The organism is Pseudoalteromonas sp. CST2 (genome assembly GCF_028599385.1).
Classification (GTDB): Bacteria; Pseudomonadota; Gammaproteobacteria; order Enterobacterales; family Alteromonadaceae; genus Pseudoalteromonas; species Pseudoalteromonas atlantica.
The window spans coordinates 57672-115342 of the sequence record NZ_JAQREO010000014.1 but is presented as its reverse complement, the minus strand read 5'-3'; the positions used below and the strand labels follow the sequence as shown (position 1 = coordinate 115342).

Here is a 57671-nt window from a genome sequence, read left to right as displayed (position 1 = left end):
TTTACGTTCGGCTTTTGGCATATCACCCGATTGCACGTAAATATGGCCGGAGTTAATTTCGCCAGCAATTTCGCTAAGTACGTAATCAAGGTCACTACGGTGGCTAATAGCATCAGCCATAGGTTGGTATTTAGCTAAAATAGCATCCCAATCTTGACCGTGGTGGTTTTCGTCGTAGAACCAGTCACGCAATGTGCGCCAGCCTTCTACGTACATTTGTTGCCACTCAGCTTGCGGGTTAATTTTAAGCGTCATTTTGCTTAAATCGAGCTTGTTAGCGTCTAAGTCTTGCTTTGGTTTAGGCTCTATTAAGCTGTAACCGCCACTTGTGTGTACAAGTAGGTGTTCGCTGTTGCTCGATATAGTGTAATTGCTAACACTTTTAGCGACTGTTTCTAGCTCACTGTCGTGCTCGGTACCTATAAGTTGTAATGCGCCATTAGCAAGCGTCAGTACGCCGTCTTTTACTGCGGTTAAGCCACGGTAATCGCCCGCTGGTGCGTTAAGTGCGGTAACACGCTGCATAAAGTCGCTGCTTTGCAGTGCGTTTTTAACTTTTTTGTCATCTTCTTTTTCGTCGTCATCGTCTTTTACAATTGTGGTTTCGTCACTTTGTAAGGCAATAAGCGGTTTAACACTGTCGTTTACTGCAGCCGCATAAATACGGGTGGCGCGGTTAAACATGTAGTCAAACTCGTAACTGCTAAACGCAAGGTTAAAGTCGCGCTCAGAGCTAAAGTAAAGGTATTGGCCATCTGGCGAAAAAGTTGGGTTTTGCTCGTTACTCATTTCATCTGTTAGGCGCGTTACCTTTTCTTTTTTAAGGTTGTAGTGCCACAGTGAGGCATAACGGTTTTCGTTATTTTTAACATACACAATGTCTTGGCTATTAGGCGACCACGTATACTGAGTAATACCGTCTTCGTCGTAAATGCCGGTATCAATTTTGTGTTGCTTGCCCGATTTTGCATCTAACCACCAAAGTGTGTTGTTTTTATCTGCAAACAATAGCTTAGCGCTATCGGGTGACCAAATAGGCGTAAAGCGCCAAATGGTACCATTGCTAGTAAGTTGCTTAATGGCATTGTTTTTACTGCGATCTTTTAAGTAAATTTCGTACTCGCCGCTTTCATCGCTCATGTAAGCAATGTAACGCCCATTTGGCGACCAGCTTGCGTCTATTTCACGGCTCTTATCTGTGTACGATAAGTTACGCGTAGGGCCTTGTTTAACAGGTACACTAAATAGCTCGCCACGGGCTGTAAATACAGCACGTTTGCCATCGTGAGAAATCGACATAGAATCAATAAAGTCGCTCACATTTTTGCTATACGGCATAGCGTATTGGCGCACACCGGCAATGTTAATGCTCAGCTTAATGCTTTTTTGTGTTTTTGCGTCAAAGCGATATAAGTAACCGCCGTTTTCGTACACAACCGCATTAGGGCCTGCTGAGGGCCAAAGTACGTCAAAGTTTTTATAATTAGTGAGCTTTTTAGGCTCACTGCCTTTGCGATATTGGTAAAGGTTTAGTGTGTAATCACGATCAGATACAAAATAAATATTGTCGCCAACCCAGGTAGGTTGTTGGTCGGTTGCACGGTTAGTAGTAAGTTGCTCTGAAGTGTTATTTTCTAAATCGTAAATCCATACATCTTGCGCACGGCCGCCACGGGTGCGTTTCCAAGTACGAAACTCACGGTCAATGGGCGTATAAACATACTTGCTACCATCAGGTGAGAGCATACCGCCGCCAGTTTCTGGAATAGCTAAAGGCTGCTCAAGGCCACCGTCGGCAGGGACCATATAAGGGCGACCCATACGTTTACCCCATGGTGTCCGGTTAGCTCTAAACACCACATTTTTACCATCGGCTGTCCAATCTAAAACGCGGTAATCAAAACCACCACGCGGCGGCATTGGGCCAACATCGTTGTAGTATGTAAGCTGCTTAAGGCCTGAACCATCGCTGTTAATTACATAAACTTGGCGGCTGCCGTTATACTCAGCCGAAAACGCAATGCGCTTACCATCAGGAGAAAACTTAGGAAATGTTTCAAAACCAATGTGGTCGGTTAAACGTTTGCTTTCGCCGGTTTGTGTATTAGCAATATAAATATCGCCGCTGTAAACAAAGGTCACGTTTTGGTTATGAATATCAGGAAAGCGTAGTAAGCGAGTGTCTTTAGTTTCATAGGCCGATACACTCGGTGCAATAACCGCAGCCAAGGCAAGCGCCAATGTTGTTAATTTTTTCATGGGATTACATCCTATATTAATAGCTGTTACATCATAACAATAAGGTTATAAATAGCGATGCACTTGCGATAAAAGGTCTGTTACAAAATGTGAATAAAAAAGGTTGGCATTAAAACGCCAACCTTCAAGGGAGTACTCTTTTTAAAGAGTGAAATTAGTGGTCGTGGTCGTCTTCTTCTTCCTCTTGCGCAATACCAAGCCAAGTAATTGCACTAGGAGCAAAAGTAAGCTCAACCTCACTTTCAATTTCTAAGTCTTCAAGGTGTACTTGCACAACGTGCTGAGCAATAGGGTCGGCTACATAAGCAAACTGACCATTTTGCGCCACTGTCATGCTAAAGCTCATGCCCTCTGGCATGGTTGATACATCTTGCTCGGTAATATCAACTTGGCCTTCAAGCTCCCAATGCATTTCGCCATCATGGTCGTGTGCGCTAAATACATTTAAAAAACCTAAGCTGTCTAATATTAAAAAGTGCTCGCCATGGGCAGAAAAAGAGTACGACACAGCACTTGCGCCATCGGCTAGTTGCCATTCTAGTTCTTCCATTTGTGCTGTTTCAGGGTCAATAGTTACAATTACGGCTTCGCCGCCACCATGGCCAGATGCTACGCCAATAAAGGTCTCGCTATCTTCGTGGCCATAAATACTACCAATGCGTAAATCGCCAACGGCTGCAATGTTCGCTATTTTTTCAGCTTCGTATTCATCATCGTGCTGGTGGGCTAATAACACACCATCACTACAGCCAAATGCCACGTAGTCGTGGTTTTGTGCCGCGCCGTGTAAATCAGGGCACGTAACTTCTAAGGTTTGTTCTAGCTCATATTCACCATCATGAAAATGATAAACACCTACTTGGTCTGGCAGTACTTTAGCAACCGATGTGCTTTCACTGTCATCACGACGAAGTGTTGATAATAAATGCTCACCGCGAGGCTCTGCTACGCCGTGCATATTAATATCGTAACTAATACCCGGAAGTGTTGCTGTTGCGCTGGTTATGTCGTTATCTGTTAATACTTCAACAGAGGCAACCGTGCCTGAGTCTGCATCACCATCATAAAAAACAGCTAATTGGCCGTCATGTTTTACAAGGTGAGTAGGTCGGCTGCCACTTGTTAGCTCATAACTGCTAGCCGCTGGGCTTTGCTCGTAGTCGTGTAAATGCTCGCCATGGTCTTCACGCCATAAACCACCATCAATAAAGCCTAAGTAATCTTGTGCGCGGCTTGCAATAACGGCATAACGAAAATCAGGTGATGACGATAGCGTGTTTGAATCATTCGTCAGGGTAAATGTTTCAAGTAAAGTGTTGTCATCTAGATCATAAAAGCTGGCTTCGTTGCTATCGCCTGCAAGCACAGCTAATCTGCCTAATGAATCAATAGTATAGCCATCATCATGGTCGTGATCATCATCGTCATGATCGTGCTCGTCTTCTACAACAATAGGATCTTTTTCTACAATATTGGTTTGGGCATCGCCACAGGCTGTAATAAATGTAGTGCTAATGGCCAGAGCAATAAGCTTTAATTTGTATAGTTTTTTCATGTCTATTTCCTTTAATTATAATTTTTTAATGCTTAAAAATAACCGCGAATGCCTAGCGCAAAGCTACGCCCTGGACGTGGTGCTATATTTTTTACAAACGAGCTGTGCACGCGTGCTTCTGTATCTGTTAAGTTGCTGCCTCGCAGGTAAACAGACATATCTTGGTTTAATACTGAAAGGTCGTAAGAGATGCTTGCATCAACCAACGTGTAGCCGTCTGTGGCTGTTTCTTGTGGGGCTGTGCGGTCTTGCTTTTGATAGCGAGTAACGTGAATATGCGCACTTAATTTATCTGTTTGATAGCTTAGCTCGCTGCCAAAACGAAGCGGTGGAGTACGGGGTAAATCGCCGCCGTCTTTAAGGCGTGCACGAACGTAATCAGAGAACAAATCTACTTTAAATTCATCGGTTAATTGCCACGCAATTTGCGCTTCAAAACCATGTAAAATTACATCGTCTGTTTTAAATAAATAAACAGGTAGCTCCGATGAATGGTCGTGTTCGTCAGCGCCTTCTTCTTCATCGCCATGGTCGTGGCCACTTTCAGCGAATAAACCGGTGTCTATTTGGTAATAGTAATTATCTACTTGGTTATAAAAGGCATTTAAAATAAAGCCAACATCACCTTGGGTTTTACGCAGGGTTAAATCGATATTATTGGCTGTTTCTAGGTCAATTGTTTGACTAGATAAACCTAAATGGCCGTCTTCATCTAAATCAAACAGTGCGCCTACTTCGTAAGTGCCAGTACCAATGTGCGGCCCAAACGATAACAACTCAGAAGCAGAAGGCGCGCGTTCAGAACGCGATACAGAAAGTCCTAAATTATAGTTAGGTGTAAAATCCCATACTACGCCTGCCGATAAGCTGATAGGTGTAAATTCATGCTCTACGTCAAATACACGAGTGGTTTCTGCGCTTTCTTCGTGGTCGTGATCATGCTCGTCGGCTTCTTGCGCCTCATCGTGTGCATGAGCGTCAATGTTTGGCAGTAACACGTCGCCTGCTTCAATGGTTACACGCTCAATACGCCCACCTAACTGCACTAAAAAATCACCAAAGTGCCTTTCTTCCATTAACGCTACAGCAAAGCTTTCGGTTTCTGATGGAGGCGTAAAGGCCTCTTCACCTTGTGCTTCAACATCACTTTGTTTGTAATGAAAGCTAATGCCGCCATTCCACTCGTTAAATTGGTTATGTAGTAGGTCTATGCGTAATTCGTTTGTTTCGTTTTTAAATGTGGTGCCTACAGCGCCACCTTCAATTTCAGCGTGTTCGTAGTCGGTGTGGCCAACTCGCAGGTTTACTTTGTTTAGCCATTTATTATCTAGGTTGTACTCACCTAATAATTGCACTTTTGTTTGCTCTAAATCAGCAAATACGCTTTCTTCTTCGTCGCTGTGTTCTTCCTCTTCTTCATCGCCGTGGGTGTGGCCCGGAATACCGTATTGACGATTAAATTGCTCTACTGCTAAGCCAATAAAGCCGTTATCCATTAAATAGCTAGCGCCAACAGTAAAACCATCAGACTCCTCATTACTGTTTTCAACTTTGTAATCGCCGCGATGCTCTTCACCGTCGCTATCTATATCTGCGGCTACAGGCACTTCGTAGTCATCGGCTTCACGCCAAAATGCATCGGCGTAAAAAGCCACCGAGTCTGTGCCTGTGGTGGCATTAAACGAGGCTACTTTTTGGTTATCTACTGAGTTATGTTCTACGTTCCACTCGCCGCGTGTTGTGCTGTCGGTTGGTATGCGGTTATCTACCACATTTACTACGCCACCAATGGCGCCACTGCCATAAAACAGTGTTGCAGGGCCGCGCATTACTTCAATTTGTTGTGCGGTAGACGCTTCTGATGCAACAGAATGGTCGGGGCCAACGCGCGACACATCACTGACATCAAGGCCATTTTGAGTAATAAGTACACGCGGGCCGCTTAAACCACGAATAATTGGTGTACTGGCTACCTTCCCGTGAAAGTTAGTATTAACGCCTGGAAGTTTTTCAAGGCTGTCGCCAAGGGTTGCAGCTTGTTGTCGTCTTAGTTGTTCGCCAGATAAAACACTAACAGGTGAGGCAGATTCCATTGCCGACATATGAATAGGGGTTGCTTCAATATCAATAACTTCAATAGGTGAGCGCTTTAAATTAAACGTAACCGATTGGTTTTCATCATTTGTTATTGTTATATCGCGATGAAGGTGAGCATAACCTGGCACCACAACATGAAGCTCTTTTAAGCCATTGTTTAGCTCGGTTATTACAAATTTACCGTTTTCATCGGTGGTTACTTTAAGGTCTGAGCCTTCAACTTCTATGGTTGCATTGGTAACTACTTTACCTTTGTTGTTTAAAACAACGCCCTCTATTGTGGATGCAAGCACACTTGCAGGTAATAAAGCTGCTATGAGCACAGCTAATTGTGATCTACGTTTCATTTGACTACCTTGTTAGATGTTATATTATATCAATTGTGCGAGAAGTGTTATAATGTATCAATAGTAATTAACTGTTGTTACTAAAATGTCTCTTTAAAAGTAACGCTTTTGAGTAGAGGCACTAATTTAGTAGAGGAAATAATGAAGTCGAGTCAAAGTGTTATGGATCGTATGGCGATTGGGTTATCGTTAATGTGTACAGTGCATTGTTTTGCAACTCCGGTTATTTTAGCGCTATTGCCAAGCTTTGCTGTACTGCAAATAGATAGTGAACAATTTCATTTATGGATTCTTGCGGCGGTATTACCCACCAGTTTATTAGCATTGAGCCTAGGCTGTAAAAAGCATAAACGTTTACGTTATATGGCCTGTGGCGTTATTGGGCTAGCCTTTATGATATGTGCGGTATTACTAGGGCATGAGGTGGCCGAAAAAGCGTTTACTTTAATTGGGTCGGCGTTTATTGCTGTAGCCCATTGGTTTAATTACCAACAATGCCTTAAACATAATGACGAAAAGTGCCCGTGTTCAGGCGATGAATCTGATCAGGTAGCTTAGCGTTGTTAGTGCTACAAACAACTAACGTGTAGCACTTTAAATTAATCCCCTAGAGTTTAAATTTTTTAATAGCCTAAAGCTAAAAGTGAGTTAAAGTAACCATCCAATATAGGTTTATTACGTTTGGCTTAGGTTAATGAATACTGCTTTAAAATCCCTGCTGTTACTTTGCGCTTTAATGTGTTTTAAATTAAGCGCAAATACCCCCTACCAAATCCCTAGAAGTAGTGTTATTGAACTCACTGAGCCTGCTACTAAACGGGTATATCCTGTTTTTATTCAGCTCCCTAAGTCATATAAAAAGCATCCTGAAAAAATATATCCAGTTATTTATTTAACCGATGCACCGTATACGTTTCCTATTGTGGCGGGTGCTACACGGTTTCCTATGAATAGCGGTAAAATGCAACAGGCTATTATAGTGGCCATTAGTTACGAAAAAGGCTCTAGAGGGTCTAATAGCCGAATTAGAGACTACACCCCAAGTAAGGCTAAAAGCTGGAAAAAGCAAACCGGTAACGCTCAAAACCATGCGCTGTTTTTAAAAAATACTGTACTACCGTTTATACAAAGTAACTACCGAGCAAGTAGCACACAAAAAACCTATATCGGTAATTCTTTAGGCGGGTTATTTGGAGCCACTATTTTATTTACGATGCCCGATTTATTTAACAATTATATAATTGGCAGCCCATCAGTTTGGTATAATAACAATGCGATTTTAGCGCTACAAGCACATAAGCCTAAAGTGCCTACAAAGGTTTATATATCGGTAGGGGCAAAGGAAACGCCACGCTTTGGTGAAGGGCAAAATATGGTGGCAGGGGCAAAGCTATTAACGCAAAAAATTAATGCACTTAGCAGTGAAAATATTGACCTAAAAAGCGTTGTTGTTGAAGGGGCGAGCCATGCAACCGCTTTTCCTACTACAGCGATACAAGGGCTTGATTGGCTGCTGGGAGGCAACAGCAATTAAGCCCTAATATTTATAAAAGCACTAAAAGCTTAAGCGCTTTCAAGTTCCTGTTTCCAGTTTACTAATACTTCAATAAATTCTGGGCCTATGCCACAGCAGCCGCCAATAACACTTGCGCCCTGGCTGAACCACGTTTTTGCAAAATCTAGGTATTCAGCAGGTGAAATATCACGATACGCCTGCGAGCCTTCGTTGGCTTTGTAATCGCGTGCGATAGGTGTAAAGCCATTAGCAAACGCGCCTAACACAACGCTTTTATTTTGTTTAGCTAATACTGCATTGGTATCGCTAAAGGCTTGCTCTATAACCTCAGGGATTGAGCAGTTAAAGAAAATACCAGTAACATTTTGTTCAAGCAAAGCCGCTACGGCGTCACTTACCAGCTCACCAGAGCGAAGTGTCGCTTGCTCGCTTACCACATCATTTAAGGTAAATGCGTAATAACATGGCTTGTTTGAGCCTTTAAGTACATTTGCCATAACGTGCGCTTCTTCAATGCTCGATATGGTTTCACCAATCCATACATCTACGTGCTCGTCTTGCGCCTTGTATAGCGTATCTAAAATAGTAAAAGCGCGTTCGCTCTCAAATAGCTCAGGGCGGTAAGAGCCAAATGCTGGTGGTAATGAGCCTGCTACTAATACATTTTGTTTAGCGCTTTGAGCTACGTCTTTTGCAATAACGGCTGCTTGCTGCGCAAGGGCTGCGCCTTGAGCTTGGTATAGTGCTTCTCCTAAATGAAAGGGCACACAGGCATAACTATTAACGGTAATTATTTCAGCGCCTGCATCTATAAAACCTTGGTGAGCCTGCGTTACAAAATGTGGGGCTTCTATTAGTGCTTGTGCACTCCACAGTGGCTGTGTAAATGGTGCGCCAATACGCTTAAGCTCGCGCCCCATGCCGCCATCTAAAATAGTTACTTTATTCATAAAGGATTTCTATACAACTAAACAATATGGCGCTATTCAACCATAATTTTTTTAGATTCATAATGAAACTTCGTCACCTTTAACATGAAAAAAGCTCAATGCTTTTTTACAGGCATAAAAAAAGCGACATCTCGCAGGAGAGTCGCTTATTTAAGTAGGCTAAATCTTACTTATAAAATACTTCTACTGTACCTTTTACTTTCATAAGTAAAGGTTGACCGCGGCGGTCTAGCGCTTTAGGCGCGGCAATTTTAATCCAACCTTCGCTAATGCAGTACTCTTCTACGTCAAAGCGTTCTTTGCCATTTAAGCTTACGCCAATTTCGTGTTCAAACACTTCTTCTACGTAATGCTTGCTACGTGGGTTTATAGAAAGCTGATCAGGTAATGCTGGTTTTGTTGAATCGGTCATGGTTTTAATCTTTATTAAAAAGTGATGCGCTATTGTAGGCAATCCACTCAATACGCTCAAGGTTTAATGCTTAGCTACTCAACTTAGCTACACAATACAAAGCCAAGTATTAACAGTGCTATCCAAATGGTTTCGGCAACAATCATAATTATTGGTTTTAAGCCCACCTCGGTGAGTTTGCCTAGGTTTGTTTTCATACCAATGGCGGCTATAGCGGCAATTAAAAAGAACCGAGAAAGCTCATTTGTGGTTTCAAGCACAATAGCGGGTAGGTTAAAGGTGCTGTTTATAATCATTAAAATTACAAAGCCAATTAAAAACCCCGGTACTTTTGGCAACTCGCCATGGTTACCTTTATTTGAGCGATTAATAACCACCATCATAATAAGTACTACAGGCAATAGCATAGCCACGCGTACTAGTTTGGTAAGTGTTGCTATATCGCCAGTTTCGGGCGATACCGAATAACCCGCACCTACTACTTGGGCTACATCGTGTATGGTGCCACCTAAAAACACCCCGGCGTTATGTGCATCAAATTCAAGGTAGTTAACCACAATAGGGTATAAAATCATTGCAATGGTCGACATGGCCGTTACGCCAATTACGGTAAGTAAGGTATCGCGCTCTTTATGCTCGCTGTTGGGCATAATAGATGAAATAGCCAGTGCTGCCGATGCACCACAAATAGCAACTGAGCCACCGGTGAGTGCGCCAAAGCGTTTTTGTAACCCAAATACCCGGGCAAGTACAACCCCTAAAATAATGGTGGTAAATATAGCGCCAGCTAACATTAGCGCTGTTTGCCAGCCCAGTGTAATTAAATCGCCCAGTGCTATACGGGTGCCAAGTAATACAATGCCTACACGTAAAACCGTGGTACCGGTAAAGTCTATGCCTTTAGCGCACGGGCTGTCGCTTTGATATAAAAACGACACCGCCATCCCTAATAATAAAGCAAACAACATAGCGGGCGCGCCATAGTGTTCACTTAAAAATAAGGCAGCAAGGCCAGTCATTGCAGCAATGCTGGCCCCTTGCCATAACGGGGAAACTTTTACCTTTAGTGCACCGGTTAAGCTTTGCATTAGGCGTTAGCTGCTGTCAGTGCAACAAGCACTTGGCGTTTACGCTCGCCAGTAAATGGGCGGCGGCCATGCATAGCCATTTCGTTATCCACTAAGGCTACATCGCCATCTTGCCACGCTAAATCAAAGGTAAATTCTTTTGATAGCTCAACAATTTTTTCAAGCCCTTGTTTAGGAATAGCACTGCCATCGCCAAAGGTAATAGCAACCGATGGGTTTTCGCGAACGCCTTTCCAGCCCATGTAAGCGGCAATAAGTTGGTTATAAAAAACCTGTACGCCGTTTTCAAGGGTAACTACCGCAGGTAAAACCGGAGTAATTGCTTTTAAAGAGCCATCTTCTAGCCATTCCCACTCGTAACCTAGCTCGGTAAGTTTGCTGTGTGCTTCTTCTTTGGTTTCAACACTTAGGGTGCTTTTCCAGCTGCGACCTTGACCCGATGTAGCATCGTCGGCTGCGGGCATGTAAGTGGTGTACTTTAAGCCTTTTTGTTCAAAGTCATCGGCTAATTGGCTATCAAATTGCTTTAATGCGCTAAATAATTTATCTGAGCGACAAAGCGGTGTCGCGCCGCCTTCCTCAGCTGCCGATTTACAAAAAAAGAACAGCTTACTTGGCGAAATAGGCGTTTGTGCCATTTCGTGATGAAGGTAAATTTCAACATCTTTTGGTGCTTCGTTAGCGGTAAATACACGCTCGGTAAAATTAATACGTACCGCGTTAGAGAGCGACTCTTGGTACGTAAAGTTGTCGTAATCAAACCCTGCTGAAAACGTATCAAAGGTTTCGGCGCTATCAACAGGAAAGCCTCTAAACAATACAGCGCCTGAGCTGCGCAGTTTTTTAGCCAACTCGCTTTTGTTAGCGCGAATAAAAGCTACCGCTTCTTCAACGGTGCTGGCGTTATTGTTATTAACTACAATGCACGGAAAAACCGAGTCATCAAACGTTAATTGAGTAGGCACTTGGGCATAGTTAAGTTCGGTAGCTGACATTTTATTATCCTAATCGTAAATAGGGTGAAAACGGTTAAAGGCAGCTTCACAAAAGTGCCCTGGGTCGTTAAAACGGCGGTTGCTATTAAGCGCAGAAATTTGCGCCATTTCTTGCTCTGTTAATTCAAAGTCGAACAGCGCGAGGTTTTCTTTCATGCGTTCAAATTTAGAGGTTTTAGGAATAATGGCGGTGCCGCGTTGCACACCCCAGCGCAACACAACCTGTGCTGGTGTTTTACCATGATTTTGCGCCGCAGCTTTTACTACGCTTTGCTCAAGCACCGACTCAGTTTGATCGGCCATTTCAAGCTCAAGGTACGAAAGCGCACCCAATGGTGAAAACGCCGTAACCGGAATATCGTACTGTTTTGCAAGCCTTACTAAGCGCTCTTGCGTTAAATAAGGGTGCGACTCAATTTGCAGCATGGCGGGTTTAATTGTGGCGTAGGTCATTAAATCGTGAATAAGCGCGCTTGAGTAGTTACACACACCAATGCGTTTTGCTTTGTTGTTATGTACTTGCTCTTCCATTGCTTGCCACGTTAAGTGTAGCGGCACTTTTGCCAGCTCCATTTGTGGGTTTTGTGCATCTGGGTCTACAAACCACTCTGGTGGGTAGCGCGTTTCGATTGGTACAAACGTTTGCGCAATCGGAAAGTGAATTAAGTATAAGTCGAGGTAGTCGAGCTTTAAATCGCTCAAGGTTTTATCAATGGCAAGTTCTACATGCTCTGGCGCATGAAAGGTGTTCCATAGTTTTGACGTAACCCATAATTCTTCGCGGGTACATAGGCCGTCTTTTATTGCTTGAGCAATGCCATCGCCTACTTGTTCTTCGTTACCGTAGTCTGATGCGCAATCAAGATGGCGGTAACCTGCTTTAATAGCTTGGTACACCGTTTGCGCGCAATCTTCTTGTGCTACTTTCCATAAACCGAACCCGACTGGCGGGATGTTATTTAATGAACTCATTGGGAATTCCTGTTAAAATTGCATAATGACTTTGGTCTTGTATAAGATATAAGTTATTATACGAATCTAACAGTGTCAACACTATGTTAACCGCAAGGCAATAAATGAAAGGTGTTAAAAAACCTACAGGCAGCAAAAAGGCAGCGTTTGCTGCCTTTAAAAAATATTTAATAAGTATGCGCTAATATAACTTACTCGCAGCTAAAGCGCGGTTAATTAATCAAGTTCTATTTGGTAGTGGTAATGATCGCTACGGCATTTGCTTAAACGGTACTCAATGCGTTTACCTTCGATTGATTCGGTAATGCGCGATACCAACAATAAAGGGTCACCGGCTTTAATAGCGAGCATTTTAGCGTCGGTTTCATCTGCTAAAGCGGCTTTAATACTGTCTTGGGTTTTATGTACGGTTTGGTTAAATTTGGTTTGGTAGTAATGATACAATGTGTGCGGAATATCACTACTTTGATGTATATCAGGAAAGAAACTTTGTGGTAGATATATAGTTTCGCTCATACAAAATTCGTTATCGAGAATGCGTCTGCGTACAAGCTTAGTAACTTTGTCTTTTTTATTAAGTTGCAGCGCATCAATAACATCTTGTGGTGCAGGGCAAAGCTCAACCGACAATAGCTCGGCTTTAGGTAGGTCGGCGCCTTTACCGTCGGCCTGTAGCGGAAAAAACCTAAACAGGGCATCTTGCGCGGTATGCTCAGATACAAACGTACCAACACCTTGGCGGCGAGTAACTATTTTATCGTCGGTTAATAAATTAAGCGCTTTACGCACAGTGCCTTGGCTTACGTTAAACTCTTCAGCAAGGCGAAACTCGCTCGGTAATACTTCGCCAGGTACCCAGCGTCTTTCAACAATGAGCTGTTTAATATAATCAGCCACTTGTAAGTAAAGTGGTTGAAAAGCCAAGCTTGGGCCACTTAATTTGTGATCAAACATAGAGTTACTCATTGTTATTTACCATTAAATTTAATCCACCTGTATTTATATCATAGGTGAAACTTTTTGCGCAGTTTTGCGCAAGCTCAATTAATTGTGAACTATTGCCGTGTAGTTTGTTTTTACATTATGCCTAAAAACAAATCGTTACACTACAATAGCGCACATGTAGGATATTTAAAGTGCTCAGTATTTCGTTAGAACTCATCTTGCTTATGGCGTTGTGCCTAAGCCTTGCCACCATAATGCAAACGCTTAGCGGGTTTGGCTTTGGGTTGCTGGTGGTTGCAAGCTTTACGTTGCTAGATGTTTTACCGCTCACTGCCACCACCTTTTTAGTGAGTTTATTGGGTTTGGTTAACTCAACCACTGTGGTGGTTAAAAATCGCAGTACAGTAAAAGTGCCTGAGCTTAAACTTATGTTGTATACCGGAATTCCGCTAATGCTGTTAGGTTTTATATTGCTTGAATATATGTCGGCGCATTTAACGCAGTTTTTAAACTTTATTTTAGGTATTAGTATTTTGCTTTGTTGTGGCTTAATGCTAATTGGCCGTGATAGAGCAAATAAGCAAAGCGGGCGTGGCTCGTTTTTAATTGCCGGCGGCGTAAGTGGCTTGCTGGGCGGGCTGTTTTCAACATCGGGGCCGCCATTGGTGTTTCAGTGCTATAAACAAGCTTGGTCTATTGAGGCCATTCGTAGCACCTTACTTGCGGTATTTACCATTGGTGGCTTAGTCCGTGTTGGTATTACCTTATTTGGCACCTTACCCGAGCTCGACATTATGTTTTTAATTGCAGCGGCCATACCGCTGGTATTATTAGTAACGCAATTTGCTCGTAAATTAACGCCTTACGTCGATGCAAAATGGATTCGTATAATAGCAATCGCATTGCTTGGCCTAAGTGGCGTTTCGCTGGTGGCTACATCGGCACCGGGTATATTTTAAAAGTAACGATGTAAATTAACTTAACTTGAGTTTATTTACGTTGACATGGGGGTTACAATTATTTAACTTGTGTCTTATACAAGACTAATAATTGGTTAAGGAACTCCCATGAATGCATTTGAATTACGTGAGCCAGACTGGAACGCAATAGAGCCAGCACGCTTGACTGCAGAGCCTAAGTTACAAGGCCATGTGCTAGTTTTACCGACTCAATTTGGCGAGGTTAGCGTTACAATAAGCCAGTTTGGTTTACGTTTAAATGCAGGCACCACGCATGACGAGACGTTTAAAATATTAACCACCACCCCTTCAAACTTACCGCTATTACTTAAAAAATTAGACCAAGGCTTTGCAGCCACCGCCGGTGAGTACCGCTTAGAATTTTACAGCGACCCGTTTTACTTTAAGCTTTATAAAAACGATAAATTAGTACAGCAATCAGCAACCGATGGCCACTTTGTGCGCCAGCACCGTTTACCGCCACTGGCTAAAACCGATAACGGTTGGATTTTAAGCCTAGAGCTTAATTATGACGAAGCCGTATACGGGCTTGGCGAAAAATGGGGCAAGCTTGATAAACGCGGCCAACTTATTCGTTCATACAATCACGATGCGCTAGGCGTCAACGCCGAAAAGTCTTATAAAAATACGCCATACGCATGGAGCCCAGAGGGCTGGAACTTATTTGTACACACACCAGCGCCTGTTACACATGGTGTAGGTTACGCGCTTTGGTCGCAACGTGCTTATGTGTGCTTAGTAGAAGACGACGCGCTAGATGTATTTTTATACCATGAGCAAACGCCTGCACAAAGTATTAATCGCTACTGCGAACTAACCGGTTTTGCACCGGTACCACCACAGTGGAGTTTTGGTGTTATTTTATCAAAAGCATATTACAAAGACGCCGACGAGCTATTAAGTGTAGCCCGCGAAGTACGCGCTAAAAATATGCCGTGCGATGTAATTACCCTTGATGGCCGTGCATGGCAAGACACCGACACTCGCTTTGCCTTTGAGTGGGATCCAACACGTTACGCCGACCCAAAACCTGTGCTTGATGAACTAAAAGCCATGGATTTTAAAATTTGTGTGTGGGAATACCCAATGATCTCGGTAAACAACCCATTATTTGCAAAAGCGGCCGAAAACGGCTGGCTAATAAAAGACAAACGCACAGGTAAAGCGTATCAATACGAGTGGGATTTAAGCCCCTTTGGCGAAGTACTAACGCCATTACCAGAGTCGGGTATTTTAGATTTTACTCACCCCGATGCTTACGAATACTGGCTGGAGTCGCACAAGCCATTGTTTGAGCTTGGCGTAGATATGATAAAAGCAGACTTTGGCGAACAGCTAGAAGACGAAAACATGGTATCGCACAGTGGCGACAGCGGTATTAGACTGCATAATGTTTATAGCATGCTGTACAACCGCTGCGTTTATGAAGCCGCAGAAAAGTACTGTAAAACAGGGCCATTTTTGTTTAGCCGCTCAGCGTGGACTGGCAGCCAACGCTTCCCAGCACAATGGGGCGGCGACCCACAAGCCGATTGGCAAGGTTTAGCGGCGAGTATTCGCGGCAGCTTAGCGTGGGGCATGTCGGGCGGGCCATTTTTTGCAACCGACATTGGCGGTTTTTACAAAGACACCCGCGATGCAGAGCTTTATGTACGTTGGGCGCAGGCATCGATATTTAGTGCGCATATGCGTTTACATGGTATTGGCCCACGCGAACCGTGGTCATACACCGAGCAAGCAAGTGACGCGGTATTTGCAGCGCTTAAATTACGCTATCAGTTAATTCCGTACTTACAAGAATGTGCAGAGCAAGCGCAGCAAACTGGGCTGCCTATTCAGCGTGCTATGGCACTGGCGTTTCCTGATGACGTACTGACACATAGTTTTGATCAGCAATTTATGTGCGGCGAAAAACTCCTTGTTGTGCCATGTGTAGTACCAAACGGTAAAGTTAAATTTTATTTACCACAGGGCGAGTGGGTACGCTTCCCTGATGCACAAACGTACCAAGGCGGAAAATATTACGAAGAAACACTTGAGCTTACACAAATGGCGGTGTTTGTTCGTAAAGGCGATACGCTCATGTTAGGCCCAGATGTTCAACACACAGAACAAGACATGAGCCAGCTAACAGCATGGCCAAAATAAAACTCGGTTAATAGCAAGCACACACAACACACGTAACACACACAATAATAAAGATATTAGCTTACTTTTTACCGAGTAAAGTAAGCTAAAAGGGGCGTAAGATGGAAGGTATGAACATTACCATGACACTGCTATCGTGCTTGGCGTTTATGGCGCTGGTAGGATATATCTCGTACCAAAAAACCAAAGGGGAAGTTAACACCCAAGACGGCTACTTTTTAGCGGGGCGTGGTTTAACAGGTACATTTATAGCGGGGTCGATGATCCTCACTAACTTATCGGCCGAGCAGCTTATTGGCCTCAATGGCTCAGCGTATGGTTACAACCTAAGTTCAATGGCGTGGGAAGTAACAGCTGGGATATCAACCATTATAATGGCGCTGATCTTTTTACCGCGGTATTTAGCCGGCGCGTTTTCTACCTTGCCTGAATTTTTACGGGATCGTTTTGACGATACCGTACGCCGCATGACGGTGATCTTATTTATGGTAGGGTATTGCTTTATAACGATCCCTTCTGTTTTGTACTCAGGATCAATCGCCGTTCTTAGGCTGTTTGATGTACCTACCTTATTAAATATGAGCTACCAAGCAAGCTTAATTGTAACCATTATTACAGTAGGCTCCGTGGGCGCTATTTACGCGGTATTTGGCGGTTTAAAGGCAGTTGCAGTATCAGATACCATTAACGGTGTTGGGTTATTAATTATTGGTATTTTAGTGCCTACACTTGGGCTTATTGCCCTTGGCGATGGCAATTTTGCCGATGGCCTAAGTACACTTGTAAACACCGATACCGAAAAGCTTAACGCCATCGGTAGCAGTGAAGATCCCGTGCCATTTGGCACCATTTTTACCGGTATGATCCTCGCTAATTTATTTTACTGGGGCACAAATCAGTACGTGATCCAGCGTACATTGGGCGCCAAAAACTTAGTAGAAGGTCAAAAGGGCGTGTTGTTTTCAGGGTACTTTAAAGTGCTAGTGCCCTTTATGATGATGATCCCAGGCGTAATTGCGTATCACCTTTACAAGCACGAAAGCTTACAAACCATTGATTTAGCTTACCCACATTTAGTTAAAGATGTACTGCCTCAGTACTTATCTGGGTTCTTTTTAGCGGTGCTACTAGGTGCGGTATTTAGCTCGTTTAATTCACTGCTAAATAGTGCAGCCACATTGTTTTGTTTAGATGTTTACAAACCAATGAAAAAAGACAAAGTAAGCGATGAAAAGCTAATTAAAGTGGCCAAAATTACCAGTATTGTAATTGCTATATTGTCGTTTATTACTGCGCCTTTACTGATGTTTGCGCCAGAAGGTTTATGGCACATTATTCGTGTATTTACAGGCTTTTATAACATTCCGGTCATCACAATTGTATTAGTGGGTTTGTTTACCCGCAAAGTGCCTGCACTGGGCGCTAAAGTGGCCATTATATTCCATATTATTGCCTACACCTTGCTTAAATTTGTATGGGATGTAGACATTAACTTTATTCATATTTACGCCATTTTGTTCTTAATTGAATTGGCGATAATGCTCGGTATTGGTTACTACAAACCACTTAAAACGCCATGGCAATTTACTCGTAAAGCTGAGGTAGACCTTAATCCTTGGAAATACGCATTACCTTGCGCCATTGTATTAGTAAGCTTGATTGTTAGCTTATATATATTATTTTCGCCACTCGGATTGGTTGGTGGAACCAGTGTGTACTTTGTACCAAGTTTAGCTGCTGTATGGTCTACAGCCTTAGTGCTTAGCTGGTGGAGCGTACGCCGATGGCATAAGCGTTACCAAAGCAGCTTAGCGCATATTGGCGTTGCTAAAGGCACATAATACCAATGTGCAATAATACTTAATCATTTTGCGGGGCTAAACGTGTCGCTACCTGCGTTAAAAAATTCTCATTTAGAATAACTAAATAGCGAATTTTTTGCCTAGCTATCAACACGTTTTTCCAGCCTCAAAATAGGTTACTTAATTAAGCGAGTTGGTATAACGCGCCGTTATATTCTGCATATAAATTTAAAATTACAAATTATTCACATAATGATTGCATTTAGAAGATTGTTTGTTTAAGTTTAAAGCTCTTGTATAAGACACAAGAGCGTATAAGAAAAGTATTTCAACACACTGACACCGCTTTATTAGCAACCCACACAATTGCTAGCGCGGTACCACACAGCACACACGCACAATATGGAGAATGACATGAGAGCTAAAAAGTCCGTCTTAAGCTTGGCAGTCACGTTAGCAATGACAACCGGTTTAGCACTAAGCACGCAAGTACACGCGCAGCAAGAGCAAGCCGAACAAGAACAACAAAAAACAGCAGAAGCTACAAACGATTCATTTGAAAAAATAGTAGTTACCTCGCAAAAGCGAACGCAAAGCTTAAGTGAAGTGCCGCTTGCGGTATCAGTGCTTAATGGTGATCAGATTGACTCTGCATTTGCTAATAACATGGAAGGCTTACAGTCACTTGTACCCTCGGTGAGCTTTAGAAAAGGCACCACAACCCGTAACTCAGCGCTAACGGTGCGCGGTATTGGTACTATTTCGTTTAGTATTGCCGCTGAGCCAAGTGTGGCCACTGTAGTTGATGGCGTAGTACTTGGCCGCTCTGGTCAAGCCTTTGCCGATTTATATGATGTAGACCGCATTGAAGTACTGCGCGGCCCACAAGGTACCTTATTTGGTAAAAATGCCTCTGCGGGTGTGGTAAACATAACGACAAAAGATCCTTCGTACGACACAACCGGCAGCGTAGAAACCTCGTTTTATCAAGATAACGAATACCGATTTAAAGGCGTTGTAAGCGGTGGTTTAACCGACGATTTAGCAGCAAGCTTAACCGTGTTTAAAGGTAAGTTTGATGGCTACATTGATAACGTTTACAACAACGAAAAAGTAAACGGTTACGACCGTGAAGGCGCACGCGCCGTATTTAAATACGAGCCAGAAGATGATTTAAGCGTAAAATTTATTGCTGAATTTTATAATGCAGACGACGACTGCTGTGCCGATTTAGAAGCCCTACCAAGTGGCCGTAATCCAGATTCGCAAGCAGTACCAGACAGCAACGGCATTGTTGATGGCGTAGCCGATATTGACTTAGATCAGCGCAAAGTGGATCACGACTATGAGTCGCGCACCATTGACGAACATAGCGCGTTTTCGGTGCAGGTTGATAAAACTATTGGCGATTACACGTATACCTCAATTACAGCGCAGCGCTCGTGGGATAACACAGAATACCGCGAAGGCGACTTTACCTCTATTGCTGGCGACAGTAACGACCCTGTATTCGATGCACCGTTTCAGTTGCACGACTTAGGCGCACAGCAATGGGATCAGTTTTCCCAAGAGTTTAGAGTTACCTCAAATCTAGCAGGCCCATTTAACTATGTTGCTGGTTTATTTTACTGGAACATGGACTCACAACGTAACTTTACTCGTGATGCGAGTTGTCAAAATAACGGTGGCCAATTAGATGCTGCAATGGCGAATTACGCGCAAAATAACCTATCGGGCGCAGAGCTTGATGCCGCACTTGCCGATTTAGATGGTTACGCACAAGGTTTAGGTGTTAGCTGTAACGCTAATGATATTGTGTCGGCAACCGCATATATGAGCACCGAGTTTAACAACTGGGCAGCCTTTGCCGACGGTACTTACGATTTATCTGAAGATTTACGCGTACTATTTGGTATTCGTTACACCGACGACGAAGTGTCGTACACGCATCGCCGTGTAAGTAACGATGTATATGGCCGAACCGGTGTAGGCGTACGCCCAGCAACACTAAATACTGACGATGCAGGCAAAGCAGAAGAAACCAACGTATCGGGTCGTTTAGGTATGCAATACGATTTAGGCGATGGCCAAATGGTATACGGTACTTATTCGCAAGGTTACAAAGGGCCTGGTTTTAATATTTATTATAACTTTAATCCAGACACCGACAGCCGTGAAATATCGCCAGAAGAGTCAGACGCGTTTGAGCTTGGTTACAAATACGCAAGCCGCGAGTTTGTGTTTAACATGGCACTTTTCAGAACAGAAATTGAAGGCTTTCAAGCTAACAATTTTGACTGTTCAGACGGCACCTGTATTACCCGCTTAACAAACGCGGGCGATGTAAGCACGCAAGGTGTTGAAGTTGACTTTATGTGGGCTGCAACCGACTCACTTACATTTACCGGTGGCGTAGCTTATATTAAAGCCGAAATTGACGAGTTTAATTGTCCGGCAGAAGTAGCAGCAGGCTCATGTACTGACCGATCTGGTTTAGATGTCCCATTTTCGCCAGATTTAAAATACTCACTAACAGCCGATTACTTTATTGAAACTGAGCATGGCTTTAACGTACACATAAATAGCTCATACATTTACACCGATGAGCAATACTCAGACTTACCCGACAACGTGGGCGAGTTTAACCCCGCGTCGTTACTGCCAGATTACGGAATTTTAAACGCAAGCGTTGGCTTATCGTTTAAAGATGATGCATTTAGAGTATCGCTTATTGCCAAAAACTTGACCGACGAAAGCTACGCAACTACTTACAGTGGTGACAACTTCCGTTACCAAATTCCGCGTGATGCAGAGCGTTACTTTGGCGTATCGTTTAAGGCACGTTTTTAATTTAATAAATACATCCCTGATATTATTTAAAAAGCGCAGCGTTTAACCGCTGCGCTTTTTTGTGTCTTAATTTTGTCATAGTTTAGTCATTGTTTTTTAATTAAAAGTACTCTTAGAGGTCACATCTGTTTTCTATAGTGCTGCGGTTACTTATTTGAGGTTTACGCTTCAAGCAAAAAATAACCACTACACTATGGGAATAATAAAGGATGAAAATTAAAAAAATTGCTGCGGCAGTTGGCTTAACGTTTATGTTGAGCACAGCAAGCCATGCCAATGTATTACCACAAAGCCAAACAGATAATGACTGGTATACAAATGCCCAAACCACACTCGCCACAAAAACTGCGCTTGCACAAAGCGAGCAAACAACAAAAGCTAAAAACGTTATTTTGTTTGTAGGCGACGGTATGGGTGTATCTACTCTTACTGCAGCACGTATCTTACAAGGACAAAGAGCGGGCGATTTAGGTGAAGAAGGTTATTTAAGCTTTGAAGAGTTCCCGTACTCAGCACAAGTAAAAACATACAACGTAGATGCACAAACACCAGATTCTGCTGGCACAATGACCGCGATGATCTCAGGGGTTAAGACTGATGTAGGCGTTATTGGTGTAGACGAAGATATAGAGCGCGGTGTGTGTTCAACTGTATCGGGTAATGAGCTTTTAACAGCAACAGAACTTGCTGAAATTAAAGGCCTAGCAACCGGTGTTATTTCAACAGCGCGTATTACCCATGCAACGCCAGCGGCAACCTATGCTAAATCGGCAGACCGTAACTGGGAAGATATCTCAGACATGCCAGAAACCGAAACTGCATGTGAAGACATTGCCTCGCAATTAGTTAATTTTGAAAAAAATCTAGAAGCACGTTTTGTAGGTACCGACGTAGACGGCCTTGATTTTGTAATGGGTGGCGGACGTCGTCACTTTCTACCAAAAGATGAAGCAGCTAATTCAGCAGATGCACTTAGCGCTGTAGAGGGCGATCGTACTGATGAGCGTAACCTAGTTACTGAGTGGCAAACACAATACCCACAAGGTACTTATGTTATGGACCAAGCAGGCTTTGATGCCATTGCTGATGATGCCACTAAAGTGTTTGGCTTATTTAACGAATCGCACATGCAATACGAAGCAGACCGCGCAAACGATATTGCCGGCGAGCCATCGCTTAGCGAAATGACCAGCAAAGCAATTGATGTATTAGGTAAAAACGAAAACGGCTTTTTCTTAACTGTTGAGTCGGGCCGTATTGACCACGCACACCACGCGGGTAATGCCTACAACGCACTTAACGACACCATTGAATTTGCTAAAGCCGTGCAAGCTGCGGTAGATAATACCAACCCAGAAGAAACCCTTATTTTAGTAACCGCCGATCACAGCCACGTATTTACTATTGCTGGCTACCCTAAACGCGGTAACCCAATTTTAGGCCAAGTAGTTGCCGTAGGTGAAACCACACCAAGCCTTGCTGCCGACGATATGCCATACACCACAGTAGGCTATGCAAATGGTTTAGGGTTTAGAAACTTAGTTGATGAAACAGATGCCGATGCAGCATATACAACTGGCCCAGTTGCTGGACGTGTAGAGCTTAGTGGCGTTGATACTACCAATGTTGGCTTTCACCAAGAAACCACTGTCCCTCTTGGCTCAGAAACTCATGCCGGTGAAGATATTTCGCTGCATGCAAAAGGCCCAGGCGCACAGCTAGCTCAAGGCGTAATTGAGCAAAACGTAGTATTTCATTTAATTAATCAAGCTCTTGAACTAACTCAGCAATAATGGCGGCTAACATGAACAAATTAACAGTACTTTCTTTAGCAGTAATGGTCGCGCTAGCAGGTTGTAGTGACGACGACAAAGACGAAAATAATATTCTCGCGGTAGATAACACCATTGCAGTAGGCTCTGAGCAATGTGTTAATGGCGGCGTAGAAACCCAAACTGGCGTAGATACAAACGGCAATGGCGTGCTAGATAGCGACGAAGTTACCTCTTCTAACTTAGTGTGTAATGCACCTGCTACGTCACTTACCAGTGAGCAACTTGCCACCTTAACGACTAACGCATGGTATGGCGATGCACAAACAAAGCTTGCGGCAACACAGCAAGCTAATAGCGAAGTGGTTACTGAGTCTGGCAAAGCGAAAAACGTTATATTATTTGTTGGCGACGGCATGGGTATTTCTACCGTAACAGCTGCACGTATTTTAGCAGGCCAGCTTGAAGGCGGTTTAGGTGAAGACTACCAGTTAAGCTTTGAAAAAATGCCGTACTCAGGTTTTGTTAAAACTTACAACGTAGATGCACAAACGCCAGATTCTGCAGGCACAATGACGGCAATGGTATCAGGTGTTAAAACCGATGTGGGCGTAATTGGTGTAGATGAAGACATTGAACGCGGCGACTGTGCCACGGTAACAGGCAACGAACTAGTTACCTCGTTAGAGCTTGCTGAAATAGCGGGTAAAGCAACCGGCCTTATTTCAACCGCACGTATTACCCATGCAACACCTGCAGCAACGTATGCTAAATCGGCTGACCGTAACTGGGAAGATAACTCAGATATGCCAGAGGGCACAGAAGCCTGTGAAGATATTGCATCGCAACTAGTAAACTTTGAAGCCAACTTAGAGTCGCGTTATGCGGGTATTGATGTTGATGGCATTGATGTTGTAATGGGCGGCGGACGTCGTCACTTTTTACCAAAAGATGAAGCAGCAAATTCAGCCGATGCAGTAAGCGCGGTAGAAGGCGACCGTACTGATGGCCGCAACCTAGTAACCGAGTGGCAAACAACTTACCCAAGCGGCACTTACGTTATGGACCAAACTGGTTTTGATGCAATTAGCGACGATGCCACTAAAGTATTTGGTTTATTTAACGAATCTCACATGCAATACGAAGCCGACCGCGCAAACGATGTAGCGGGCGAGCCTTCGCTTAGCGAAATGACCGAAAAAGCAATTAACGTACTCGATAACAACGACAATGGCTTTTTCTTATCGGTAGAAGCAGGTCGTATAGACCACGCGCATCATGCGGGTAATGCCTACAATGCCCTAAACGACACAGTGGAATTTGCAAAAGCTGTGCAAGTGGCAATGGAAAACACTAACCCAGAAGAAACGCTAATAGTAGTAACTGCCGATCACAGCCACGTATTTACTATTGCAGGCTACCCTAAACGTGGTAACCCAATATTAGGTAAAGTTGTTGCCGTAGGCGAAACCGAGCCAAGCCTAGCTGCCGACGATATGCCATACACCACAGTTGGCTACACCAACGGTGGCGGCTTTAGAGATTTAGGCGATGAAACCGATGCCGATGCAGGTTATGCATTTGCACCTGTTACAGGGCGTGTAGATTTAACCGATGTTGATACAACTTCAGCGGGCTTTCACCAAGAGGCACTTGTACCACTTGGCTCAGAAACTCACGCAGGTGAAGATGTTGGCGTATACGCAATGGGCCCAGGCGCTCACTTAGTTACAGGCACTAACGAGCAAAGCTTTTTATTCCATGTAATGGACTTTGCAGCAGACTTAGTAACTACCGCTGATGAAAAAGTAACGCCATAAGTAATTTAATACGTACGCTCAGCACATAAAGTACGTATAAAAATGGGGTATTTAAAAACAACTCGTACGCTGTGCGAGTTGTTTTTTTATGTCATAAAAATGCCACTGTAAATGGGTATGGTAATGCCTATTACAGTGACGTTTAAATAAGAGATAATTTAATGAAACTAGCATTATTTTTAATGGCAACACTTGCCAGTACCAGCACCCTAGCGCAGCAATGTAATATTGATAGCGCGCATTTAAAAGCCGACTATAAAATTACCAATACTCATAAAAACGAGCAAAACACGCAATCACTTACGCTTTGGCGAAACAACTCACAAGTTGCGCATCAGCGTGAGGTAATTACTGAGCTTTGGCAGCACTTAGCTAACAAGCAAATTCGCCCAATTCGTTATTTTAATGCCCAACAACGCGGTATTGAATATCAGCCATCTGAGGTACGCGGTGTACAAAGTTGGAGCGCTAAAAATCAGCTGGTGGATACGCATTTAATCGAAAAAATGACCCTAGTTAACACCCAAGGCAACGGCTGCGATGAGGTAAAAAATTACACACTTACTGAGGGCGACAACCAATTTAAACTCGCTTTATTTACCAAATCAAACTTGGTTAAAAGCTTTAGCGTAACCAATAAAAAAAGCGATACCCATACTTTGCTAAGCCTTGACGAGGTAAACAGCAATAAAGCAGAAATAACCGCACAGTTTGCCAAGTGGGATCGCTTTCAAACCACCGACTACGCCGACATTGGCGATAACGAAAACGACCCGTTTTTAGCAAAAATGATCAATCTAGGCTTTATAGAACACGGCGCAACGGGGTTTTATAATCAGCAAGGTAAAGCGATTCAAGGTGGGCACCACCATTAGATTTTAGATTACTTAAATGTAGTAGCTCATAGCTGGAAGGATGACAGGCGGCTATGAGCTATAAGTAGGTATTTAAAAGTAGATTAATTTAAGCCATTCCCGCCCAAGTAATACTGCAAACAGTTTCCCATTTTTATAAAACACACACCATCAGCTGCATAATATTTATAGTTGGTAATAATTTACTCTATTTGATATTAATAGAAGTCCATACGATAGGGACGTCTTTATGAGAAAAGAAAATGTTCTTAGAGGTACCTTTATATGTTTAACATGAATTCAATATCATTAATATTGCGAGTACTCGGCAGTGTATGATTATCACCGTAACTAAGGATAGAAAGAGGCGAAAATGAGTAAAGTAAATTGGATAAGTGCTCCGCTTGGAATAAAAGGTAATCTTGAAGCTTGGAAGTCTCTTATGGATAGTCATTTCCCTAGCCCTACTATTGGGAATATATACTTAATCACATATGATAATGGCGAACGTGTGGGCTATTTATATAAAGGTATTCATTCTACGTCAGGTGAAAATTGGTGGGAGAGAGTTAAAGAAGAAGTCATAGAGTCCTATTTTGATACATGGTTAAGTCGTGCTGTGGCAGGTAAAGAAGACTCTGTTCTTGAAGGGATGACACAAGCATTAGATCCAGAAATAAGATCAAGTATGGAATCTCTCCATGATGAAGGGTTTGATGATGAAATTTTAGCTGATTTTGCTCATCAAATGAGTAAACGATAAATTCTACTTATACGTATGGATTTTTAAGGGTTAAAAATTAATAAAAAATGTAGAGTTTGATTTAATGCCTATAAGTAATGCTTTGAATAGTTCGCAGGTTCGATAAAATGTGTTACAGAACCATATTGCTTCGTTCCAATTCTTACTAACTTGTAAAGTAATTAAAGTATTTAGGAATCTAAATGAATAATGATGATTTAATTAAAGCTATTCAAAGTGTTGGTATGGGGACATTCGTAAAATATTATGAAATTTTCTGTGACTCAAATATATTGTCGGAGGATTTAATAGAAGGATTTATTAAACTAGAAAAATATAGTGCAAACTCCGCAACTACTAAAACTAATTCAGCTCGAAGAATTTTAAAGCACGATTTAGGGCTAAAGGCACTATTAATTATCGTTGAAAGTAATAATACTGAAAGTTGGGTCGTTCCTAAGGCGGAGTTCTTAATAAAAAAAATAAACAGCGAGCTTTTTAAACAGATCTAAAATAGCTGCTTTTTGCTTAAATCAAGTAAATATAACTATTTATTTGCCTCTTAGCGAGGCAATACCATTATCTCTAAAAACTCAAACTTAACCACCTGACACTACTCAAGATGAGAATCATCAGGCTTTTTAGGCCTATCAGCTAGCTCTGTTAGGCCGTCTTCACAGTCGCCGCTGTCGCAGGTATTTAAATCACTTTGTGCCTGTTTGTCTTGTTGCAGTACTTGTTTTAAATCTTCCATACGCTGGCGCACGGCTACGCCGTAGCTGGCGTCGTCGCCCCACAGTTCGGCTAGTTGCAATACGGCAGCGCGGTCGTGGTCTCTAAATAGTTTTCCGGCGCGCTGGGCATCTTCTTTATTGTTACCTAATAGCTCTAATGCATCTACCGCTAGGTTAATGGCGGAGTCGACCGTTTCGCGGTTAAAGGCATCTACTTTTAAATTAAGTAATTGATACGCGTGGCGGCGGTCGATAGCGCGGGCAACAATTTTAAGCTGCGGGTAGTTTTTATGCGCAAGCTTAATAATTTCGAGGGTTTTGTCTGCATCATCTATTGCCACAATTAGCATTTGCGCGGTGTGCGCGCCTGCGGCTTCTAGCAGCTCTTGGCGGGCAGCATCACCATAAAATACGGTATTGCCAAAGCGGCGTAGAAGTTCTATTTGGCTTGGGCTGTGATCAAGTACAGTAATTTCGTAGCCTTGGGCGTGTAATAAGCGCCCCATAATTTGCCCAAAGCGACCATAGCCTGCAATTATAACGTGTTTAGCACTGCTAATTTGCTCGGGCTTGTCGAACTCGGGCGCACTGTTACTGGTGCGTTTTTGTAGCTGCTCGTAAGCCATTAATAACAGTGGCGCAACCAACATTGAAACAGCCACTACTAACGTCACGAGGCTTGTTTGCTCTGGCGTTAATATGCTTAATGTAGTGGTTACACTTAAAAGTACAAAAGCAAATTCGCCGCCTTGTGCCAGCGCTAGTGCAAACAGCAAACGCTGCTTTTTACTAATATTAAAGGTAATGGCAAGGGCAAATAAAATGCAGGCTTTTACTACAATAAGCAGCGCAACGAGTGCAATAACGGTTGTAAATTCATCCGCTAATAATTCAAAGTTGATTGATGCGCCAACAGTGATAAAAAATAGCCCTAACAGTAGGCCTTTAAAGGGTTCTATATCGGCTTCTAGCTCGTGTCTAAACTCGCTTTCGGCAAGGACTACACCGGCTAAAAATGTACCGAGTGCCGGTGATAAGCCAATACTTTGCATTACAAGGGCAATAGCCACCACTAAAAATAGCGCAAAAATAGTAAATATTTCACGCATGTGGGTTTGCGCTATGTATCTAAATAACGGCGCCGACACATATTTACCGCCGGCAATAATAGCGGCGATAACCGCTACCGATACGCCAACTTGCTGCCATACCGGCCAGCTTGCAATAATTGAGTCGCTAATGTCTTTTGAGCTACTTTGCGGCGCAAAAGCCAGTAGTGGCAGGAGCGCTAAAATAGGAATAATGGCGATGTCTTGAAACAGCAAAACCGAGAATGCATTTTGCCCGGCTTCTTGCTTTAGCCAGCCTTTTTCTTCAAGGCTTTGCAGTACAATAGCGGTTGATGACAGCGCCAGCATTAAGCCAATAGCCAAAGCGGTTTGCCAATGCATGGTAAAAACCCAATAACAAAACGCAAAAATAGCCGCGGCGGTAAGTACGACCTGTAAGCCGCCAAGCCCTAATATTGAATGGCGAAGCTTCCATAAACGGGCTGGTTGTAGCTCAAGGCCAACCAAAAACAGCATCATCACTACGCCAAACTCGGCAAAGTGCATTACATCTGTTTGATCCCCCACAATACCCAGGGCGTAAGGGCCAATTAGTATGCCCGCAATTAAATAACCAAGTACCGAGCCAAGTCCCACTCGCTTGGCAATAGGTACAGCCACTATGGCCGCCGCTAAGTAAATTAAAGCTATTTCTAACACGCGTATATCCTAATAGTATCAAGGCTTTTAGCATGGCTTAGTGGCTTTAAAAATACAATGGGTCATGTGGCTGAAAATGGATCATTTAGTCATAATTAATCGGCTACTTTTACAGGGCCGTTAATGTTATCAATGCTTACATCACCAGAGCCCGATTCGGTAATGGTAAGCCCCATAGCGTGGTTTACACGAATATTGCCCGAACCATCTTCAATGGTTACGCTTGCTTGCACGTGCTCAATTACTAAATCGCCAGAGTTATCGTCTACATCTACTGCGCCATTAATGTTATTAATAGCCATGCTGCCTGAGCCATCTTCAACAGTTAAGGTGCCGCGCACATTACTAATACGCATATCGCCCGAGCCATCATCAACTACGGCGTTGCCGCTAACATTATTAATATTTACGCTGCCAGAACCATCGGTAAGCGCTAAGTTACCAGTGATGTTTTCAAGGGTTATATCGCCTGAGCCATCTTCAATAGTAAGGTTTTTAGCGCTATTGATAGATAAGCTGCCTGAGCCGTCTTCTACGTTAATGTTATTTTGCATGGCGCTTATTGCAATGTCGCCAGAGCCATCATCAATATCGAGCATTAAATTACTAGGCACGGTAACCACTAAATCAATGTGTGGCGATTGGCCGCTGTAAAAACGCATACCGCTGGCAGTATTGTTGTTTGCAACTAGGGTAGCTTGTTTGCCGTTTTGCTCAAGGGTGAGTGTGTATTCGTCTTCAATGTTGGCGGTAAAAATTGTGGCATCTACCCTTATGCTGGTGGCATTGGGCGAGCCTTTAATTTCGAGAGAGCCTGCACCGCTTAATACGTTTAAGTATTCTAGGTTATTACTTGGCAGTGATAACTGCTGAGTTTGTTTTACTGAGGCAACGCTTGGCGATATATGAAACACACAGCCGCTTAATAATAAAATGCCGCCAATAAGTGAAAGTGGTTTTGTAATGTTAGATACAGTTGATGAACTCATGTTTAGTCCTTTGTGTTTGTTATTTATGCATGTTTTGTATAAGCATAGTAGAGCAAAAACGAGACCAATTGTAAGTCATTGATTTTATTGGGGTGAGATGTGTTTATGAAAAGTGGATTTACTAATAAGTGGTTAAATACACTAAGAAGTAATTAAAAAAGGATGCACATGGCATCCTTTTTAAGTGTTTGCTTTTAGGTTATTTATTAAAAGCTGTAAGTAATATTACCGTATAGGAAACGCCCGTCTAATCCGTACGGTGCATATGGCGTGTACGGGAATATTTGGCCAAAGTCAGAGTAACCAATGTTATCTACCGTTGCTTGTGGGTACTGATCGAACAAGTTGTTTGCACCTACTGCAAATTTCCAGTATTCGTCTGGACGGTAGGCTACTTCTAGGTCGGTGATCCATTTAGGGTCTATGTACTCATCGCGATCGGCGGTAGTTGAAATATCGGCCACTTCACCGTAGCGCGTTGCACGAAGGGTGGTTTGCCATTCGTTAAAGTTCCACACTGCTGATAGGTTCCATTTGCTATCTGGTGTGCCTTCTTCAAAGCGGCCTACTTCGCGACGTGCAAATACAACGTAGTCGTCACCTAGTGAGTTTAGCTCGCTTGGGTTGTCGTCTACGTGCGTTACTTCGGTATCGTTAAAGTTAGCCGCTACGTTTAAGCGTAAGTCACCTAAATCGCTTAAATCTAAGTTATAGGTAGCAACAATATCAACACCTTGCGTGCGCGAGTCGATAGCGTTAGTAAAGTAACGTACGCTTTCTGTGTTTAGCTCGCCGGCATTTTGCAGTATTTCTACTACGGCATCGCCCTCTAGGTTTTCAGACAATACAATACGGTCATCAATATCAATGCGGTAGGCGTCTACAGTTAGGCTAAAGCTGCCTTGCGTGTACATAAAGCCAGCCGTTACGTTTACTGACTCTTCGGCATCTAGTTGTTCAGCACCTAGCGCTTGCGCTGCCGCTGAATCGGTAGGGAATAAACCTACTTCAAACGGTTGGTTGTTCTCAAGTACGGTAGAGATTTGGCGGTACGAGCTTTGCGCAAGTGATGGAGCACGGAAACCTGTGCTAATTGCGCCACGCAATGATAGGTTTTCGTTAATGCTGTAACGCGACGCAAGCTTTGATGTAAATGTATCGCCAAAGTCGGTGTAATCTTCGTAGCGACCCGCTAAAACAAGGTTCCAGTCTTCTGTTAGGTAAGTATCAAATTCAACAAATACCGCTACGTTATGGCGGCTTTCATCGGTTACGCTTTCTGGGCCAAAACCAGCTAATACTTGTGCGCCACCGGCAGCAATTGGATTGCCATCACTATCTAAAGCGGTAATGTAAGAGGCTTCTTCGCCTTGCTCAATTTTGTAGCTTTCGTGGCGGTATTCTGCACCTACAGTAAAAAATACGTCATCTGGCAAGCCAAAATCTAGCACTGTATTTACCGTAGCGTTTACTAAAAACTGATCGTAAACCAATGCACCGTTGTCAAATTCGGTTGGGCTGTCGGCACCTAGAGATGTATTTATACTATTTACAACGCCGAAACCAAAGTCGTTACGGCCGTAGTTGGTACTTACATCCCATGTCCATTCGCCAGTTTCGCCTTGCAGGCCTAGGGCAAATGAGTAATCTTGTACGTCGGTTTCAATTTGCGGTAAAAAGCCGTCTGGGTACACTTCTAACACGTTGCGGCTGTCTTTTGCACGGCGGTAAAAACCACCTGAATTACCTTCGCGTTTTGAGTAGCTACCAAACGAGTACAGGTTATAGCCGTTATCAAAATCGTAACCCATGTTGTAAAACAGTGCGTAGTCTTCAAGCTCTGCTTTACCAAAACGGTGGTTGTAACGGTCGATAGTAAATTCGCGTGGGTCTAGGCTGCCATCTTCTAGGCGGTCGTATTGCTCGCGCGGGTCAAAGCCTGAGCGCTGCGTAGAGTCGTTATCACGATACTCAATTGATACGTTAACAAAGCCGTTATCTAAAAGCTCAAAACCAGAGTTTGCGCTAATTGTACGGCTTGCGCCGTCGTTTACTTCGCGGTCGGCGCCGGTATTAAAGGCAAGGTTGCCACCGGCATCTGCGTAGGTGCTCTCTAGCTGAGGTACGCCAGCCATTTGGGTGTCATACTCGCCGTAGGTTACGCTTACGCTGCCCCCTTCTGAGGCATCTTTAAGTACAATGTTAATTACACCGGCAATGGCGTCTGAGCCGTACTGCGCTGCTGCGCCATCACGTAGTACTTCTACGCGTTTAATGGCTGATGTTGGGATCATGTTTAAGTCAACAGCGGTAGAACCACGGCCAACAACACCCGCTAAGTTTAATAGCGCGCCAGCGTGGCGGCGTTTGCCATTAATAAGCACTAGGGTGTGATCGGGTGCTAAACCACGTAATACAGCAGGTTTAGCGTGGTCTGTACCATCACCCATGGTGGCGCTTGGGTAGTTAAAGCTAGGTACTTGGTTGGCCAGTATTTGGCTAATTTCTAGCTGACCCGTGCTTTGCATATCACCACTGGTAATAATATCTACAGGTACGGTACTTTCGGCAATACTGCGCAGGCTTCTGCGGGTACCGGTAACCGAAATCACTTCAATACTTTCTTGTGCTTGAGTGTCTTGTTCTGCAGCAAATGCAGGAGAATAAGACGCGCCAAGCGCAGAGGTAACGGCCAGGCTAAGTGCTACTTTTTTGGCTGATAATTGCTTTAACATGATGTTGATTCCCTTAAGGGCTGCTGACTATTGATTTTTCAAAGGAGCGCATAATATAGAAGGCACTACCTGTGTGCAAAGATAAAAACTGTCTAAGTTATTCTAAGTTGTTAACAACTAAAATGACAGTTTACGCCCGCTATAGACGTTTAGATCGCTCGAGTTGCAATCTTGTGTCGAATGGTTGCGAATTCAAGGGGAGTGTGAGTAAAAGTTATTAAAAAGTAAAAAGGCCACGCGAGTGCTTGGCCTTTATTTATTTTATAAATTACGCAAAAAATTATTCAGGTGCTACTTCTAACGTCGTGAATAGAGCATAACGACCGGCATCTACGCCTTCTTCGTTTACTTTAACTTTGTTAGAGGTTTCGATTAGGTATAGGCCTGGCTCTTTCCAGGTTGTGCTAAACATGCCGTTTTTGTCGGTTGTTACTTTTATTTCGCCACGTTCGTTACGGTAGCGTGTATCGCCTTTTAAAATGCTTACTTCAATGCCTTCGCCCGCTGGCTTGCCATCTTGTAGTAACTGAAAACGCGCTTGCTCGCCAACAAATAAATCGTTTGGATGCGTTGGGCCGCTAAGCTCAAGGCCTAAACCAAGTTGTGCAGGCTTAGAAGTACCGTTACGGCTTACAAATGTATCTACTGTAGAAATCACTTTAGTTGTGGTTACATCTTTTGCGTTGCTTGGTAATTTAGCTTCTGACTTTTTACCAAATACGCGCTTGCGCTTACCTTCTTCGTTTTTGTAGAAGGTCATGTACATTGGCTTTTGCGTCATGGCAATGTGGTAAGTACCTTCTTCTTTTAGGCTTACCGCCGCTGAGCTTTTACGCTTTAGGTAATAAGCACGAATGGTCTCAGACACTTCTTCACCGTTTGGTGCAAGGGCCATAAGTAGTGTGTCGTCGTACTCTGCGCCTTTTTCTTTTGGCTTAAAGGCTTTGTCGGGTGCAAATATTTCGTTAGAAATACTCGCGTCAATCATTACGTAGTGCGCTTTGTCGCCAGATAATGACGTGTGCGAAGGTAATAACCAGCGCCCATGTGCACTTGCCGATGTAGATACCAGCGCCGATAAGCTAAGTGCGCCAATTAAAGCCGTTTTTAATAAATTAATTTTCATTGTATTTCCTTAAATTCAAATGATTAAGTAGCAGCTACTTAGTGCTTACGGTTACAAAACTTGTCGAAAATTCTTTTTTACCTTCAATGGTCACTTTGCCAGCTTGCGATAAATCAAGCTCTACGCGGCTGTAATCACGGCCGCCTTCTTCGCGCACAACCTCAATGTTTAAAAGGTATTTGCCAGGCTTTACGGCATTGCCGTCTAAATCTTTACCTTGCCAGTTAATGGTGTAAGTACCTGCACGCTTAGTTGCACCACTTATGCCGTCAAAGTTAATGTCGGTTTTACCCGCTTTACGCCACCATTGGCGCAAATCTTTAAACCATTCTGCTTTTTGAACCCATAGCGCAAGCGTCGTTACGTGTTTACGCTTTGGCGTTTCTAGCCAAACAGCTACGTATGGGCGGTGGTAAGGTTGTACACCAAGATCGGGTAGGGTTAATTCAATCTCTAGCTGTGGCGTTTGTGCCTGCGCAGTTGTTTGAAATAATGCGGCAACCATTAATAGTGCTGCACTTAGTACCGTACTTACTTTTAACATTAAGACACTCCTTTAATTTGTGGCACCCAACATAAATAAATAACCAAAGGCGTTGCTATGCCTAAAACGGTTATCCATATTCCTGCCAAGCGTTTTTTTCTGTTTTGAAATAAAATAATCATCCCGGTGATTGAAAAAATAATCATCAATACCGCTGAAATATCAATAACCCAGCTCCACACAGCGCCACTGTGGCGGCCTTTGTGTAAATCGCCAATCAGGCTTAAAAAGCCACCGGTTTGGTAATCTAGGTTTAGCTCACCGGTTGTAAAATCAAGCTCTGCGTAAGCAAAACCTGCCGGTAGTGGGTAGTCGAGCATAACCAGCGCGTCTTCTTTTTCCCACTCAATGCTTTTAACTTTAGTGAGCGCGTATTGCTCGGCAAAAAACGCTTCTATGTCTGGGTAGAGAGTGGGTAATGTATCTAGTTGAGTATTCGCTTTAGCCATTAACGCTTGAGGAATAGCGGTACTTACTTGGCCGTTGCTTTTGTCGTTTTTAAGCCAATCAACATGGTTAAGTACAATGCCGCTAACGCAAAATAAAATAAGCAAAAAAAACAAAGCTGTAGAAATATAAATATGGAGCGCACGGCTTGTGCTGTACAAAGCCCGCTTATTAATAAACGCCATAAAAACAGTAATTAAATTAAATTTAGAACATGATAATCATTTGCATTAACTATTACAAATTTACTTACTTAACTTTACATTAAATTTTTGGCAAAACAGTGTGTGCATGCAAAAAAGGGTGGTTATTTAGCACTTGGTGGGTGCGAGGGCCTTAAAATTAGGTAAATCATAACGGCTATTTCAATTACGCCAACAAGGTAAATAACCCAAACAGGGGCGTTTGAGTAAAGCAAAAATACAAAACCAATAAGCATACCAATCGCGGCGTAGCATTTTGCTTTTATAGGCACTACTTTATGCGCTTGCCATTGTTGTAAGGTAACGCCGTAACGAGGGTGGTTAAGTAGCCAGTGTTCAAGCGCCGGTGATGAGCGAGTAAAGCAGGTAAGCGCAAGAATAAAAAAAATGGTGGTAGGCATAACCGGCAGCACAATACCAACAATGCCAAGAGCCACTAACAGTAACCCAAGTGCTTTAAGCCATAAGTTTTTATAACAAATAAATACTGCTTTTATATTCACTTAGGCTCTTTTAAGTAATGGCTGTTAGTTAGGATTGTAGGCCAAATAGTTATAAAATCGAACCCTATAAACGCAAAAAAGGGCAAACTAAGTCTGCCCTTTTAAAATACTAAATATGTTTTACTTATTTAGAAGTAGTAACCTACGTTGATGTTAAAGCGACGTTCTGTGTCGCCATCACCTGCAACGGAGCCACCAATAAATGGCTGGTTACGTGCTTGAATAAAGTCAAAGTAAGTAAATAATGCACCGGCCGATACGCTCATGCCTGTAACGTTCATCCACGTATCTGGGCTGTCGTCAGACTTGTCGTAAATAATGCCGTAATCGTTGTAAAATTGAACGCCTGTTACTGGGCCCCAATCAAGCGATAGGTCGTAAGCTACGTTAAAGTTGGTCATGGTTGCTTCGCTTGATACGGTATCGTAGTAATCAAACGCGCCAACTACAAAGCGGTTGCTGTTGTCATCTAGGTCGTAGTCGTACTCGCCGTGCTGAAATTGAATATTCCAGTTATTAATTTGGCTATTTACATGAAACGCCCACGCGCCGTAGTTACCTGCACGGCCGTTACCGTCGTGCAAACCACCGCTTAGTAGTGATACGCCAATATCGGTTTTAGCGTTTTCGCTGTGCTCAATTTGATACACTGTACGACCAGCAAAGGTATTGTACTCACCAAGGCGTGAACCTGGTGCGTCGTAGGTGCCTTCGGTTGTTGCACGGCTACCAACAATATCGTAAGAGTAACGTTCGTTAACTTCTGAGCTGCCATCAACGCCGCCTACTTCATCATTTTTGAAAAAGCCGAGGTCTAGTTTCCAGTTGTCTTTAAGTTTACGGTTTACTGTTACACCTAAATCAAAGTCATCTTCTAGGCCAACGTAGTAGTTGGTGCTAAAAAAGTAGCTGTGTGAGTTGTATGGGCCGTTACCAAACGGTACAGGTGCAATACCAGCTTGCGCTTCCCAGCCATCTGTAAATTCGTAACCTAAGTATGCATACTTAACAATGGTCATGTAATCGTAAAAACGAAAATCACCATTTACAGAAATATCGCTAATTTCACCCGATAAGTTAAGGCGAAATACTTCAAAGTCTAAATCGCCGCCACGGTCTTGCGTGTCTTCATCGTAGGTGTTTGTGCTGTAGTTAAAACGTACGGCACCGCCAATTTTAATGCCTTCATCTTCTTGTTCAGGCGCAGCGGCGGCAACAACAACTTCTTTGTTGTCGGCCTTTTTACTGATCTCGGCAACTTGTTGTTCGTGTTGCTTGTTGATTTGGCTTTGCTTTGATTTTTCATCAGCAAGCTGCTGTTCAAGCAACTGCATTTGTTGCTTAAGCTGCTTTAATTGGCTTTGCAGTGTGTCGAGATCGGCTGCATTAGCTGTGCTTGCTGCACCGCCAAGCATTAGTGCTAGCGTTAATTTTGAGAGTTTAGTCATTGTTGATGCTCAGGTTTTGATTAAAAAATAAAAAAATTCAAGGTGCCCAAAAGCCCCTTACGAATGATGTAAGAACTAATTTAAATTTATTTTTTATTTTTTTTATTTATTTGGTGTTTGAGTTAACGCGCCTACCTCTAACAGAGGTGATGCGTCTAACTTATCAGCATCCATCATTGCTGCAACGCGTTGCATAGATGAAAGCAATAAACTTTGCTCCCACTCTGCAAGTGCAGAAAACTTTTCAATAAAGTGTTCTTGCAGTGGCTGAGGTGCTTTTTCTAGTAACTCTTTCCCTTGCTCGGTGAGGTATAAGCTCACTCGGCGTTTATCCATTTGACTACGAACGCGTGTTACAAGGTTTCTGCTTTCTATTCTATCAAGAATATTAGTTACAGTAGCCGGGCTTAAGTTAACATTCTGAGCGATACGGCTTGCTGTTATTCCATCGGTGTGCGCTACTTCTTGCATTATAAGCAATTGTGGGCCTGTTAAACCTGATGTTTTATTTAGCTGCTTAGAATGTAAGTCAATCGCGCGGATTACTTTACGTAAAGAAACTAATAATTCGTCATATTTTTGCATTTGCTTATCTCGTCGATGGGCCAAAGGTGTGCCGTAATCGCGGAATGTTACACATCAAATAAATTGAATTCAAATAATAAATTAAGCTTGAGCCCATGTTTATTGGTTTTTATTAGTTTGAGCAGAAACTAAAATAGTATAATTTTGTTTAAAATTTATTAAATGTTATTAGCATATTGTTTGCATTGTGGTGCGCACACTACGTATGTTGTGAATAATTGGCAAGTCTTATGGTTTAGACTTTAGTATTATACCCACCTGCATTAATACCTTAATAAATTTAACATGCGTTTGCCTAAGCTTACCCGCGGTTTTACTGCCTTAAAGCATGGCCATTATTTATACGCATTAGTGTTATTTATAACAGCTGTTATTAATTGGTAATTGTTTGTAAGTTAGCTGTGTATGTATTAATCGCCAATGAACAGATTATGCACGCAATGTTTAGTGAGTATAGCGTATACTTTGCACATGCATTATTGTTTATATGCACATGTTAAAAATCTTTAATATCAGCATTGTAGGGAAAAACATGAAATTATCGCCATCAGTTAGCATTGAACAAAGCGAAACCGGCCTAGAGTTTATAAAAGTTGCGAGCTCAAAGTGTGATGCAAAAATATTTTTGCAAGGCGGGCAAATTACCGAGTTCATCCCAAAAAATAACAAGCCACTTATTTGGGTCTCTAAAAACGAGACGTTTCAAGAAGGGGTGAGCATTCGCGGTGGTATTCCTATTTGTTGGCCTTGGTTTGGTAATCATGAAAACCAAGATTGGCCAGCACATGGCTTTGCACGTACCAGTTTATGGCAAGCTGATGCTGTGCATGAAGATGATGAGCACATTACAATTAGCTTAAACTTACCCATGAAATTAGTTAACCCAACGTATTGGCCGCACCAATCGGCGTTAAAGGTTGAGTTTGTTTTGAGCGAGCAATTACAGGTGCGTTTAACAACCACTAATTTAAGTAATAGCCCTTTTAGCTATACGCAGGCTTTGCACAGCTATTTTCCTACCTCAGATATAAAACACACCCATGTAGAAGGTTTACAAGGCGCGCAATATATTGAATTTGGCGAAGGGCCGTTTGCGCAAAATGCGCCAGTGAAGTTTACCCGCGAAACCGATATGGTTTATACCCAGGCCGCTAAGCAGCAACACATTCACACCCCTGATGGGATTATTAATGTAAGCCGCGAGAACTCAAGCTCGTGTGTGCTGTGGAACCCATGGATAGAAAAATCTAAGCGTTTATCTAATTTTGCTGACGATGAATACCTGAGCATGGTGTGTTTAGAAGCCGCCAATGTGTTAGAAGATAACGTGACACTTGAGCCTAAACAAAGCCATACGTTAGTTACTACAATCAGCTGGGCTTAACAGTCAGTAAATAGGAAAGGTACTTAAAATCGTGTTTGATAATCAGCAAGTAATGGATTTACCAAAGCATAGCGAAATACAGCTCAACCCCTTGGCCGATAAAGCGTTACTACACGTGCAACTTAATTGGCTGGCGTTTTACATTCCTTTTTGCGCGGTACTGTTTGCTGTTTGTTACTTTAACGAAGCGTTTGCTAACAAAGCACAAACCTACTTGCTGATAGGCGTGCCTATTTTAATATTGCTTTCAATGCTTTATAACGCCCTGAGTATTAAGCTGCAGGGCTTTGCGCTGCGCAATCACGATATTGCGTTTAAAAAAGGGGTTATTTGGCAGCAAATAACTATTTTGCCCCTCGCGCGCGTACAGCATATGGAAATTCACCAAGGCCCCATTGAGCGAAAACTAAAGTTAGCCAGTTTAAAGTTATTTAGTGCCGGCGGGGTCAGTGCTGATTTACAAATAAGTGGCTTAACCCACGCGCAGTGCAAAAACATACGCCAATTTGTACAAAATTATCGCCAAGACGGCACACCCGCGCAGGTTGAATTAGCAAATGAGTAATACCATTAGCGAGGAGCAACGTAGCTCACTACATTGGCAAAAAGTATCGCCTTGGGCGGTGTTGTATTTTGTGGTGTATTTTAGTGTGCGCTTTGTAAAAGACGGGCTTTTAAACCTGCTGCCTATGCTTGTGGTGTTTGTAACACAAGTAGAAAACAAGCTGTTTTGGGCGCAAGTTGCAGGTGCTATTGCGATAGTGACACTGCTAATATATTCAATTTTATATTACATAAATTTTAAGTTTTGCATTAGCGACGATCACGAAATTTTGCTTAACAAAGGGGTGTTTAAAAAAGAGCGCCTAACGTTAAAATTTTCGCGCGTGCAAAACGTTAATATTGCTGAGCCCTTTTATTTTACGCCCGTTAATTTGGTTAATTGTATTTTTGATGCCGCAGGCAGCGTAACCCAAGAGGCGGTATTGCCAGGTGTTACCAAAGCCTATGCACAGCAAATGCGTAAACAAATTTTTGCCTTTAAGGCGCAGCAGCAACCCGACGAGCAAACACCCTCAAGCGAGCATTTTGAAGCAGAAAATAGCTTACATATCAGTAATAAAGAAATCGCTAAATTTGGCTTAATGTCTAATATGGCTATATTAGCAATGGCCGCTATTGCGCCTTTTATAAATGTGTTGGTTGATTTTTTAGAGCAGCAAATTATTGCTAAGGTAGAAGGGTTTTATCAGCAAGAGCTTGGTTTACTGGCAAGTGCTGCAACCTTTGCCATGATAACGCTTATTGCTTTGCTTGTTTTAACGGCTGTGATGTTGTCGGTAGGTATGTCGCTTATTCGTTTTTATAACTTTGAGCTTTACTTTAAAGGTCAAAAATTTAAACGTATTGCTGGCTTATTAGAGCGTCATCAGTTGTCTATGAGCATGGATAAGGTGCAATCTATAGTTATAAAACAAAACCTAATGGGGCGGTTACTAAAGCGTTTTACCGTTGAGTGCTTACAAGCAAGTAGCGGCGGTATAGCGGCGGGCGTGGCTGCTAAAAAAAATAAACAAACCTTAGTGTTACCCGTTTTAAATAGCGAGCAAGTAGATAGCGTTTGCCAATGGATTTACCCGTGGTTTAATAGCAAAAAATTGCAGTTTAACGGCGCAGAACCGGCCTTACTTTATAAAAACTTGAGCTTTTATGCCTTAATTCCAAGCGCTATTGTACTGTTAGGCTGTTACTTAGGTGACTTTAATGCCTGGCTTAGCTTGGGAGTATTACTTATTTTAGCGGGATTAGTAACGCTTGCTTATCAGCGTTATGGCTATTATTTGCATGAAGACAACGGCCGTTTTTACATGGTGGTACGCAAAGGTATGATAGGTGTGCATTACCGTGTGTTTGAACTGTATAAAGCGCAAAGTGCACGCAGTATTAGTACCTACTTTATGCGCCGCGCAGGGCTTAAAAGCCTGTATATACAACTTGCATCAGGATTTGCCTTTATGCCCTATATAAAGCAGCAAGATGCTGATTATATAATTGATTTTACTCTTTATCAGGCGGAGTCAACGCAGCGTAACTGGATGTAATTATACCAATCGACTTACATATTTAGCCTTTTTAGGTTGCCAAATAAAGCGTTAACGGCGTTATTGATTTTGCATGTAAAACAAGGCATTGCTTAATTTAAAAGCTTATAAATTATACACTTTCATAAGCTTTGTTACATTTTTTTACTGCAACATTAGTTGGTTTAATAATACTCTAAGTGGTATCAATCATTTAAAGGATTATTATGAAAAAATCACTCATCGCTGCTTCTTTGTTATTAGCCACACCTACCTTAGCTGCTGATTGGCAAACTATTCATACCGAGCATTTTAATGTGCATTACAGCACCGAAAACGCCGATTATGCTAAATCGACAGCGGTCGAACTTGAAATAGTACGCACCAAAGTGCTTGAGCAGCAAAACCGAGCGCTCGATAAAGTAGTTGATGTGGTGGTGTTTGATCCCCTAAATGCGCCCAATGGCTTTGCTTTACCTACTTCTAATAATCCTTTAATGGCCCTTTTTACCACGCCCCCGCAATCAGATACGGTGGTTTCTAACATTAGTGGCTGGCAGCAATTACTGATATTGCACGAATATATTCACTTAGTGCATTTAGCGCAGCCCACACGCAACACGTGGCAGCAAAAAATACGGGGTGTGTGGGATATTTACGACTTAACTTACAGTGATATGCCGCGCTGGGTAGCCGAAGGTTATGCAACCTTGCTTGAGTCAAAAATGACGGGCCGAGGGCGACTATTTGATAACTACACTGAGTCAATGCTCATTGAGTTTGCCCAGCAGGGGGCATTGCCTAGCTATAGCCAGCTAAGCGATACAGAGGGCGGTTTTATGGCTGGCTCTATGGCGTATTTAATGGGCAGCCGGTTTTTAAATTGGCTAGAGCAAACTTATTCAGCGCAAATGCTCGATGCCGTTTGGACACGTATGCAGGCAGTTAAAAAGCGCGATTTTAACGAGGCCTTTACTGGGATATTTGGCCAAAGTGCGGCTAAGTTATATGGCCGCTTTATTGCACAATATACCTATAAAGCGATGGCTAAAGAGCAGTCAGAGCCTGCGCTTAACAGCGAGCTGTGGTTAAAGCTTAACTTATACGCAAGTAACCCTGCGCTTTCAAAAGATGGCAGTAAACTTGCGATTGTTGAGCGCGATAAAGATAAAAAAACCAAGCTTATTATTTATAGCACGCAGGATAATACTAAAGCTGAAGATGAATTTACAAAAGCACAAAAAGCGCTATTAGAAAACGATGCATTGGATATACCTGATAATGCCCCGAGTGTATTTAAACGTGAGAAAAAGCACGTATTAAATCAAATAAACAGAGCGGGAATTGCTAATCCACAATGGGTAAATAACAACACACTTTACTTTAATGCTTATACACGTGAAGAGACGGGTATTTATAACAAAGTGTCTGATATTTTTAGTTATAACACCGAAACCGGAAAAGTTGAGCAGTTAACTAAACTTGCTGGCTTACGCCGCTTTAGTGTTACAAACAATGGAGAAACTCTTTACGCCGAGCAAGTACGTGGTGGCTACTCAGAATTAGTAAAAGTAGACTTAACAACGCAAACCATTACCCCTTTATTTACTAAAAGCTTAAAAACAGCTTACGACTACCCAACTTTTAGCCCTGATGAAACCCAATTAGCTTATGTATCAGCCAATTTAAATGAGAATTGGCAATTGTATATACAAGATGTTGCCAGTAATACTCACCAAACCGTGCCTATGCCAAACGGGTATCAATACCTAAGCCAACCCAGCTTTAGTAAAAACGGAGAAAAAATTTACTTTGTAGCTGGCTTAAAAGGCTCAACTGATATTTATAGCTACCATATTGCAAGTAGCACATTAACTAAACTTACTCAGGGCCAAGAAGCCGTTGCCCACCCGCTAGAAACAAACGAAGGGGCATTACTTTATTTATCTATTACTGCTGATGGGCCTAATGTAAAGCAATTACCGAGTACGCTAGAGGGGGAAATAGTCACTGATTTAGCACTTGATAATAGCGCGCCACTGCTTTTAGTTGATCAGTACACTTTGCCTAAAGCAAAAATATATAGCGAAAATGTAGGTAAACAAAGCAGCTACGATGTGCTTGAGCAGCATGCGAGCCTAGCGCTAGGCGCACAGTATTACTCGGCCGCTTCAAGTGCTTTAAATATAAATGTTAAAAGTAGTGACTTACTTAAACAGTTAGACCTTCAAGCGGGCTATAGTGTTGATTTAAATGATGATGCTTTGCACGGTGGGTATGCCCAGGCAAAATACAATGCACTGCCAGTTAAGCTTAAATTGAGTGTATTTGATTATGATTTAAATACCGCAAAACAATACCAAGCGAGCGAAAATGCAGATGTATCTGCGCGAGGTGGTTTTGCAGCCTTAAGTTACCCGATTAAATATGCGGCGTTTAGCATAACGCCAGAGCTGGCTTATAACTATACCGATTATAAGCAAGACTATAATAAATGGGCACGCATAGGCATTACACAAAGCTGGCAGTACGACCGCCAAGCATTTGCTATAGGGCAAAGTGTTAATGCCCAGTATTACGATGGCAGCAGTAAAAACAATAATTGGGATGGCTATGATTTAGCGGCCAAAGTATTTGGTAAAGCGTTTGATGTGCCGCTTTATATTAATTTTACTCAAAAGCAGCGCGATGATAGCAGCTTAGCGCTAGGCGGATTTAGCTCAAACCTAATTAGCGAACACCAAAATAGTGAGTTTGTGCTTTCATCAGAGCTGCCATTTTATAGCACAACTGCTGAGCGCTACATGGGTTATGGCGGTGGTTTTAGCTTTAAAGAAGGCATGCCGTGGCTTTATTACAAACAGCATCAGGTAGATGATGCGGTATACGCACAAAGTTATGGTTTAAAGTATCAAGGCAATTTTAGCTTTGGGTTAGGCCCAGTCGGTGTGAACGATTTAACCTTTAATATGGGATTATCCCGCGTAGAAGGCGATAGCTTTGAGGATGAAATGCGCGGCTGGTTTAGCTTTTACTACTCGCTTTAAGTAAATTGCTATAACACGCTAATGCACTTGTGTAATAAGTGCATTAGCAAAAGCCGCGTTTAAACTAATTTAAAATACCGATGGTTAATTGTGCTTGTTTAGCGACGCAAGCTTAGCTTGATATACGTTTAGCCTTTCTTTATTGCGCTCATACTGGATGGCTTTTTCTAGCAAGCTTTGTGTTTGCGCTGTGTTACCTTGTTGGTAGCGAATTTTAGCCAGCTCTAAATAGAGCTCCGATATATAAGGGGCTTTTGCAATGGCAAGTTCGAGTTGTTTTTTAGCTTGAGTGACCTTGCCCTGATGTAAGTTATTTTTAGCAATAACGAGTAGCTCGTAGGGATCTTTTTCTTTATCAACAAGCTGGCTTGTTAGGCGTTTTTCTAGTGTTTTATCTCCCAGCTCTTTTGCTAATATTCGATAGTTATTAATTAAATTTATACTTATATCGTTTCTATCAAGCGCGGTTTGGTAAATCATGTGAGCGCTTTTTAAATCGCCTGCACGGCGGTGCAGCACGCCGGCTATATTAAACAGCTCTGCATCGTTTGTGGTAAAGCGGTTGGCTTGCATAATTAAAGAGTAAGCCTTATTAAGGTTGTTTTCGGCTAGTGCCGTGGCGGCTAAGTTGCTATAAAAATTAGAGAGTAAATCGTTATACGTAGCGCTGCCTGAATAAAAGCTGCCGCGGGTGGGGAAGTAATCAATTAACGTGCCTGCGCGAATTATTACAATAATATCTTCATCTGTTTCTTTTTTTGGGGCGTAAATTTTCGTTCTAAAGTGGTTAGCAACATAAATTACATTGCCTTCTTTGGCATACACAGGTTCGCTCGTCATTTCTTGAAAGCTGGTTTCGAGATTTAAAAGCTGCGCATAGCTTTGCGTAAGTATGGCTAAACTAATGCAGTTACCTTCTGAGCGTTCAATCGCTTGTTGGGCTGTGAGGGTGGCGCCATCATACTTAAAGTTGGTGAGCTGGTTTTGCAGGTAATTAAAAATAATTTCATCAGCGCGAACATTGCTTAAACGTGAGTGTGCGTAGGTTAAAAATGCGCTTTTTTCAGGCTCCGACAGCTCAAAAATACTGTGCTCGCTAGGTGTTTTAACCTGCTCGAACAGCGAGTGATTTATTATATGGGTAAGTTGTACTTTTTTAATTGGCGCTTCGGGCGGGGTGCTACTGCAAGCAGTTAGCAATAAACTAAGTGTAAAAACTAAATATTTCATATATCACCTCACTGTGATTTTTAACATTACAGCGAGGTGATTTTTTAATCAAGCACTTACAGTGCGGTGTTTACTTAAGCGGTTTTTTTGAGACTGTTTTTTACGCTTACGGCGAGTAAACCATAAATAAAAGCCAGTACCGCCAAGCCAAACGGGGCTTAAACCAATAACACACCAAATTATTTTACTAATGAGACCTGCAAAATAACCAAAGTGTAGTTTTCTAAAGCTATCAATTACTTGCCAACCTACACCCACTTCGCGAATGTCCCAGTTAGCCATATGCTCGCCCGTTAGCTTATTGTAAGTCACGGTATTGGCATATTCACTGGCAAGCGGGTTGCTGGTATCAACCTCACCAAATAACGTTATGTTTTCGTCTGGCTCAAGCGGCATTACTAAAAACGTACCGTTAAAGGTGGGTATTTGCTTTTGGCTGTCATCAAGTACGTGCTGAAAAGAAATCTCTTCATTGTATAAATTTTTAGTTAATACAAAGTGCTCTTCTTCTGCGTGTTCAATTACTTCGTGATACCACACCGCGCCGTTAAAGTAGCCTCCGGTGATGGCTAAAATTATAATAATTGGCGAGCCAATTACGCCGGTCATTTTATGAATGTCGCTAAGTACTATTTGCAGAGTTGCACGCCAGCGTATACTAAATAACCGCTGCCAAAACTTACGATAAATAATAAGACCTGTAATACCCAGTACTAAAAAGAACACCGCAAAAAAGAACCCTAAAACAGTGCCAGTTTGCCCTGGTAAGCTTTTTAAATCGTTAAGTAAAAAGGTGTAATGTAAGTCTAAAAACCAGTCGGTAAAGTAATGGCTAGTGCCTACTGGCTCCGATAAAATATTGCCCGTGTATTGATCTAAATGAAATTTATACCAGTCCTCTGTACCGCGTTTAATTAAATAAACCCGATCAGCAGTATCATCGTTAAATATTTCCCAGCTACCAACAACATACTCAGGGTAGGTTTTTTGAGTTTTTGTTATAAGTGTATCAATAGGTAAGCGGTTGGCTTGTTGTTGTACAACAAAGTGACTGTCTGGCATTAGTAAGCCGTCAATCTCGCTTTTAAATACCAAAACGCTACCAGTTATACTGATAACAAGCAGCGGAATAAGCGCTATAAGGGCTACCCAGCTGTGAATTTTAAAAAGTGTTTTTCTCATAGTTTATTTTTTGTGTAATTGCCACAGACCTGCGTATGATAACAATTATCAGTTCTATTTCATAGTTGTGCGATGAATGCACAATAATTGTTTTAGAGCGAGCCGATCTCTAGAGTCAAATGTGTTTAAGCTGTGGTGTAAGGTTGGTAACTTTTAAATGCAAAGAGGCTCTGGTGTTCACTTAAAGTAACGCTTTTTGTACAGCTATCTTGCCAGTGCCTAATATAGGTTTACGCTAATTTGTTGAGTAAAATGTATTCATCATTACAATGCGCGCTCACTTTAAAACCCTTTTAAAAACATATGTTTATTTATTGTTTCAGGCGGGTTTTATATTAACATTTAAGTAACGAGCGAGGTTGTTTTGGCGCACTATCTACCTATTTTGTCGGCTTTTATTTTAGTTTTTAGCTTTTTACCGCTATTGAGCAAAATTAGAAAGAATCGCAGTGTGTCGGGGTTATCACTATTAATGATGACCTTTGGTTTAGCACAAAGCCTCTACTTTATTACCTACAATATTTATTTTGAACGCTACTTTATTGCTTTACCATTTTTTGTAACTGGGGCGCTAAGTGGTTTAATTTTATATTACTTTGCACGCTATAACGCCGCAAAAGCTGAACGTATACAGCTTGTGGCTATGCTTGGCTTTTCGTTATTACCTTTTTTATTGCTGTTAAATAAAAGCCTAGAAACATCATCGGTGCTCAACGCCCTTACATACGTAGGGCTGGTAATGAGCTCAGTGCGGGTTATGCCGCAAACGTATAAAACCTTACGCAGTGGTAATATTAGCAATTTAAGCGCCCGCTACTTTAGCTTGCAGTTTGTAGCAGGTACTTGTGGCTTATTTGTAGAGCTAAGCAGTGCTATGCCCAGCACCTCGCATATTTTAATGTTTGTTATGCTACTACTTACAAATGCCGTGCAATTTGCATGTATGCAATATTATAAAATGCGCCCCGCAATGGCTTAAAAAACAATCGTCTTCTATTTATATTGTGCTAAATATGTGGCAAGTTACTTTATCAAATAAAAGGATAAAGTATGAATTGGAATCAGTTTGGCTACATTTGCCGTGTCTATAGTTCTAAAACATTAAGTGCCGCACAAAAAGAAGAGCTAACCACACAATCGTATTTAGCCGTTTATGCTAATAAATACGCAGACAGTAAATTAGCCAATTGCCTTGCAGCAAAATTTGCCCTGCAAGATGCAGGTATTTTGCAAAAACAAGCCCTGCATTATCAATGTGTACCGCAGCTAGTTAGCGGGTATAAATTTGAGCACAAAGGCATTTTTAGCTATTTAACTGCTGTTTTTTTTATTTATGTTTTTTCTTCGCTTTTATATCAGTCTTTTGTTGTTCCTACATTTGTAGAGATATATAGCAATCATATGGCTTCTTCCGCGCACACCTTAGGTGATTACTTTTCTTATTGGTATGTGCCAATTATTCTATTGGTTTTACTGCAAAGCATTATTTTTATAGTAACTTTTAAAATTAAAAATGCATGCGCTTTAACCGACTCGCAGTCTTTTATTGGTTTATCAAAAGCTTTACTTCCCCGCAGTTTAATTAAGAAATACGATCGCCTAATGACAACGCTTAACTTTGCGGTAAATTTCAAAGAGGATGAAAACGCCGCAATAGTCGAAACTAAACATTTGGCTAAGTGTGATTCGTTAGGCTACGAAACTCATGAAGAGTTTAAAGTGTTACTTGAGCAGCAGCTGGAACAATTTAATTTGCAGGCTAAAGGCTTTATAAATAAGCTGGTTATTCTGTATGGATTAGTCATTGTTGTGTCAATTTACTTATTTGTGAAAGCGGCTTATCAACCAATTTTTATGCTAGGAGAAGTGTTATGAAGTCAAAAGGATTTACGCTAATTGAATTGATGGTCGTAATTTCTATTATTGGTATTTTGGCGGCCGTTGCTTTACCTCAATACAGTAAATATATGCAAAAAGCTGAACTTGTTGATCCGCTTGCTATGGCCGCAGTAATTAGAGAAGACGTAACTACGTATTACATTGAAAATAGAGAGTTTCCTAAAAATAATAAACAAGCAAACGTGCCTGAAAGTAAATATTTAATAGGAAATCGAGTGACAGGTATTTCCATAGAAAACGGTGCAATTAACATTAGCTTGGGGAATAAAGCCTCGCAGCCTTTACAAAATACAGTTTTAACTTTTAGACCCGCAGTCGTTACTAATAGCCCCACAAGTCCTATTGCATGGTTATGCGGTTTTGATGAACCTGTTGTAGGGATGCAAGCTGTGGGTGAAAATAAAACGACAGTACCTAAAGATGTATTACCTTCGGCTTGTTTATAACTAATTTAGGGGGTTAACCTATGCAACTCACCATCCATCAAATTGATGCGTTTACCAGCGAGTTATTCAAAGGCAATTACGCGGCTGTGATCCCGCTTGAGTCATGGCTTAGTGATGAGTTAATGCTTAATATTGGCGCTGAAAATAATGTTTCTGAATCTGCGTTTACTTGCCCTCAGGCAGATGGCAGTTTTGCAATACGTTGGTTTTCGCCATTAATGGAAATAGATTTTTGCGGCCACGCTACGCTCGCTGCTGCGTATGTTTTATGCGAGCAGCACAACCTCAGCCAAGTGCGCTTTAACGCCGCGGCTGTAGGGGAGCTTATTGTTAATAAAAATAGCGATGGTAGTTTTGCTATGACCTTTCCTAAACAAGCGCCAGATGAAGTGCAAACTATACCCGATGCGTTGTTGAAAGGGTTGTCTATACAACCTATTAAGGTGCTTAAAAACCGCCAAGCATATTTTGCTATATACGAAAATGCTCAACAAATTCATGATTTAACCACTGAGTCTGATTTGTTAAAAACCTTATATCCACTTGATGTGGTCGCCACAGCGAGTTCTGCTGAGTACGATATTGTGTCTCGCTATTTTTGGCCAGCAAGTGGCGGCGAAGAAGATTTTGTTACGGGCTCTATTCACACCGGCCTTGCCCCTTACTGGGCGCAGCAATTAGGTAAAAATAAATTAAACGCGTATCAGGCTTCAAGCCGAGGTGGTTTTATACAATGCGAAGTAGGCGAAAATACAGTGACCTTAACCGGTAACGCAGTGCGGTATTTAAAAGGCACAATTTATTTATAAATAAACAGGCCACGTATTACGTGGCCTGTTTGATTTAGTTAATTAAGCTTCTAACGCTTTAGCAATTAAGTGATCAATATACTTTTTATGCGCTTTAGTTGCTGTATCGGCTCCCCATCCTACGCTGGTATCAGCTATTTGCGTTAGCTGATAGAGCGCGGCTGTTTTTGCCAAATTGTCGTGTTTACTGGCTTTGCCTAGGCCTGCAATAGCAATAAGCTGATTTACATACTCAATTTGTAGATTGCGGCTAATAGACGTGCTCTCTTTGCTATCAACAAAAATACTGGCAGTTAGGTCGTCCATAAATTGCGTTAGGCTATATTCGTTACCGTACAGCGCGGTGTCTGAAATACGCAGCATAACAGCAGGGTGCAGCAATTGCGCAAGTACTGTTTTTTGCATGCCTAAAATCATTTTGTGCGCTTTAGGGTCTTCATTTTTACCATAATGGCTAAAGCCGCGACGCTGTTGCTGTAAATAGTTATACAGTGGTTGCATGCTAGTGAGTACATCTGGCGCAAATACATATTTAGCAAGTATGTTCATTGCTTGTGTTTGGCGCTCAAGCGGTACTGTGGTAAAGGGTTTATCAGCATGCTGGTCGCCCACAACTGCGCGTTCAACATATACACCACCTATTTGGCGAGAAACAATGCCCGCTTGCGAGCGGTATTGACCAAATAAACTATTAGCTGAGGTTACCAGCTGTTGGTAAGACTCACCTTTTACTGTGGCTTTCTCTTTTAGCTCAGTAAATAACTTATTAATTAGCGCCATACGGTCGGCGCCATAGGCTGCAGGGTTTGATGAAAGGTCGCCTATCATTACCCGTGGGTCTATATGGCGACCCGGTGCGCGCATGTCGTCGGCATCGTTACCAAAGGCAAGCGCATGCTCGCTAGAGCGCGCTAATATTGTATTTAGGCGTGCGCGCTCTGCGGCTTCATCTTCAAGGGCTGTGCTGTAACCATAGTTTATAGCCCAATCGTCATAAGGGCCTGGTTTGGTTTGAAAAATATCGCCTTGCTGTACACCAATGGGGGCTATGTTGGCAGGCGCATAATCCATCACTGAGCCTGTAACTATGCCTTGGGTTTTGGTTTTATCATGAACCTCTTTTTCATCCCACAAAATAGACGATTTCATATTGTGGTTTAAGCCTAGTGTATGGCCTACTTCATGAAGAATTAACTGAGTTAAACCTTGGCGAATCATTTCATTGTCATCAATCGAGGCACCTGTTGCTAAGCCTTTAGCAAGTAATAGGTTTTGTTGAATTTCATGGCCTAGTGAGCAATTTAAATCGCCACTTGTGTGCAGGTTTTCGCCGTGGCTCATTGTGCCTTGTGTGTAAAGCGTGTCGTAAATCCAGCGGTTTTTCATAAACACAAACTCAAGCATAATGTCTGAGCCAAGTATTTCACCTGTTAGCGGGTTGGTCAGAGCCGGCCCGTAGCCACCAAATGGTGGTTTAGGTGATGATGTCCAACGTAATACGTTGTAGTTAATATCACCAGCATCCCAGGTTGCGTCATCGGGTTGTACTTTAACTTCTAGTGCGTTTTTAAAACCGGCTTTTTCAAAAGCGCTATTCCAGGTAAGTACGGCATCGCGTATTGTGTTGCGCCACTCTACTGGGGTGGTATTTTCTATCCACCAGGTAATTGGCTTTACTGGCTCAGAAAGCTCAGCACTAGGGTTTTTCTTTTGTAGGTCCCAGCGTTTAATAACATCTTCATACGGTGCCCAATCGGTCGAGGTCATTAGATCAAATTGATTGGTGAAATAGCCTATGCGCGCGTCATCTTTACGTGGTTTATAGTCATTTTTTGGTAATGCAACAAAAGAGTGCTGCACCTTTACAGAGACATTGCGCGGGTCGCTTACTGCGCTTGTACCACGCACGGTGGGGCTGGCATTACTAAATACGTAATCTACAACCACATCTAAGTTATTTGGGTAAGGACGCTGCTTAACAATACGCGACTTTTTGCTGTTTAATTTACCCACTTTAAAGCGTTTTTTAGCTTTTTTATCGGCTGGATTTGGCGTTGGCGATACCTTGTGTAGCGCCTCACTTAAAAATAACTTGTTGACCTTAAAGGCTATTTTTCCTTGCTCTTCTTTTTCTATTTTAATGCTGGCTAAAACGGCTTCGCTAATATTGGCATTGCTTGCTTTGGCAATGGCACTGTTTTGATCAAATTTATAGCGAGGGGTTTTGCTAACTATATCTATGCGGTCAAAGTATTTTCTAAACTCAATAAGCTTGGTTTCTCTATAGGCACCGCGATAATGCCCAGCATCAGTGACACCGTCCACTGTATGAGCAAAGTATACAAAAGGGGTGTTAAGCTGCGATTCGGTGATCACCATTAAGTGCTCACCGGTTTTTGGGTCTTGGTATAAATTAAAAATACCTGAAAATTCGGTTTGTCCTTCGACCATTTCGCTTAGGGTTTGTGGTTTTTTGTCTTCTTTTTTATCGCTAGCCAGTGCGTGGCCGCTAAGCGCTACACTAAGTGTTAGCGCAAGGGTTGTTAATTTCATTGTAATAATCTTTTTCGCTGTTATTTATTTAATGTGACTGTACGTAAATTAAAATTTGTTCGCACATCTTCTCGATGAAATAATAGCCTAAACCTGTAATTTGTTGATTTTAAATAGTAAAAGTTTGTAACAAAATATAATAAATGCGATGAATAGCAGATGTTTGTTAACGGGTACACAGCTATATTTAGTTCCCAATTTGATTTGTAACAGTTGCTTACAAATGTCAGGTTAATGTTTTATTGCGCTCTGTTATTATAGTGTTAGTAGAAATATGAGGTAATTAGGATATGCAATCAAATTCACTAAGATGGGTGTTCCCATTTGTAGCATTAGCCATTGGTGTAGTGGGCTTTATGGGAATAAACGCTATTGCACAAGAAGATCAAAGTAACACAGCAGTAGATACACGCCCCACCGTGCAAGTTGAGCCTGTAGAAGCTAATAATCATCAAGTAATAATAAACAGCTATGGCGAAATAAAACCATTAGAAAATACGCAGTTGGCGGCGCAGGTGTCGGGCGAAGTAATTAGCTGGCACCCTAACTTTGTAGCGGGTGGCGTGGTTTCTCGTGGCGATACACTTATTAGCATTGAAAAAGACAACTACGAAGCAGCCGTATTGGTAGCCGAAGCCGATTTAGCGCGTGCCAAAGCGGCCTTAATTGAAGAGCAAGCGCAGGCAAAAGTAGCCGAAGACGAAGCAAAGCGTTTTCCGAGTAAGGCACGTACCGACTTGTTTTTACGTAAACCGCAGGTGCTAAGCGCCCAAGCAGCGGTTAAATCGGCGCAAGCCGCATTAAAAAGAGCACAACGCGATTTAGAAAACTGCGATATAAAAGCACCTTACGATGCGCTTGTTATAAGCCGCAATGTGGGGGTAGGCCAGTTTGTGGCTATGGGCGCACAAGTGGCCGATTTAAATAATATAGAAACAGCAGAGGTTATTATTCCTATTGCTGGTTTTGATAGCGTATTTTTACCGGAGCGAATTAAGGGCATTAAGGCCACTATTATTCAAAAAGGTTTAAACAGTTTTACACGTGAAGGCGTGATTGACCGCGACCTAGGTATTGTAGATAACGCGACGCGCATGAGCAGCTTAGTGGTACGTATTGAAGACCCATACGGCTTAAAAACACAGCAACCGGCTATTAAATTTGGCAGCTACGTGCAGGTTAATTTTGCAGGCGCCATGCTTAATAATATTTACCGTTTGCCGCAATCATTAGTTAATAACCAAACGGTGTGGATAGTTAACGAAAACCAAGAGCTTGAACCGCGCAAAGTAACCGTAGTGAGAGAAGAAGGCGAGTACTTTTATATTAGCAGCGGACTTAACGCCGATGATAAGTTGGTTACCACGTTACCTGAGTACCCACAAAAAGGCATGCAGGTTAAAGTGGCTGGCATGGGCGAGCCAAGTAACGCTAATACAAACACCGAAAGTAGCGCTGATGCGCAACAGTTGTAAGGTGTAAATTAATGAGCGAATCAATTGAAAAAAAACAAACAGGGTTAATAGCTTATTTTGCTAAAAACTCTGTTGCAGCCAACCTAATGATGGTTTTTATCATCATCATGGGGATTATTAGCTACTTAACCATTCAGCGCCAAATGTTTCCTAATGTAGAAATTAACTACATTAATGTTGAGGCAAATTACCCCGGTGCCTCACCACAAGAAATTGAAGAAAGCATTCTTATAAAAATTGAAGAATCACTAAAGGATGTGACCGAAATTAAAAAGGGCGTGTACCGCGCCTTTAGAAATGGCGGTAGAGCAAGCCTTGAAATTAACACCGATGCAGAGCTTACCGATGTACTTGATAAGGTAAAGCTGCGTGTTGATGGTATTGCAACCTTTCCTGCGGGTATGGAACCGGTCACCATAAGTCAGATTGAGTTTAGGCAAGATGTTATAGGGATGACCTTAGTTGCCGATTTGCCGCTGACAGAACTCAAACCAATTGCCAATCAAATTGAAGATGAGCTATTACAGCTATCAAACGTGTCGTTGGTAGAAAACGATGTGCCGCTTGATGAAATTGCCATTGAAATCGACCCAGACACTTTGCGCCAATACAACTTAACCCTAAGCGATGTAATGACCGCTGTGCGTAATTACTCTGCTAATTTTTCGGCGGGGCAACTAACAACAGATGCGGGGATTATTTCTGTTCGGGTTGAAAACCAGTATTACTCTGGCGATGAGTTTAGACAAATTCCGGTAAAAATAGGCGAATACGGCGCTAAAGTATTGTTGCAAGACATCGCTGTTATTAAAGACCAATTTACCGAAGGCGAGCGCTACTTTAAATTTAATGGCGAAAACGCGGTGTATATGTCTGTAAAGGCAACGCAAGATCAAAACATGATCCCCGTTGCCGATTCGGTTAAAGCATTTATTGAGCAAAAAAATACCCAGCTGCCACCGGGCGTTAGGTTAGAGCCTTTAATGGACATGACGTACTACCTAAATGCGCGCCTTGATATGATGAAAGCTAACTTGTTTCAAGGGGCAATATTAGTCGCTATTATGCTTTCGTTATTCTTGCGCTTTAAATTAGCGCTTTGGGTAATGATTGGCTTACCAGTGTGCTTTTTAGGCGCCATGATGCTAATGCCTTTATTTGGTATAAGCATTAATATTATTTCGTTGTTTGCTTTTATTATGGTGCTCGGGATTGTGGTAGATGACGCCATAGTAATAGGAGAGGCCGCCTATACTGAGGTTGAAAAAAGCGGAGGTGGAGTTGAAAACGTCGTCCGTGGTGCTAACCGTGTAGCAACCCCTGCTACATTTGGCGTACTAACAACCATTGCGGTGTTTGCCCCGTTTACACTTTCAAGCGGGCCAGAAAGCGCCTTCTTTTACGGTATTGCCGTAGTAGTTATGCTGTGTTTAGTATTTAGCTTAGTTGAATCAAAACTTATTTTACCGGCGCACATTGCCCACACGCACTTTTCACCTATTAAAAAAGGGGGCTGGCGCGATAGGTTTAATACCCGCTTTTTTGGCTTTGTAAATGGCCCTTATAAGCGTTTTATATCGCGTTGTGTAGATTGGCGTTGGACAGTATTGTTTGGCTTTATTGCTATGTTTTTTATCAGCATTGCGCTGATCACATCAAATAAAGTACGCACTGTACCTACTCCTAAAGTGCCGCATGATTTTCCGCAAATTCAAATAGAAATGAATGACAATGTGTCTGATTTACAAACTATTGCAGCTATTCGTGAAGTAGAAGCCATGGTGTTAAGAGTTGATGAAGAAACAGAGCGTGAATTTGGCCAAAAAATAATTCGTGATGTACTGGTATTTAACCAAGGCAGAACGGAGTCTCAGTTACTTGCGCCGTTGGTTGATGAAGATTTACGCCCTTATAACGCGTTTGAACTTTCGCGCCGCTGGCGAGAAGCTATGCCAACCATTGCCGGTATTAAATCACTCACTATTGAAGATGATGTTGGCGGCGGTGGCGGCACCGGCGAAGGCGAATTTGGTTATTTACTGTTTGGCTCTGATATAGAAACGCTTAATGCGGCAGGCCGTCGTTTTATTCAGCTATTACAGCAACAAAAAGGCTTGTTTGATATAAGCTCGACCATTGACCCTGCTAGCAAAGAAGTGCAAATGAGCTTAAAACCTGTAGCTTACGATTTAGGGCTCGACCTTGCTAACATTGCAAATCAAGTAGGCGCTAGTTTTTATGGTGGCGAAGCACAGCGTGTAATACGTAACGGCGAAGAAGTAAGAGTAATGGTACGTTACCCTAAACTGACTCGCGAAGCGTTTTCATCGCTAAAACACACTGTAGTTACTACACCGCAAGGGCGTGAAGTACTTTTAGGTGATGTGGTTGAATTAACCGAAACGCCGGGTATTAGCTATATTCGCCGTGAGGGCGGTTATCGTACTGTTTATGTGTACGGCAGTATTGATGAAGAAGCTATAGAGCCTGGCGAAGTGGTTTCGCAAGTAAAAGAAAACTTACTGCCGCAACTTAAAGAAGAATACCCAAGTGTAAAATCAGAGCTAGGTGGCGCAATAGAAGAGCAACAAGCGCAAGCTAATGAGCAGCTGCTGTTTTTTGTAGGCGGCATGATTTTAGTTTATATATTGCTTGCTGTACCACTTAAAAGTTATGCCCAGCCGCTTATTGTTATGTCGGTTATTCCGTTTAGTTTAACGGGGGCTATTTGGGGACACTTTTGGTTTGATTTAGACATTAGCTTAATGTCGGGCTTTGGTTTAATAGCCGCGGCTGGCGTTGTAATAAACGACTCGCTGGTAATGACCGACTACGTAAACCAAGTACGCCGAGAGGGTGTAAGCGTTAAAAACGCGGTAATAGAAGCCGGTTGTGCACGCTTTAGGGCAATATTATTAACCTCTATTACAACCTTTGCAGGGGTTCTGCCCATAATGTTTGAAACCAGTTTACAAGCTAAATTTGTAATCCCTATGGCAGTAGCGCTAGGCTTTGCGGTAATGTTTGCAACACTAATCACCCTTATATTGGTGCCGTGCTTGTACATTATTTTAGGCGATATTGGCGGCGTGTTTAAAATGGCTTTTCGAAAAGTATTTAGGCGAAAAGCCCCTATAAACCAAACCTCTTAAACTATTAAAAGCCAACTTTAACAAGTTGGCTTTTTAGTTATTTAGGGTTATATAAAAATCTCGGTTACATTCTTTTGTTTGAATAAGCTTTGCGCACGTTTTATAATCACTTTTTTCTGTTGGCAAATTAGTCGAAAGGCTAAGACGCAAAGTTTCCGGTCTAAGGTGTAAACTACGATAGCGGGGCTGCTGCATAATTTTTATACGGTATTGCTTGCCCTCAGTGTCGTTTTTGTGTATCCATATGATATGGATAAAATTTTGTGACTCTTAAGGTGTTACTGTGTTTATGCATACGTCGTTGGCCTGTGGAAAATGGTCAACTATAGGTTGTTTAAACCATCATACTCAATTGTTCATTGGGGATGTGGTTAGTGTAACCTTTTCAGACATGCAAGGAGTGCTTGTTGATTTATCGTTTGATTATAAAATTACCTCTTTAGAACAAGGTGAGCCTCATGCTTGGCCACGCTTAGTTGCTGAGTATATAAACGTGCATGTGCCCCTGGTAAGTGCAGGTAGAATGACCAAGCAAGGGTTGGTTGTTGGCTATCGAGATAACGAAATATTTGCCCTAGAAAGTAGCGGTATTAATAAGGCAAAGGTTGATTTTCATTGCATTGCAAAGTGCGATACCCCCGCTAAGTGCACCAACCAAGCATATGATTTTGTATACCCTAATGGGGGCGAACAATACAATGCGGGGACTCGCGTACTGCAGCCTAAAACAGGTTATATATACCAATGTAAGGCATGGCCATTTAGCCAATTTTGCAGAACCAATAATGATAAAGACCCAAGCTTTGAACCTGGTATCGGAAAAAGCTGGGCAATGGCCTGGACTAAGGTCTCTTAACGCTTTTAAAATAAAAACTATCTTCCCATGGGTGTAATGACAAGAATAAAATTGCAGTAATTTTAAAATTTGGACTTATACCTCAAGCCCACTCTCTATGAGTGGGCTTTTTTATTTTTATGATAAACTGCCTGCATTGTTATTTTTTATACGGTTTTGTTGTGTCTTTAAGTGAATTTTCTTCTCAATCATTAGCTCGTTTTCCTGTTGCTAAAAAGCAACCTCATCAATTAACTATGCACAATAAAATGCGCACCGATAACTACTACTGGATGCGCGATGATGAGCGCGAAAACCCAGAAATACTCGCCCATTTAGCGGCCGAAAATACATACTGCGATGAGCAACTAGCCGCAATAAAACCACTTCA

Annotated in this window: 44 protein-coding genes and 1 riboswitch (2 of these 45 cut by a window edge); of the genes, 23 read left to right on the top strand and 21 right to left on the bottom strand. The window is 42.3% G+C overall.

Features of this window, described 5'->3' with window-relative positions:
* The 3 genes from PSH41_RS16280 to PSH41_RS16270 all read right to left on the bottom strand — a co-directional run.
* On the bottom strand, positions 1-2259 hold the 5' portion of the coding sequence (locus PSH41_RS16280) for a S41 family peptidase (protein ID WP_273589519.1). The gene continues 963 nt to the left of window position 1, outside the view; 2259 of the gene's 3222 nt are visible here — the first part of the coding sequence; the start codon lies at positions 2257-2259; its stop codon lies off the left edge, out of view.
* Between the two features lie 154 nt (positions 2260-2413).
* A complete protein-coding gene (locus PSH41_RS16275; RefSeq protein WP_273589518.1) occupies positions 2414-3814 on the bottom strand; it encodes a 5-methyltetrahydrofolate--homocysteine methyltransferase in 1401 nt (466 codons plus the stop codon).
* A gap of 32 nt (positions 3815-3846) precedes the next feature.
* Positions 3847-6258, bottom strand: coding sequence for a TonB-dependent receptor (locus tag PSH41_RS16270; protein WP_273589517.1), 2412 nt, complete (start codon positions 6256-6258; stop codon positions 3847-3849).
* Positions 6259-6399: 141 nt separating this feature from the next.
* Between PSH41_RS16270 and PSH41_RS16265 the strand changes: the two genes are divergently transcribed.
* Positions 6400-6816: a MerC domain-containing protein gene (locus tag PSH41_RS16265; RefSeq protein ID WP_273589516.1), complete on the top strand. Its 417-nt coding sequence runs from the start codon at positions 6400-6402 to the stop codon at positions 6814-6816.
* Between the two features lie 136 nt (positions 6817-6952).
* Positions 6953-7792: an alpha/beta hydrolase gene (locus tag PSH41_RS16260; protein WP_273589515.1), complete on the top strand. Its 840-nt coding sequence runs from the start codon at positions 6953-6955 to the stop codon at positions 7790-7792.
* Positions 7793-7821: 29 nt separating this feature from the next.
* Here PSH41_RS16260 and PSH41_RS16255 read toward each other — a convergent pair whose 3' ends face one another.
* From PSH41_RS16255 to PSH41_RS16230, 6 genes are all read right to left on the bottom strand, one after another.
* A complete protein-coding gene (locus PSH41_RS16255) occupies positions 7822-8724 on the bottom strand; it encodes a homocysteine S-methyltransferase family protein (protein ID WP_273589514.1) in 903 nt (300 codons plus the stop codon).
* A gap of 166 nt (positions 8725-8890) precedes the next feature.
* Positions 8891-9136 (bottom strand): DUF3297 family protein, encoded by a 246-nt coding sequence (locus PSH41_RS16250; protein ID WP_004586033.1) that lies wholly within the window; start codon positions 9134-9136, stop codon positions 8891-8893.
* 83 nt (positions 9137-9219) lie between these two features.
* Entirely contained in the window at positions 9220-10224 is a 1005-nt protein-coding gene (locus PSH41_RS16245) for a YeiH family protein (RefSeq protein ID WP_024034013.1), read from the bottom strand.
* Positions 10224-11219, bottom strand: coding sequence for a TauD/TfdA family dioxygenase (locus PSH41_RS16240; protein WP_004586031.1), 996 nt, complete (start codon positions 11217-11219; stop codon positions 10224-10226). Before PSH41_RS16240 ends, PSH41_RS16245 begins: the two co-directional genes overlap by 1 nt.
* 9 nt (positions 11220-11228) lie before the next feature.
* Positions 11229-12191: an aldo/keto reductase gene (locus tag PSH41_RS16235; protein WP_029773103.1), complete on the bottom strand. Its 963-nt coding sequence runs from the start codon at positions 12189-12191 to the stop codon at positions 11229-11231.
* Positions 12192-12407: 216 nt separating this feature from the next.
* Positions 12408-13157 carry a GntR family transcriptional regulator gene (locus PSH41_RS16230; protein WP_273589513.1) on the bottom strand — a complete coding sequence of 250 codons (750 nt, stop codon included), beginning with the start codon at positions 13155-13157 and terminating at the stop codon, positions 12408-12410.
* A gap of 170 nt (positions 13158-13327) precedes the next feature.
* Between PSH41_RS16230 and PSH41_RS16225 the strand changes: the two genes are divergently transcribed.
* The 9 genes from PSH41_RS16225 to PSH41_RS16185 all read left to right on the top strand — a co-directional run bounded on the left by PSH41_RS16225 (position 13328) and on the right by PSH41_RS16185 (position 26616).
* Positions 13328-14095 (top strand): sulfite exporter TauE/SafE family protein, encoded by a 768-nt coding sequence (locus tag PSH41_RS16225; protein WP_273589512.1) that lies wholly within the window; start codon positions 13328-13330, stop codon positions 14093-14095.
* Positions 14096-14203: 108 nt separating this feature from the next.
* Positions 14204-16264, top strand: a complete 2061-nt coding sequence (locus PSH41_RS16220) for a glycoside hydrolase family 31 protein (protein ID WP_273589511.1) — start codon at positions 14204-14206, stop codon at positions 16262-16264.
* Positions 16265-16365: 101 nt separating this feature from the next.
* Positions 16366-18105 (top strand): solute:sodium symporter family transporter, encoded by a 1740-nt coding sequence (locus tag PSH41_RS16215; RefSeq protein ID WP_273589510.1) that lies wholly within the window; start codon positions 16366-16368, stop codon positions 18103-18105.
* 375 nt (positions 18106-18480) lie between these two features.
* Positions 18481-20916: a TonB-dependent receptor gene (locus PSH41_RS16210; protein ID WP_104643566.1), complete on the top strand. Its 2436-nt coding sequence runs from the start codon at positions 18481-18483 to the stop codon at positions 20914-20916.
* A 209-nt stretch (positions 20917-21125) separates the two neighbouring features.
* Positions 21126-22709, top strand: coding sequence for an alkaline phosphatase (locus tag PSH41_RS16205; protein WP_273589509.1), 1584 nt, complete (start codon positions 21126-21128; stop codon positions 22707-22709).
* An 11-nt stretch (positions 22710-22720) separates the two neighbouring features.
* The gene (locus PSH41_RS16200; protein WP_024034005.1) at positions 22721-24508 is read left to right on the top strand and encodes an alkaline phosphatase; all 1788 of its coding nucleotides are present in this window, start codon (positions 22721-22723) and stop codon (positions 24506-24508) included.
* Between the two features lie 161 nt (positions 24509-24669).
* Complete coding sequence (locus PSH41_RS16195) at positions 24670-25383, top strand: hypothetical protein (protein ID WP_273589508.1); 714 nt, start codon at positions 24670-24672, stop codon at positions 25381-25383.
* Positions 25384-25735: 352 nt separating this feature from the next.
* A complete protein-coding gene (locus PSH41_RS16190) occupies positions 25736-26125 on the top strand; it encodes a hypothetical protein (RefSeq protein WP_273589507.1) in 390 nt (129 codons plus the stop codon).
* A 182-nt stretch (positions 26126-26307) separates the two neighbouring features.
* Complete coding sequence (locus tag PSH41_RS16185; protein ID WP_273589506.1) at positions 26308-26616, top strand: hypothetical protein; 309 nt, start codon at positions 26308-26310, stop codon at positions 26614-26616.
* Positions 26617-26717: 101 nt separating this feature from the next.
* Here PSH41_RS16185 and PSH41_RS16180 read toward each other — a convergent pair whose 3' ends face one another.
* The 9 genes from PSH41_RS16180 to PSH41_RS16140 all read right to left on the bottom strand — a co-directional run bounded on the left by PSH41_RS16180 (position 26718) and on the right by PSH41_RS16140 (position 37187).
* Positions 26718-28607 carry a monovalent cation:proton antiporter-2 (CPA2) family protein gene (locus tag PSH41_RS16180; RefSeq protein ID WP_054983878.1) on the bottom strand — a complete coding sequence of 630 codons (1890 nt, stop codon included), beginning with the start codon at positions 28605-28607 and terminating at the stop codon, positions 26718-26720.
* A gap of 95 nt (positions 28608-28702) precedes the next feature.
* Entirely contained in the window at positions 28703-29596 is an 894-nt protein-coding gene (locus PSH41_RS16175) for a DUF4097 family beta strand repeat-containing protein (RefSeq protein ID WP_273589505.1), read from the bottom strand.
* 206 nt (positions 29597-29802) lie between these two features.
* Entirely contained in the window at positions 29803-32331 is a 2529-nt protein-coding gene (locus PSH41_RS16170) for a TonB-dependent receptor plug domain-containing protein (protein ID WP_443197754.1), read from the bottom strand.
* A 280-nt stretch (positions 32332-32611) separates the two neighbouring features.
* Complete coding sequence (locus PSH41_RS16165; protein ID WP_024033999.1) at positions 32612-33457, bottom strand: DUF4198 domain-containing protein; 846 nt, start codon at positions 33455-33457, stop codon at positions 32612-32614.
* 34 nt (positions 33458-33491) lie between these two features.
* Positions 33492-34001 (bottom strand): DUF2271 domain-containing protein, encoded by a 510-nt coding sequence (locus PSH41_RS16160; RefSeq protein WP_273589504.1) that lies wholly within the window; start codon positions 33999-34001, stop codon positions 33492-33494.
* Complete coding sequence (locus tag PSH41_RS16155; protein WP_004586014.1) at positions 34001-34633, bottom strand: PepSY-associated TM helix domain-containing protein; 633 nt, start codon at positions 34631-34633, stop codon at positions 34001-34003. Before PSH41_RS16155 ends, PSH41_RS16160 begins: the two co-directional genes overlap by 1 nt.
* 122 nt (positions 34634-34755) lie before the next feature.
* The gene (locus PSH41_RS16150) at positions 34756-35154 is read right to left on the bottom strand and encodes a YbaN family protein (protein ID WP_273589503.1); all 399 of its coding nucleotides are present in this window, start codon (positions 35152-35154) and stop codon (positions 34756-34758) included.
* Positions 35155-35282: 128 nt separating this feature from the next.
* Complete coding sequence (locus PSH41_RS16145) at positions 35283-36602, bottom strand: carbohydrate porin (protein ID WP_273589502.1); 1320 nt, start codon at positions 36600-36602, stop codon at positions 35283-35285.
* Between the two features lie 102 nt (positions 36603-36704).
* Entirely contained in the window at positions 36705-37187 is a 483-nt protein-coding gene (locus PSH41_RS16140) for a MarR family winged helix-turn-helix transcriptional regulator (RefSeq protein WP_004586011.1), read from the bottom strand.
* Positions 37188-37719: 532 nt separating this feature from the next.
* Between PSH41_RS16140 and PSH41_RS16135 the strand changes: the two genes are divergently transcribed.
* The 4 genes from PSH41_RS16135 to PSH41_RS16120 all read left to right on the top strand — a co-directional run bounded on the left by PSH41_RS16135 (position 37720) and on the right by PSH41_RS16120 (position 43699).
* Positions 37720-38571: a D-hexose-6-phosphate mutarotase gene (locus tag PSH41_RS16135; RefSeq protein ID WP_273589501.1), complete on the top strand. Its 852-nt coding sequence runs from the start codon at positions 37720-37722 to the stop codon at positions 38569-38571.
* Positions 38572-38602: 31 nt separating this feature from the next.
* Entirely contained in the window at positions 38603-39136 is a 534-nt protein-coding gene (locus PSH41_RS16130; RefSeq protein WP_273589500.1) for a PH domain-containing protein, read from the top strand.
* Positions 39129-40673 (top strand): PH domain-containing protein, encoded by a 1545-nt coding sequence (locus PSH41_RS16125; protein WP_273589499.1) that lies wholly within the window; start codon positions 39129-39131, stop codon positions 40671-40673. The genes PSH41_RS16130 and PSH41_RS16125 overlap by 8 nt, the downstream gene beginning before the upstream one ends.
* 206 nt (positions 40674-40879) lie before the next feature.
* Entirely contained in the window at positions 40880-43699 is a 2820-nt protein-coding gene (locus PSH41_RS16120) for a TolB family protein (protein ID WP_273589498.1), read from the top strand.
* Between the two features lie 84 nt (positions 43700-43783).
* Here the strand turns inward: PSH41_RS16120 and PSH41_RS16115 are convergent, their stop codons facing one another.
* Both PSH41_RS16115 and PSH41_RS16110 read right to left on the bottom strand, forming a co-directional pair.
* Entirely contained in the window at positions 43784-44929 is a 1146-nt protein-coding gene (locus PSH41_RS16115) for a tetratricopeptide repeat protein (protein ID WP_273589497.1), read from the bottom strand.
* A 48-nt stretch (positions 44930-44977) separates the two neighbouring features.
* Positions 44978-46111, bottom strand: a complete 1134-nt coding sequence (locus PSH41_RS16110) for a PepSY-associated TM helix domain-containing protein (protein WP_273589496.1) — start codon at positions 46109-46111, stop codon at positions 44978-44980.
* A 364-nt stretch (positions 46112-46475) separates the two neighbouring features.
* Between PSH41_RS16110 and PSH41_RS16105 the strand changes: the two genes are divergently transcribed.
* The 4 genes from PSH41_RS16105 to PSH41_RS16090 all read left to right on the top strand — a co-directional run bounded on the left by PSH41_RS16105 (position 46476) and on the right by PSH41_RS16090 (position 49265).
* Positions 46476-47090 (top strand): PQ-loop domain-containing transporter, encoded by a 615-nt coding sequence (locus PSH41_RS16105; protein WP_029773076.1) that lies wholly within the window; start codon positions 46476-46478, stop codon positions 47088-47090.
* A gap of 71 nt (positions 47091-47161) precedes the next feature.
* Positions 47162-47986 carry a hypothetical protein gene (locus tag PSH41_RS16100; protein ID WP_273589495.1) on the top strand — a complete coding sequence of 275 codons (825 nt, stop codon included), beginning with the start codon at positions 47162-47164 and terminating at the stop codon, positions 47984-47986.
* Complete coding sequence (locus PSH41_RS16095) at positions 47983-48456, top strand: pilin (protein WP_004586002.1); 474 nt, start codon at positions 47983-47985, stop codon at positions 48454-48456. The genes PSH41_RS16100 and PSH41_RS16095 overlap by 4 nt, the downstream gene beginning before the upstream one ends.
* A 20-nt stretch (positions 48457-48476) precedes the next feature.
* Positions 48477-49265 carry a PhzF family phenazine biosynthesis protein gene (locus tag PSH41_RS16090; protein WP_273589494.1) on the top strand — a complete coding sequence of 263 codons (789 nt, stop codon included), beginning with the start codon at positions 48477-48479 and terminating at the stop codon, positions 49263-49265.
* 42 nt (positions 49266-49307) lie between these two features.
* On the opposite strand, the gene PSH41_RS16085 is transcribed toward PSH41_RS16090, so the two are convergent.
* On the bottom strand, positions 49308-51818 hold the full coding sequence (locus PSH41_RS16085; protein WP_273589493.1) for a zinc-dependent metalloprotease: 2511 nt from the start codon (positions 51816-51818) through the stop codon (positions 49308-49310).
* Positions 51819-52108: 290 nt separating this feature from the next.
* On the opposite strand from PSH41_RS16085, the gene PSH41_RS16080 reads away from it, so the two are divergent.
* From PSH41_RS16080 to PSH41_RS16065, 4 genes are all read left to right on the top strand, one after another.
* Positions 52109-53293 carry an efflux RND transporter periplasmic adaptor subunit gene (locus tag PSH41_RS16080; protein WP_138611253.1) on the top strand — a complete coding sequence of 395 codons (1185 nt, stop codon included), beginning with the start codon at positions 52109-52111 and terminating at the stop codon, positions 53291-53293.
* A gap of 11 nt (positions 53294-53304) precedes the next feature.
* Positions 53305-56445, top strand: a complete 3141-nt coding sequence (locus PSH41_RS16075; protein ID WP_064385951.1) for an efflux RND transporter permease subunit — start codon at positions 53305-53307, stop codon at positions 56443-56445.
* Positions 56446-56556: 111 nt separating this feature from the next.
* Positions 56557-56639: riboswitch (cyclic di-GMP riboswitch) on the top strand.
* 95 nt (positions 56640-56734) lie between these two features.
* Positions 56735-57301: a hypothetical protein gene (locus tag PSH41_RS16070; RefSeq protein WP_029772913.1), complete on the top strand. Its 567-nt coding sequence runs from the start codon at positions 56735-56737 to the stop codon at positions 57299-57301.
* Between the two features lie 119 nt (positions 57302-57420).
* Positions 57421-57671, top strand: partial view of a S9 family peptidase gene (locus PSH41_RS16065; RefSeq protein ID WP_443197755.1) — the 5' portion only. Its footprint extends 1867 nt past the window's final position; 251 of the gene's 2118 nt are visible here — the first part of the coding sequence; its start codon is at positions 57421-57423; its stop codon lies off the right edge, out of view.

What these genes read in the sequence shown, in the direction of transcription:
- PSH41_RS16275 (WP_273589518.1), bottom strand. Translation starts at nt 3,814, where the DNA reads ATGAAAAAACTATACAAATTAAAGCTTATTGCTCTGGCCATTAGCACT.
- PSH41_RS16270 (WP_273589517.1), bottom strand. Translation starts at nt 6,258, where the DNA reads ATGAAACGTAGATCACAATTAGCTGTGCTCATAGCAGCTTTATTACCT.
- PSH41_RS16265 (WP_273589516.1), top strand. Translation starts at nt 6,400, where the DNA reads ATGAAGTCGAGTCAAAGTGTTATGGATCGTATGGCGATTGGGTTATCG.
- PSH41_RS16260 (WP_273589515.1), top strand. Translation starts at nt 6,953, where the DNA reads ATGAATACTGCTTTAAAATCCCTGCTGTTACTTTGCGCTTTAATGTGT.
- PSH41_RS16255 (WP_273589514.1), bottom strand. Translation starts at nt 8,724, where the DNA reads ATGAATAAAGTAACTATTTTAGATGGCGGCATGGGGCGCGAGCTTAAG.
- PSH41_RS16250 (WP_004586033.1), bottom strand. Translation starts at nt 9,136, where the DNA reads ATGACCGATTCAACAAAACCAGCATTACCTGATCAGCTTTCTATAAAC.
- PSH41_RS16245 (WP_024034013.1), bottom strand. Translation starts at nt 10,224, where the DNA reads ATGCAAAGCTTAACCGGTGCACTAAAGGTAAAAGTTTCCCCGTTATGG.
- PSH41_RS16240 (WP_004586031.1), bottom strand. Translation starts at nt 11,219, where the DNA reads ATGTCAGCTACCGAACTTAACTATGCCCAAGTGCCTACTCAATTAACG.
- PSH41_RS16235 (WP_029773103.1), bottom strand. Translation starts at nt 12,191, where the DNA reads ATGAGTTCATTAAATAACATCCCGCCAGTCGGGTTCGGTTTATGGAAA.
- PSH41_RS16230 (WP_273589513.1), bottom strand. Translation starts at nt 13,157, where the DNA reads ATGAGTAACTCTATGTTTGATCACAAATTAAGTGGCCCAAGCTTGGCT.
- PSH41_RS16220 (WP_273589511.1), top strand. Translation starts at nt 14,204, where the DNA reads ATGAATGCATTTGAATTACGTGAGCCAGACTGGAACGCAATAGAGCCA.
- PSH41_RS16215 (WP_273589510.1), top strand. Translation starts at nt 16,366, where the DNA reads ATGGAAGGTATGAACATTACCATGACACTGCTATCGTGCTTGGCGTTT.
- PSH41_RS16210 (WP_104643566.1), top strand. Translation starts at nt 18,481, where the DNA reads ATGAGAGCTAAAAAGTCCGTCTTAAGCTTGGCAGTCACGTTAGCAATG.
- PSH41_RS16205 (WP_273589509.1), top strand. Translation starts at nt 21,126, where the DNA reads ATGAAAATTAAAAAAATTGCTGCGGCAGTTGGCTTAACGTTTATGTTG.
- PSH41_RS16200 (WP_024034005.1), top strand. Translation starts at nt 22,721, where the DNA reads ATGAACAAATTAACAGTACTTTCTTTAGCAGTAATGGTCGCGCTAGCA.
- PSH41_RS16195 (WP_273589508.1), top strand. Translation starts at nt 24,670, where the DNA reads ATGAAACTAGCATTATTTTTAATGGCAACACTTGCCAGTACCAGCACC.
- PSH41_RS16190 (WP_273589507.1), top strand. Translation starts at nt 25,736, where the DNA reads ATGAGTAAAGTAAATTGGATAAGTGCTCCGCTTGGAATAAAAGGTAAT.
- PSH41_RS16185 (WP_273589506.1), top strand. Translation starts at nt 26,308, where the DNA reads ATGAATAATGATGATTTAATTAAAGCTATTCAAAGTGTTGGTATGGGG.
- PSH41_RS16175 (WP_273589505.1), bottom strand. Translation starts at nt 29,596, where the DNA reads ATGAGTTCATCAACTGTATCTAACATTACAAAACCACTTTCACTTATT.
- PSH41_RS16170 (WP_443197754.1), bottom strand. Translation starts at nt 32,331, where the DNA reads ATGTTAAAGCAATTATCAGCCAAAAAAGTAGCACTTAGCCTGGCCGTT.
- PSH41_RS16165 (WP_024033999.1), bottom strand. Translation starts at nt 33,457, where the DNA reads ATGAAAATTAATTTATTAAAAACGGCTTTAATTGGCGCACTTAGCTTA.
- PSH41_RS16160 (WP_273589504.1), bottom strand. Translation starts at nt 34,001, where the DNA reads ATGTTAAAAGTAAGTACGGTACTAAGTGCAGCACTATTAATGGTTGCC.
- PSH41_RS16155 (WP_004586014.1), bottom strand. Translation starts at nt 34,633, where the DNA reads ATGGCGTTTATTAATAAGCGGGCTTTGTACAGCACAAGCCGTGCGCTC.
- PSH41_RS16145 (WP_273589502.1), bottom strand. Translation starts at nt 36,602, where the DNA reads ATGACTAAACTCTCAAAATTAACGCTAGCACTAATGCTTGGCGGTGCA.
- PSH41_RS16140 (WP_004586011.1), bottom strand. Translation starts at nt 37,187, where the DNA reads ATGCAAAAATATGACGAATTATTAGTTTCTTTACGTAAAGTAATCCGC.
- PSH41_RS16135 (WP_273589501.1), top strand. Translation starts at nt 37,720, where the DNA reads ATGAAATTATCGCCATCAGTTAGCATTGAACAAAGCGAAACCGGCCTA.
- PSH41_RS16125 (WP_273589499.1), top strand. Translation starts at nt 39,129, where the DNA reads ATGAGTAATACCATTAGCGAGGAGCAACGTAGCTCACTACATTGGCAA.
- PSH41_RS16120 (WP_273589498.1), top strand. Translation starts at nt 40,880, where the DNA reads ATGAAAAAATCACTCATCGCTGCTTCTTTGTTATTAGCCACACCTACC.
- PSH41_RS16115 (WP_273589497.1), bottom strand. Translation starts at nt 44,929, where the DNA reads ATGAAATATTTAGTTTTTACACTTAGTTTATTGCTAACTGCTTGCAGT.
- PSH41_RS16110 (WP_273589496.1), bottom strand. Translation starts at nt 46,111, where the DNA reads ATGAGAAAAACACTTTTTAAAATTCACAGCTGGGTAGCCCTTATAGCG.
- PSH41_RS16100 (WP_273589495.1), top strand. Translation starts at nt 47,162, where the DNA reads ATGAATTGGAATCAGTTTGGCTACATTTGCCGTGTCTATAGTTCTAAA.
- PSH41_RS16095 (WP_004586002.1), top strand. Translation starts at nt 47,983, where the DNA reads ATGAAGTCAAAAGGATTTACGCTAATTGAATTGATGGTCGTAATTTCT.
- PSH41_RS16090 (WP_273589494.1), top strand. Translation starts at nt 48,477, where the DNA reads ATGCAACTCACCATCCATCAAATTGATGCGTTTACCAGCGAGTTATTC.
- PSH41_RS16085 (WP_273589493.1), bottom strand. Translation starts at nt 51,818, where the DNA reads ATGAAATTAACAACCCTTGCGCTAACACTTAGTGTAGCGCTTAGCGGC.
- PSH41_RS16080 (WP_138611253.1), top strand. Translation starts at nt 52,109, where the DNA reads ATGCAATCAAATTCACTAAGATGGGTGTTCCCATTTGTAGCATTAGCC.
- PSH41_RS16075 (WP_064385951.1), top strand. Translation starts at nt 53,305, where the DNA reads ATGAGCGAATCAATTGAAAAAAAACAAACAGGGTTAATAGCTTATTTT.
- PSH41_RS16070 (WP_029772913.1), top strand. Translation starts at nt 56,735, where the DNA reads ATGCATACGTCGTTGGCCTGTGGAAAATGGTCAACTATAGGTTGTTTA.